This window comes from Nonomuraea sp. NPDC049695, from assembly GCF_040674955.1.
Taxonomy (GTDB): Bacteria; Actinomycetota; Actinomycetes; order Streptosporangiales; family Streptosporangiaceae; genus Nonomuraea; species Nonomuraea helvata.
This window is the reverse complement of sequence record NZ_JBFANV010000063.1, coordinates 1-54,839: the sequence shown is the minus strand read 5'-3', so window position 1 is coordinate 54,839 and position 54,839 is coordinate 1. Positions and strand designations below refer to the sequence as shown.

General features: G+C 70.0%; 60 protein-coding genes and 1 pseudogene (1 of these 61 running past the window's edge). 31 read left to right on the top strand and 30 right to left on the bottom strand.

What is annotated here, in order from left to right; genetic code table 11:
* Window positions 1–370, top strand: the final stretch of a protein-coding gene (locus tag AB0J64_RS39150) for a peptidase domain-containing ABC transporter (RefSeq protein ID WP_364039113.1). Its footprint begins 1,784 nt before the window's first position; only the last 370 of its 2,154 coding nucleotides appear in the window; its start codon lies off the left edge, out of view; its stop codon occupies window positions 368–370.
* A 67-nt stretch (window positions 371–437) separates the two neighbouring features.
* Here AB0J64_RS39150 and AB0J64_RS39145 read toward each other — a convergent pair.
* From AB0J64_RS39145 to AB0J64_RS39130, 4 genes and pseudogenes are all read right to left on the bottom strand, one after another.
* Window positions 438–482: pseudogene (locus AB0J64_RS39145) on the bottom strand (hypothetical protein); the annotation flags it as partial.
* A 274-nt stretch (window positions 483–756) separates the two neighbouring features.
* Window positions 757–1,791 carry a GNAT family N-acetyltransferase gene (locus tag AB0J64_RS39140; protein WP_364039110.1) on the bottom strand — a complete coding sequence of 345 codons (1,035 nt, stop codon included), beginning with the start codon at window positions 1,789–1,791 and terminating at the stop codon, window positions 757–759.
* A gap of 369 nt (window positions 1,792–2,160) precedes the next feature.
* Entirely contained in the window at window positions 2,161–2,295 is a 135-nt protein-coding gene (locus tag AB0J64_RS39135) for a hypothetical protein (protein ID WP_364039107.1), read from the bottom strand.
* 3 nt (window positions 2,296–2,298) lie between these two features.
* Entirely contained in the window at window positions 2,299–2,634 is a 336-nt protein-coding gene (locus AB0J64_RS39130; RefSeq protein ID WP_364039104.1) for a phosphotransferase, read from the bottom strand.
* A 668-nt stretch (window positions 2,635–3,302) separates the two neighbouring features.
* Between AB0J64_RS39130 and AB0J64_RS39125 the strand changes: the two genes are divergently transcribed.
* Window positions 3,303–3,848, top strand: a complete 546-nt coding sequence (locus tag AB0J64_RS39125) for a hypothetical protein (protein ID WP_364039101.1) — start codon at window positions 3,303–3,305, stop codon at window positions 3,846–3,848.
* A 9-nt stretch (window positions 3,849–3,857) separates the two neighbouring features.
* On the opposite strand, the gene AB0J64_RS39120 is transcribed toward AB0J64_RS39125, so the two are convergent.
* Window positions 3,858–4,073, bottom strand: a complete 216-nt coding sequence (locus AB0J64_RS39120; RefSeq protein ID WP_364039098.1) for a helix-turn-helix domain-containing protein — start codon at window positions 4,071–4,073, stop codon at window positions 3,858–3,860.
* Between the two features lie 540 nt (window positions 4,074–4,613).
* Here AB0J64_RS39120 and AB0J64_RS39115 point away from each other — a divergent pair.
* A complete protein-coding gene (locus AB0J64_RS39115) occupies window positions 4,614–5,273 on the top strand; it encodes a hypothetical protein (protein WP_364039095.1) in 660 nt (219 codons plus the stop codon).
* Here AB0J64_RS39115 and AB0J64_RS39110 read toward each other — a convergent pair whose 3' ends face one another.
* Complete coding sequence (locus AB0J64_RS39110) at window positions 5,274–5,750, bottom strand: hypothetical protein (RefSeq protein WP_364039092.1); 477 nt, start codon at window positions 5,748–5,750, stop codon at window positions 5,274–5,276.
* An 801-nt stretch (window positions 5,751–6,551) separates the two neighbouring features.
* Here AB0J64_RS39110 and AB0J64_RS39105 point away from each other — a divergent pair.
* The gene (locus tag AB0J64_RS39105) at window positions 6,552–7,094 is read left to right on the top strand and encodes a hypothetical protein (protein ID WP_364039089.1); all 543 of its coding nucleotides are present in this window, start codon (window positions 6,552–6,554) and stop codon (window positions 7,092–7,094) included.
* 112 nt (window positions 7,095–7,206) lie between these two features.
* Here the strand turns inward: AB0J64_RS39105 and AB0J64_RS39100 are convergent, their stop codons facing one another.
* Both AB0J64_RS39100 and AB0J64_RS39095 read right to left on the bottom strand, forming a co-directional pair.
* Window positions 7,207–7,746: a hypothetical protein gene (locus AB0J64_RS39100; RefSeq protein WP_364039086.1), complete on the bottom strand. Its 540-nt coding sequence runs from the start codon at window positions 7,744–7,746 to the stop codon at window positions 7,207–7,209.
* A gap of 636 nt (window positions 7,747–8,382) precedes the next feature.
* Complete coding sequence (locus tag AB0J64_RS39095) at window positions 8,383–8,790, bottom strand: hypothetical protein (protein ID WP_364039083.1); 408 nt, start codon at window positions 8,788–8,790, stop codon at window positions 8,383–8,385.
* Between the two features lie 139 nt (window positions 8,791–8,929).
* Here AB0J64_RS39095 and AB0J64_RS39090 point away from each other — a divergent pair, with 139 nt between their 5' ends.
* From AB0J64_RS39090 to AB0J64_RS39070, 5 genes are all read left to right on the top strand, one after another.
* A complete protein-coding gene (locus tag AB0J64_RS39090) occupies window positions 8,930–10,096 on the top strand; it encodes an XRE family transcriptional regulator (protein ID WP_364039080.1) in 1,167 nt (388 codons plus the stop codon).
* A 15-nt stretch (window positions 10,097–10,111) separates the two neighbouring features.
* Window positions 10,112–10,492, top strand: a complete 381-nt coding sequence (locus AB0J64_RS39085) for a hypothetical protein (RefSeq protein WP_364039077.1) — start codon at window positions 10,112–10,114, stop codon at window positions 10,490–10,492.
* 765 nt (window positions 10,493–11,257) lie between these two features.
* Window positions 11,258–12,181, top strand: a complete 924-nt coding sequence (locus AB0J64_RS39080; protein WP_364039074.1) for an NADP-dependent oxidoreductase — start codon at window positions 11,258–11,260, stop codon at window positions 12,179–12,181.
* A gap of 204 nt (window positions 12,182–12,385) precedes the next feature.
* Complete coding sequence (locus tag AB0J64_RS39075) at window positions 12,386–12,850, top strand: cupin domain-containing protein (RefSeq protein WP_364039071.1); 465 nt, start codon at window positions 12,386–12,388, stop codon at window positions 12,848–12,850.
* Window positions 12,851–12,969: 119 nt separating this feature from the next.
* The gene (locus tag AB0J64_RS39070) at window positions 12,970–13,557 is read left to right on the top strand and encodes a cyanamide hydratase (protein WP_364039068.1); all 588 of its coding nucleotides are present in this window, start codon (window positions 12,970–12,972) and stop codon (window positions 13,555–13,557) included.
* Between the two features lie 157 nt (window positions 13,558–13,714).
* On the opposite strand, the gene AB0J64_RS39065 is transcribed toward AB0J64_RS39070, so the two are convergent.
* A complete protein-coding gene (locus tag AB0J64_RS39065; RefSeq protein WP_364039066.1) occupies window positions 13,715–14,101 on the bottom strand; it encodes a DUF4267 domain-containing protein in 387 nt (128 codons plus the stop codon).
* A gap of 388 nt (window positions 14,102–14,489) precedes the next feature.
* Window positions 14,490–15,254, bottom strand: coding sequence for a phosphotransferase (locus tag AB0J64_RS39060; protein ID WP_364039155.1), 765 nt, complete (start codon window positions 15,252–15,254; stop codon window positions 14,490–14,492).
* Window positions 15,255–15,485: 231 nt separating this feature from the next.
* Here AB0J64_RS39060 and AB0J64_RS39055 point away from each other — a divergent pair, with 231 nt between their 5' ends.
* Window positions 15,486–16,403, top strand: coding sequence for an NADP-dependent oxidoreductase (locus AB0J64_RS39055; protein ID WP_364039063.1), 918 nt, complete (start codon window positions 15,486–15,488; stop codon window positions 16,401–16,403).
* A gap of 51 nt (window positions 16,404–16,454) precedes the next feature.
* Entirely contained in the window at window positions 16,455–17,372 is a 918-nt protein-coding gene (locus AB0J64_RS39050; protein WP_364039060.1) for a phosphotransferase, read from the top strand.
* A gap of 13 nt (window positions 17,373–17,385) precedes the next feature.
* Here AB0J64_RS39050 and AB0J64_RS39045 read toward each other — a convergent pair whose 3' ends face one another.
* The 3 genes from AB0J64_RS39045 to AB0J64_RS39035 form a co-directional block, all read right to left on the bottom strand.
* Entirely contained in the window at window positions 17,386–18,132 is a 747-nt protein-coding gene (locus AB0J64_RS39045; protein WP_364039057.1) for a lysophospholipid acyltransferase family protein, read from the bottom strand.
* An 18-nt stretch (window positions 18,133–18,150) separates the two neighbouring features.
* Complete coding sequence (locus AB0J64_RS39040; RefSeq protein ID WP_364039054.1) at window positions 18,151–18,315, bottom strand: hypothetical protein; 165 nt, start codon at window positions 18,313–18,315, stop codon at window positions 18,151–18,153.
* A gap of 142 nt (window positions 18,316–18,457) precedes the next feature.
* Window positions 18,458–18,874, bottom strand: coding sequence for a hypothetical protein (locus AB0J64_RS39035; RefSeq protein ID WP_364039051.1), 417 nt, complete (start codon window positions 18,872–18,874; stop codon window positions 18,458–18,460).
* A gap of 58 nt (window positions 18,875–18,932) precedes the next feature.
* Here AB0J64_RS39035 and dhaK point away from each other — a divergent pair, with 58 nt between their 5' ends.
* From dhaK to AB0J64_RS39020, 3 genes are read left to right on the top strand one after another with little or no spacing between them, the layout of a single operon-like run.
* Window positions 18,933–19,913 (top strand): dihydroxyacetone kinase subunit DhaK, encoded by a 981-nt coding sequence (dhaK, locus tag AB0J64_RS39030; RefSeq protein WP_364039048.1) that lies wholly within the window; start codon window positions 18,933–18,935, stop codon window positions 19,911–19,913.
* Window positions 19,913–20,530, top strand: coding sequence for a dihydroxyacetone kinase subunit DhaL (gene dhaL / locus AB0J64_RS39025; protein WP_364039045.1), 618 nt, complete (start codon window positions 19,913–19,915; stop codon window positions 20,528–20,530). Before dhaK ends, dhaL begins: the two co-directional genes overlap by 1 nt.
* A gap of 19 nt (window positions 20,531–20,549) precedes the next feature.
* Entirely contained in the window at window positions 20,550–20,924 is a 375-nt protein-coding gene (locus tag AB0J64_RS39020; protein ID WP_364039042.1) for a phosphoenolpyruvate--protein phosphotransferase, read from the top strand.
* A gap of 21 nt (window positions 20,925–20,945) precedes the next feature.
* Here the strand turns inward: AB0J64_RS39020 and AB0J64_RS39015 are convergent, their stop codons facing one another.
* From AB0J64_RS39015 to AB0J64_RS38970, 10 genes are all read right to left on the bottom strand, one after another.
* Entirely contained in the window at window positions 20,946–22,628 is a 1,683-nt protein-coding gene (locus tag AB0J64_RS39015; protein ID WP_364039039.1) for a thiamine pyrophosphate-binding protein, read from the bottom strand.
* Window positions 22,625–23,398 carry a cyclase family protein gene (locus AB0J64_RS39010; RefSeq protein WP_364039036.1) on the bottom strand — a complete coding sequence of 258 codons (774 nt, stop codon included), beginning with the start codon at window positions 23,396–23,398 and terminating at the stop codon, window positions 22,625–22,627. The genes AB0J64_RS39015 and AB0J64_RS39010 overlap by 4 nt, the downstream gene beginning before the upstream one ends.
* A gap of 43 nt (window positions 23,399–23,441) precedes the next feature.
* A complete protein-coding gene (locus tag AB0J64_RS39005; protein ID WP_364039033.1) occupies window positions 23,442–24,254 on the bottom strand; it encodes a carbohydrate ABC transporter permease in 813 nt (270 codons plus the stop codon).
* Window positions 24,251–25,150, bottom strand: coding sequence for a sugar ABC transporter permease (locus tag AB0J64_RS39000; RefSeq protein WP_364039030.1), 900 nt, complete (start codon window positions 25,148–25,150; stop codon window positions 24,251–24,253). The genes AB0J64_RS39005 and AB0J64_RS39000 overlap by 4 nt, the downstream gene beginning before the upstream one ends.
* Window positions 25,147–26,412 (bottom strand): ABC transporter substrate-binding protein, encoded by a 1,266-nt coding sequence (locus AB0J64_RS38995; RefSeq protein WP_364039027.1) that lies wholly within the window; start codon window positions 26,410–26,412, stop codon window positions 25,147–25,149. The genes AB0J64_RS39000 and AB0J64_RS38995 overlap by 4 nt, the downstream gene beginning before the upstream one ends.
* Window positions 26,409–27,698, bottom strand: coding sequence for an alpha-glucosidase/alpha-galactosidase (locus AB0J64_RS38990; RefSeq protein ID WP_364039024.1), 1,290 nt, complete (start codon window positions 27,696–27,698; stop codon window positions 26,409–26,411). Before AB0J64_RS38990 ends, AB0J64_RS38995 begins: the two co-directional genes overlap by 4 nt.
* Window positions 27,695–28,609 (bottom strand): carbohydrate kinase family protein, encoded by a 915-nt coding sequence (locus AB0J64_RS38985; RefSeq protein ID WP_364039021.1) that lies wholly within the window; start codon window positions 28,607–28,609, stop codon window positions 27,695–27,697. The genes AB0J64_RS38990 and AB0J64_RS38985 overlap by 4 nt, the downstream gene beginning before the upstream one ends.
* Entirely contained in the window at window positions 28,599–29,468 is an 870-nt protein-coding gene (locus tag AB0J64_RS38980; RefSeq protein WP_364039018.1) for an endo alpha-1,4 polygalactosaminidase, read from the bottom strand. The genes AB0J64_RS38985 and AB0J64_RS38980 overlap by 11 nt, the downstream gene beginning before the upstream one ends.
* Before the next feature lie 210 nt (window positions 29,469–29,678).
* Window positions 29,679–30,302, bottom strand: a complete 624-nt coding sequence (locus AB0J64_RS38975) for a hypothetical protein (protein WP_364039015.1) — start codon at window positions 30,300–30,302, stop codon at window positions 29,679–29,681.
* 21 nt (window positions 30,303–30,323) lie between these two features.
* Entirely contained in the window at window positions 30,324–30,752 is a 429-nt protein-coding gene (locus AB0J64_RS38970; protein WP_364039012.1) for a CBS domain-containing protein, read from the bottom strand.
* Window positions 30,753–31,008: 256 nt separating this feature from the next.
* Between AB0J64_RS38970 and AB0J64_RS38965 the strand changes: the two genes are divergently transcribed.
* Genes AB0J64_RS38965 through AB0J64_RS38920 form a run of 10 tightly spaced genes read left to right on the top strand, consistent with a single transcriptional unit; the run spans window position 31,009 to window position 40,421 of the window.
* A complete protein-coding gene (locus tag AB0J64_RS38965) occupies window positions 31,009–31,800 on the top strand; it encodes an ABC transporter permease (protein WP_364039009.1) in 792 nt (263 codons plus the stop codon).
* Window positions 31,800–32,654 (top strand): ABC transporter permease, encoded by an 855-nt coding sequence (locus AB0J64_RS38960; RefSeq protein WP_364039006.1) that lies wholly within the window; start codon window positions 31,800–31,802, stop codon window positions 32,652–32,654. Before AB0J64_RS38965 ends, AB0J64_RS38960 begins: the two co-directional genes overlap by 1 nt.
* A 4-nt stretch (window positions 32,655–32,658) precedes the next feature.
* Complete coding sequence (locus tag AB0J64_RS38955) at window positions 32,659–33,678, top strand: MlaD family protein (protein ID WP_364039003.1); 1,020 nt, start codon at window positions 32,659–32,661, stop codon at window positions 33,676–33,678.
* Window positions 33,651–34,712: an MlaD family protein gene (locus AB0J64_RS38950; protein WP_364039000.1), complete on the top strand. Its 1,062-nt coding sequence runs from the start codon at window positions 33,651–33,653 to the stop codon at window positions 34,710–34,712. The genes AB0J64_RS38955 and AB0J64_RS38950 overlap by 28 nt, the downstream gene beginning before the upstream one ends.
* The gene (locus AB0J64_RS38945) at window positions 34,712–35,737 is read left to right on the top strand and encodes an MlaD family protein (RefSeq protein ID WP_364038997.1); all 1,026 of its coding nucleotides are present in this window, start codon (window positions 34,712–34,714) and stop codon (window positions 35,735–35,737) included. The genes AB0J64_RS38950 and AB0J64_RS38945 overlap by 1 nt, the downstream gene beginning before the upstream one ends.
* On the top strand, window positions 35,734–36,759 hold the full coding sequence (locus tag AB0J64_RS38940) for an MCE family protein (protein WP_364038994.1): 1,026 nt from the start codon (window positions 35,734–35,736) through the stop codon (window positions 36,757–36,759). Before AB0J64_RS38945 ends, AB0J64_RS38940 begins: the two co-directional genes overlap by 4 nt.
* Entirely contained in the window at window positions 36,756–37,766 is a 1,011-nt protein-coding gene (locus AB0J64_RS38935) for an MCE family protein (protein ID WP_364038991.1), read from the top strand. The genes AB0J64_RS38940 and AB0J64_RS38935 overlap by 4 nt, the downstream gene beginning before the upstream one ends.
* On the top strand, window positions 37,763–39,127 hold the full coding sequence (locus AB0J64_RS38930; protein WP_364038988.1) for an MCE family protein: 1,365 nt from the start codon (window positions 37,763–37,765) through the stop codon (window positions 39,125–39,127). Before AB0J64_RS38935 ends, AB0J64_RS38930 begins: the two co-directional genes overlap by 4 nt.
* Window positions 39,124–39,819 (top strand): hypothetical protein, encoded by a 696-nt coding sequence (locus AB0J64_RS38925; RefSeq protein WP_364038985.1) that lies wholly within the window; start codon window positions 39,124–39,126, stop codon window positions 39,817–39,819. The genes AB0J64_RS38930 and AB0J64_RS38925 overlap by 4 nt, the downstream gene beginning before the upstream one ends.
* A gap of 17 nt (window positions 39,820–39,836) precedes the next feature.
* A complete protein-coding gene (locus tag AB0J64_RS38920; RefSeq protein WP_364038982.1) occupies window positions 39,837–40,421 on the top strand; it encodes a 4'-phosphopantetheinyl transferase superfamily protein in 585 nt (194 codons plus the stop codon).
* Between the two features lie 57 nt (window positions 40,422–40,478).
* Here the strand turns inward: AB0J64_RS38920 and AB0J64_RS38915 are convergent, their stop codons facing one another.
* Entirely contained in the window at window positions 40,479–41,408 is a 930-nt protein-coding gene (locus AB0J64_RS38915) for a cation diffusion facilitator family transporter (RefSeq protein ID WP_364038979.1), read from the bottom strand.
* A gap of 34 nt (window positions 41,409–41,442) precedes the next feature.
* Here AB0J64_RS38915 and AB0J64_RS38910 point away from each other — a divergent pair, with 34 nt between their 5' ends.
* From AB0J64_RS38910 to AB0J64_RS38895, 4 genes are read left to right on the top strand one after another with little or no spacing between them, the layout of a single operon-like run.
* Entirely contained in the window at window positions 41,443–41,901 is a 459-nt protein-coding gene (locus AB0J64_RS38910; RefSeq protein ID WP_364038976.1) for a MarR family transcriptional regulator, read from the top strand.
* A gap of 60 nt (window positions 41,902–41,961) precedes the next feature.
* A complete protein-coding gene (locus AB0J64_RS38905) occupies window positions 41,962–42,609 on the top strand; it encodes an LppX_LprAFG lipoprotein (protein WP_364038973.1) in 648 nt (215 codons plus the stop codon).
* The gene (locus AB0J64_RS38900; RefSeq protein WP_364038970.1) at window positions 42,606–44,354 is read left to right on the top strand and encodes an MFS transporter; all 1,749 of its coding nucleotides are present in this window, start codon (window positions 42,606–42,608) and stop codon (window positions 44,352–44,354) included. The genes AB0J64_RS38905 and AB0J64_RS38900 overlap by 4 nt, the downstream gene beginning before the upstream one ends.
* A 46-nt stretch (window positions 44,355–44,400) precedes the next feature.
* The gene (locus AB0J64_RS38895) at window positions 44,401–45,417 is read left to right on the top strand and encodes an aldo/keto reductase (protein ID WP_364038967.1); all 1,017 of its coding nucleotides are present in this window, start codon (window positions 44,401–44,403) and stop codon (window positions 45,415–45,417) included.
* Window positions 45,418–45,461: 44 nt separating this feature from the next.
* On the opposite strand, the gene AB0J64_RS38890 is transcribed toward AB0J64_RS38895, so the two are convergent.
* The 6 genes from AB0J64_RS38890 to AB0J64_RS38865 form a co-directional block, all read right to left on the bottom strand.
* Window positions 45,462–46,547, bottom strand: coding sequence for a PP2C family protein-serine/threonine phosphatase (locus AB0J64_RS38890; protein ID WP_364038964.1), 1,086 nt, complete (start codon window positions 46,545–46,547; stop codon window positions 45,462–45,464).
* A 405-nt stretch (window positions 46,548–46,952) separates the two neighbouring features.
* Complete coding sequence (aspS, locus tag AB0J64_RS38885; RefSeq protein WP_364038961.1) at window positions 46,953–48,215, bottom strand: aspartate--tRNA(Asn) ligase; 1,263 nt, start codon at window positions 48,213–48,215, stop codon at window positions 46,953–46,955.
* Window positions 48,216–48,510: 295 nt separating this feature from the next.
* Window positions 48,511–49,902, bottom strand: a complete 1,392-nt coding sequence (der, locus tag AB0J64_RS38880) for a ribosome biogenesis GTPase Der (protein ID WP_364038958.1) — start codon at window positions 49,900–49,902, stop codon at window positions 48,511–48,513.
* A 38-nt stretch (window positions 49,903–49,940) separates the two neighbouring features.
* Window positions 49,941–50,597: a (d)CMP kinase gene (gene cmk / locus AB0J64_RS38875; protein WP_364038955.1), complete on the bottom strand. Its 657-nt coding sequence runs from the start codon at window positions 50,595–50,597 to the stop codon at window positions 49,941–49,943.
* 128 nt (window positions 50,598–50,725) lie between these two features.
* Window positions 50,726–52,084 (bottom strand): carotenoid oxygenase family protein, encoded by a 1,359-nt coding sequence (locus AB0J64_RS38870; RefSeq protein WP_364038952.1) that lies wholly within the window; start codon window positions 52,082–52,084, stop codon window positions 50,726–50,728.
* A complete protein-coding gene (locus AB0J64_RS38865; protein WP_364038949.1) occupies window positions 52,081–52,749 on the bottom strand; it encodes a TetR/AcrR family transcriptional regulator in 669 nt (222 codons plus the stop codon). Before AB0J64_RS38865 ends, AB0J64_RS38870 begins: the two co-directional genes overlap by 4 nt.
* Before the next feature lie 104 nt (window positions 52,750–52,853).
* Here AB0J64_RS38865 and AB0J64_RS38860 point away from each other — a divergent pair, with 104 nt between their 5' ends.
* The 3 genes from AB0J64_RS38860 to AB0J64_RS38850 are packed head-to-tail and all read left to right on the top strand — an operon-like array spanning window position 52,854 to window position 54,803.
* Window positions 52,854–53,699: a glycosyltransferase gene (locus AB0J64_RS38860; RefSeq protein ID WP_364038946.1), complete on the top strand. Its 846-nt coding sequence runs from the start codon at window positions 52,854–52,856 to the stop codon at window positions 53,697–53,699.
* The gene (locus tag AB0J64_RS38855; protein ID WP_364038943.1) at window positions 53,692–54,588 is read left to right on the top strand and encodes a glycosyltransferase; all 897 of its coding nucleotides are present in this window, start codon (window positions 53,692–53,694) and stop codon (window positions 54,586–54,588) included. Before AB0J64_RS38860 ends, AB0J64_RS38855 begins: the two co-directional genes overlap by 8 nt.
* Window positions 54,589–54,608: 20 nt before the next feature.
* Entirely contained in the window at window positions 54,609–54,803 is a 195-nt protein-coding gene (locus AB0J64_RS38850) for a DUF2795 domain-containing protein (protein WP_344985023.1), read from the top strand.
* Window positions 54,804–54,839: the final 36 nt, after the last annotated feature.

Genomic DNA, 54,839 nt, shown 5'->3' with positions numbered 1-54,839 from the left:
CATGGCGATGCCGATGGCGTACGAGACGATGCTGACCGACGGCACCGGCCTGTCCGGCGGCCAGCGGCAGCGCCTCGCCCTGGCCCGCGCCGTCCTGTCACGGCCGAAGGTCCTGCTGCTCGACGAGGCCACCAGCAACCTCGACAGCGCCACCGAGGCGGTCATCGAGGCGAACCTCGCCGAGCTCGTGCAGACCAGGATCGTGATCGCGCACCGGCTGAGCACCGTCAGGGACGCCGACCTGATCCTGGTGGTCGAATCCGGCCGGATCGTGCAGCGCGGCACCCACGACGAGCTGATGGCCATGGGCGGCAAGTACGCCGAGCTCGTCGCCGCCCAGACCATCCCGGCCCGCGACATCGCCTGCTGACACTGCTGTCGGGATGCTCGCGGACCAGGACCGCGCAAGGGGCGGCGACGCTCAGCCCGCCGGCGGCTCCGGCGTACCAGAAGCAGGCCGCCGTGATCCCCAGTGAGGGCACCTGTACGGCCTGCGGTCGTTCCGTGTTGGCGAGCACCCGCACCCACCCCGGATCGGCGGCCACCCGAGCAGCTCCCGTCCGGCTCCACCGAGACGTCCAAGAGCCGGCAGACGAAGATCTACCGTCGTGAGCCACATGCGTGCACGGGAACCCAAAGGACCATCGAAGATTGTGGTGATCAATCCGTCTACCAGGGTTCTGCTACGTCATCAGGCGAACGCCCGACCCGCGATCATGTCGTGATCAGCATCCGCGGCCGGAGGATGAAAAGGCGTCACGGAATGTCGTGTTCCCCTCCCGGTGCGCCAAGCCGGGATTCGAGTGCGCCGAGAGCGGCCTCGGCGGTGAGCATGATACGTGTCGTGACATAGCCCAGTTGATGGTTGACGCGCGTCATGTAGTCGTTGCCCGCGTCCACGTTCGTGACCACCAGGCTGATCTCCGGTCGCTCGGCCAGCAGCCGGCGCATCATGGCGGCTTTCACGGTGCGGCCCAGCCCGCGGCCCCGGTGCCCGGGCATCACGGCCGTGTCCTGCTGGAAAGCCGTGTCCTGCATGCCGGGGAAGACCTCCAGCTCTGTCAGGGCGACCACGGCATCGCTCGCCTCGTGCACGACCACGACGGTCCGGTGTTCGACGCCGCGTCGGCGCGCGTCATCCTCAGCCTGCCGGACGCGGGGGACGGACCAGTGCGGGTGACGGTAGCTGGAGTCGCCGGTAGGGGCGTCGTGGATGGCGCCGCGCGCTCGCGCGTAGGACTCCACGAGGGTGTCGGGGGCGACTCCCGTCCATCGCTCCAGACGGTGACCGGGAGGCACGGGGACCTCCCAGAGTGCCGGGTCCGCCTCAGGAACCCTGAGCACCTGCAGGGCCACCCGTTGCACGACGGTGAACCCCAGTGCGCGGATCCACTGCTCGCCGTCGCCACCGGCGGTCACACCTCTTCCAACGACGAGCTCACGGCCTGCGGCCGGCGATTCGCTGAGCGCTCGGCGCAGCAGCGCCGTCCCGATCCCCTGCCGGCGCAGCTCAGGAAGGACGCGAACGTCGACGACCACGCTGTTGTCGTTCTCCGACCGCGACACCTGCGTGATACCCACCATGCGACCTCGCCGGCGCGCCACCCAGAACCGCTGCCTGCTCACGCCTGGAGGAATGGCACGCAACCGGCCCACGAACGTGTCGTAGTCAGGCTTCGGCGCGTCGGGCCGATCCACCGCGAACGCGGCGACCGCCAGGTCGTACTGGCCTCGGAGATCCGCCTCAGAAGCTTCGTCCAGATCGAGGGAAGAGATGTCGACAGCCATCATACTCTCAGTTTCCCCTGCGAGGGATATTCGGCTGGCATCGCAGGCATGGTGCCTCGCAGGTGCGTCTCGGTGTTCGGCCGAACTCTCGATCCGGAGTGGTCGATATCGGAGGAGCGGGGTCGGTGGGCCGGGGAAACCGGCTGATCGCGAGGTCAACACCGGGCCCTGGCCTGACCCGACAACGGCGTTGATTTTGTTGCGGGACAGATCCGGAACGCTGGCCGGCTTGCCGATCCGAGGCGCCCGAACGCCTATGCGTGTCGCGGTCGGGGGGGTAAGGATGGCGCGCAGCCCGGCACGTTCAGCCACGGTGACCGAGTGGCGCACCCCGCTCGCGAGGCCGGCTGTCTTGTCCGGGCGAACGGGCGTCTATGTGTCCAGGAAGTCGGCCAGTTCGTGCACGGCCGTCTCCAGTGCGGTGTGGACGCCATGTTCCAGCATGTTCTGGTAGGCCGGGTCTCCTGCTGCCGCGATGCGTCGGATGCCTTCCGCCGAGGCGCTCACCCGCTAGCGGACGATGTCGATGAACTGCCCGACCGGTCCGTTCCAGCCGTAGGTGTCGAGAAACAGCCGCAGTCTTCGGGGTCTGTCGGCGAACGCGGTGAAGCCTTCCGCCGTCACGACGTCGCGGGCGTGCAGCGGCACCCAGGCGAAGGCGGTGAAGGCAAGGTCCCACTCCGGTGTGACAGGAGCGGCGAAGTCCCAGTCGAAGAAGCCGACGAGGCGTCCATCGGTCCAGGCCGCGTTGTAGGGGGCGGCGTCGTTGTGGCCGACGATCATACCGGGTTGCCAGGTCCCTCCCTCGCGCCAGACCGCGTCCGCAGGAGGGACGAAGGTGGTCACGGCGGCATGGAAGTCGCGAAGCCAACGACCCACCTGGCAGAGCGCGTCCTCGCTGTGCACCCAGCTGGGCCACGGCCGTGCGGTCCCGACCGTTTCGCCGGGTACGAAGGAGAGCACTTCCCGGCCTTGATCGTCGAATCCCAGTGCCCGTGGAGCTCCATCGAACCCGACAGCTTCCAGGTGCCGGAGTAGTGCGTGCACGGAGGGCGTCCATGGACCGGGGACACGGCGGACGGTGTCACCGATCCGAACCGCTCCGCCGGCGTTCCCTCCGGGAAGGCGTTGTTCTTCGATCATGCTTCCATCCTGGCGTACGGCGTGAACGGGTTTCAGTCAGGCAACCCTCACCGGACCAGACGAGAATTCGCCGATCCGGGGTCGAGGCACGACGGGACAGCCATTAGCGGTACGGGATGTTCGAGCATGTCAGGACGGGTGCGCACGACCAACGGCGTTGAGTCGGCGTCGGCCCGAACGTGGCGGGAAGTCTGGCGCGATAACGCGACCTTGAGTGTTTTCCCAGGTCGCGGTGACCATCTGCAGCATGAACCATCTCGCCGCTAATGGCTGTCCTCTCGTTCCTCGACCCCGCATACGACCACCGCCGAGATAATCGCGATTCGATCACTTTTCCACACGCCATCCACGAACCACGTTCCAATAGTGCTATGACGATCGGAAAGCCCGGCCGAGGCTACGACATTGCGCTTGGGGTTATCGTCCTCTCAACACTGATAGTGACCATAGCGATCTTCTACGCCGTGTCAGCCGGTTACCTCGCCACCCCTTGGATACTGTTGGCGCTGTTCTGCGTGTTTGCCAGCATCATGGCTGCGGCGCTGCTCATGGTGGAACGCGGACGTCAACAGACAATCAAAGAAGCAGCCGAGGTCCCCGGCGAACGACTTCGCCGCCGGCTCCGAGCTGTCAACGCCGCGTTCTCTGAAGCCGCGCTCGTGATGGACGAGCTCCAACGTGACCTCGAAGCTCAACAGGCCACGCGCGAAGCCCTCATGCGCGAAGCCGAACGCCAGCAGCGACTGCTTGAAGTCAACAAGGACGAAGCCGAGAAGATCCGGCAGATCCTGGTCGGCGAGACCAAGGAAACCATCCGAGCCCAGCGACGCCGCGAATTGGCCATCTTCGTCGCAGGCATACTCATATCTGCCGCTCTGTCCGTCCCTATCGGAATCTGGGTGAACAGCATCAGCTAAAACGGGACACTAGTCCGCCGCGCGGGCCGGCCTCTGGTTGCCGCCCCGCAGCCGCAGCAAGGCACCCGCCTCCACCAGCAGCCGATGCACGAACCCGTACGAACGGCCCGTCGCCACCGACAGCTGACGAATCGACTCGCCCGCCACATACCGGCGCTTTAGGACCGCCTTCAACGACTCACGCTCCGCGCGCGACATCCGCGCACACCTCTTCGACTCCGTCACAGCCACCCCTGTCTGTCTCTGTTCACGCAGCCGCCGCCAGCCGAGCCCGCAACGCATCCCGGCCCTCCGGCGTCAAAGGAACCTCGTCCCCCCGCCAGATGCAGCCCTCGATCGTCGCCAAATCAGCGAAGTCGTACACAACCTCACGACCCGCCCGGCCCAGGACACGCGCCGAGTACCGTCGCGCCCACTGCCGGATCGTCACCGCCTCCCGGCCCAGCCGGACAGCAGCAACCTTCGCCGTCACAGGGGACACCAACACCCCCCGAATAGCGGAAAGCCCCCGAACCATGATCGATCCGAGGGCACACGTCTCTCCGTCGCCCGGAAGTGCTACACAGCCACCCCGCCCGGTGCAAGCCGAGAGCGGAACCGCAATCAACGCGGCTCCTCCTCACCTCCCACCCGCGCCCGGCCCGGGAGCATGACCATTAACATCGCCGCACCATCGCACGATATTCAGTTATGACCGTGCGACGACACCCGCGCTCTTCCTCATCCCGCATGCTCCCGCCCGGTCCCTCCGCTCGCACCACGAAGGTGATCGCCGCACGCCAACGCCTCAAGCCACGCCCACGCCGCAAGCTCCGCGATGTCCGCTGGAACGTCCAATGGTGGGCAGCCCTCACCAGCGTCATCGCCGGCCTCATGTCCATCCCGGCACTGGTCATCTCCTTGAACGCGCTCTCACTAAGCGAGCAACAACGCACCGATGCAATCACACAACGAGTCGAAGACCAGAAGGAGCGAGCAGCGGCTAAGGCGCAGGCTGACTATGAGTCCAAGGCGGCCTTCGCGCGGAGAGTTACAGCATGGGCATCGGACCGCAACTTGATGGAAGCCAGTATGCGCAACGCCAACTCCTCTTGGGCCTGGGTGTGGGTCACCGCTGCCGACGAGGCATCTACCTCGTACGCAGTGCGAGTGCCGCCCTGCACAGAGATGACCGTACGGCCACGCATAAAAGGAGGCGTCGGCCCTGGCCTCGACGAAGCGGATTTCTACGATCTGCGCTTCTACACGGAGAACCTATACACCCTCACTGAGAACGCCGTCGATGGGCAATTCTGGAGCGTCTCGGCATTCGGACACCTCAACACTCCGGCAAACGCACAAACAGCCGACAAGCTCAGACGTTCCAACCCTCTGGACGAGCCCATCGACACCATAGAGAAGCGCACTATCAGCCCCTGCATCTGATCAGGCACCAGCTTCGTCGGCAACTAGCCGACGCTCCTCCACGGCGTTCACATGATTCCCGCACACCGAGCACATGAAGTACCCCACCCGCGCATCCCACCGCAGGTTCCGCTCCCCGCACCGGCACCGCGCCGGCGTCCACCCCGGCTCCTCCCCCAGCCGCCGCTCCCATCCGAGCACGACCTCCACCAGGCTGGTCAATTCTCCTACTGCGAGCACGCTCTCCAGGTGCTCGACCAAGAACGCCACCGCCCGGCCGCGCGCGTCAGCACCACGAGAAACACTGACCGGCGCAGGCCAACCCCGGGCCTCCAGGTACCGGGCCTCGAAGTCGAGCAGGTCCTTCGTCAGGTCATGCAGCAGGTCGCCCACCGGCGACGGCGACCCCTTCGGGCGCGTCCCCGACACCCTCAACCAGCGAGACGCCGCCCGCAGACCGTCCGCGTCCGCCGCCGCCTCGGCCGCGAGCCTCCTCACTTCAAGCAGAGCCCGCCGAGTCGTCGCCACACATCGGCCGCACACCAGCGGCTCCCCCGACCGCCACCGAACCTCCGGAACCTCCGGCTCCACCGGCGGCTCCCCCACCTCACCCCGGCGCGCCCACTCGTCCACCAGATCCGCATGCTCCTCACGAGCCGCCTCGAAAGCAGCCCACGCCCGCCGCGACCTCGCATTACACGGCCCCAAGCACGCGCCCGACACCACCGACACCCCAGACGCAAGACCAGACACGGCACCCCCAGACCCGAGACGAAACGCCCACAAGGCTACAAGATCAAATTCTTCTCGCAGGTACCAAGCCGAATGCAGCACTGGCCGGCCCCGAACCGGGGTACCCCCGGGGGGTGCGCGAAAGCGCCGGACCGGTCGAACGGTCCGGCGCTGGTCGGCGCGGCGGCGCTAGACGCGAACGCCTACGCGCGCCGCAAGCTTTCGCGCGCGGTCGGCAAGCTGCGGCAAGTCGCCCCACTTCTGCGAGCTGCACGCGCCGCGCAACACCTGCAACAGCCAGAGTCGGGGTCGAGGAACGACGGGACAGCCATTAGCGGTACGGATGTTCGAGCATGTCAGGACGGGTGTGCACGACCAACGGCGTTGAGTCGGTGTCGGCCCGAACGTGGCGGGAAAGTCTGGCGCGATAACGCGACCTTGAGTGTTTTCCCAGGTCGCGGTGACCATCTGCAGCATGATCCATCTCGCCGCTAATGGCTGTCCTCTCGTTCCTCGACCCCGGAGACCACGCCGGCGAGGGCGGCCTGTCGGGCTGATCTGCGGCAGGTGGCGGTCATCGCGCACCACGCGGTGCAGGCGGGGCCGGCGGCATACGGGGAAGCGGTGCGCTGGGCGGTGGCCGCAGCCGACCAGGCCGAGTTGCGCCAGTCGTACCTCGAGGCAGCCAGCTGGCTGGAACACGCCGTCACCGCGCACGACGCCTCCGGCGGCGACCCGGCCGAGCAGGTGGAGCTGCTGCTGCGGCAGGTGCGCGCGCTGCTGGAGGCGGGCGACCCGATCGGCGCCCGGCAGGCCCGGGCGGCGGCCATCCGCGCGGCCGACCGCGTGGGCGAGCGAGAACTGCCGGTGCGCGCGCTCACCGCGCTGGACGCCCCCGTCCTGTGCCTGCTGCGCGACCCGTACAGGGAAGTGGACCTGCGCTTAGTGCATCGCATCGAGACGGCGCTGCGCGCTCTGCCTCCCATTGACAGTCCCGAACGCGTGCTCCTGCTGGCGGGAGTGGCCCAGGAGCTGTACGACGGCACCGCCGACCCCCGCTGCGACACGCTGTCCCGCCGAAGCCGTCGCCATGGCCCGCCGCCTGGGTGAGCCCCGCTTGCGGACGTGCACACTCAACGCCCGCCACCTCGCGCTGCCCCAGCCGCTCCTCCTTCCGGAGCTGACACGGATCGCCGGCGAGTTGCGCGAGCTGGCGGCCGACTCACCCGAGTTCGAGCTGCTGGCCTGCATGATGGACACCCACAATCTGCTGGAGACGTTCGACGTGCCGGGTGCCGACGCGGCCGCGGCCCGCTGCGGCGCCCTTCTGGCTCGCCATCCGCTGCCTTGGCCGCGTTTCCAGCACACGTTGTGGCGGGCCGCCCGGCTGACGCTCCAGGGCGCCTTCGCCGAGGCCGACGACGCCTACGACGAGGCCGAGCAGCAAGCCGGGCGCCTGGCCACGTGGTATGCCGTGCCGGCGGTGAACGCCGGCCGCCTCGTCCTGCCACTCGACGAGGCGGACGCCCTCGAATCGGAAGACCACGACAGGCGTCTTCGACAGTTCGGGTGGAGTCCACTGCGGGTCGTAGAGAAACTCCAGCTCCAACGTCGGTGGTCTGCCGGGCTCATAGGTCAGGCGCCGGAAGTCGGTGTCGTGGAGGTAGATGTGGGCACCCCCATCGGTCCAGAACTCGTACAGTCCTCCCCTGGAAGTGATGCCACGATCTTTGTCCTTGGTCACGCCGGCGAACTCGGTCACTGACATGAGGGCATGCTCTTATAGATCGAAACGATCTGGTGGATTCGGTGGCGTGGTGACAGCAGCGCTGACAGCAAGATCCCCGCACGCGGGCTCACCCGAACCACCGTCCACCACCCTCTAACCGCGGGTCTCCGCTACCCGACCAGGATGGTTGGTCCGCCTGAGAAGCGGACGCTCGCCGGCTTTCCTATGACGCCTGCGCTGCCAAGCGGACGCAGGTGGGGCATGCCCGAGCTGCCCGTGGTGAGAATGGCAACGACCAGCCGCAGATCGGTAGTGGATGTGCGGGCTTGCCGCAGAGGCTTTTCCTGTTGTCACCTTGTACGGCATGTTGCACGGCGTCTCGTTCGAGATCGGATAGTCCCAGTCGGTAGCCGTCTTCAAAGTGCACCGGCCCAGCGTCCACCGTGTACACCAGCAGGTCATCCCAGTGGATGGGCCAGCGTCGTACTCCGCCGAGCAGTTCATTTGGCTCACCGTCGAGTTTCACGAGTGCCAGCGTGCCGTTACGCAGGATGTTCACTACCGTGCCGCGTTGCCCTATAAGCCAGGATGCGAAGGCTCGCGTCGTGGCCGGGCTATGGAGCATGTCCACGATCTTGACTCGACTGCCGATGCTCCTCTCAGCCGTAGTCACGGCAGGTCTTCCGCTGGCGAGGCGCCGGGAGCCAGGCCCCTGATCATCGGGGAGAGCGGGTGGCCGGCACGTATATCGGCATACCGGAAGGCGACGCGCCGGGCGGCACGCCCAGGTTCGATGGCTGGATGCCAGGCGTAGACAGCGCGCTTGCGGTCGGGATCCCAGCCGGTGCGCCACCAGAACCGGTAGCCGTCGCACCACACGATCAGCCCCACCCAGACCGACACCAGCGCGAGCCCGTAGCCAGCGTGAACGTCTGCGGCAATGCCCCGCTGTGCGAGGGCCTGCTGCAGGAGTTCGGCGTGGAGCCGTTGCGCGGTGTCCTCCGCTGGATCGGTTCGCGTCGGAACTCGTGAAGGATTCATCACGTCAAGCAAAGCGACCCCGCGTTCACCGGGCACGATGACAATAGGAGACAGCCGAGGACATGGCGTGTCCGCGAATATCCGGAGGTGGACGATGGGCACCCCAGGAACACCGCCCGCCTGGGCCGTACAGCTTCGGAGCGATCGCAAAGCCGAGGTAGGCACCGTCGCGGACATGGCCAGAAGACTCAAGGCGGTGGCGGACGGCCCATTGCCCACGGTGACGGACCTGACGCGGATGATCCGAGGGTGGGAGCGGGGCGATCACTACCCCAGCGAGCGCTACCGCCTCCTGTACGCTCGCGCGCTGAACACGACAGAAGCGCACCTGTTCAACCTGGACGAGCGGCCCAGCGTTCCCGTCCCAGCCTTGCCCTTGGAGAGGCTTGCCCCTGACGCGGATCTCTATGAGCGCATCACGCGCACGCTCCAAGATCCTCGCCGTGTCGATCTGAGCACTGTGGAGTGGCTTGCCACCTGCCTCGCCGAACATCGCAAGGTTGAGGACACCATCGGCTCTCGTCCCCTCTTGGGAGTCGTCCGGCAGCAACTCGGCATCGTGGTCGAACTGGCTCAGAGCGCGCGAGGTCCCATTGCCGATACCGTGGTGGATCTGGCCGCGCAGTACGCCCAGTTCATAGCGTGGATGTCACTCGATATCGACGACCAGGCCGCCGCGCTCGCCTGGTACGACCGCGCCCACGACTGGGCGTTGGAGACCGGGGACGTCAACATGGCCACCACCACGCTCAGCATGAAGGCCCACCAGGCGTGGAGCGCCGGCAACGCTCGCAGGACCGTCCGGCTGGCCGAAGCTGCACGCTGGCACGACGGGCGGGTAACTCCCGGTGTGCGCGGTATGGCCACTCAGATGGCGGCCCGAGGGCACGCGCTCGCGGGAGAGGCCCGTCCGGCCCGCACGCTTCTGGACGAAGCGGAAGCCCTCATCCGCCAGGCTGCCGAGCACGCCGACGACGAGCCCGCGTGGATGTACTTCTACGACGAGACGTGGTTCCACCTCCAGCGCGGCATGACGGAGCTGTATCTGTCGAACTGGCCCAAGACCATCGACCTGCTCACGCCTGGACTTGCGAGTCTGCCCGAGTCCTACAAGCGGGACCGCGCGTGGTACGGCTCGTGCCTGGCCAAGGCTCACGCCCAGGCGGGAGATGCGGAGACGGCACTCCGAGTCAGTCTGCCCATCGTCGCCGATGCCATCATCCTGAACCGCCACGCCCATAAGGAACTGATTGATGTCGCAGCCCTGTTGACTCAACACACGTCGCGCCAGGCCGCCGCTTTGCGGGATGCTCTCACTGACGCCAGCCGTACGGATAGTTGAGATTGGACGGCTGGATTGCTGACGTATGAGCACATCGCTGATCGCCTTGTACAGGAGGTACCCGAGTTCAGCTCGGTGCTGCACGGGCATGTCACCGACTACCACGAAGTCCTGCCGCACGTCCTCTTCGGAGATCTCACCAGGTTCGTCCTTCACGCCCACCAGCAGGGCGATGAAGAATTGGTCGGGCGCTGCCTGACATTCCTAGCAATAGCGATGAAATCCGCCGATACCCGCGTTCGCGAGCTCGTCGCCGTCTCATTCGTCGAGAACGTCGGCCCCTGGGATCCGGCGACTGCGGACTTCATCGCCTCCTGGCCAGATGCACTGCGCGATGAGGCAACCGAGCAAGGCCGGCGGAGCTCTGATCAAGACTCCGGGTGGCCAACTGAGTGAGAACGACAACGGATCGCGCCGTACTCCGGTGGACGAGAGCGGACCGTTAGCCCAGGTCGAGGTGGGAATCTCCATGATCCCGCCCCTCCGTGATGTGCTTGGGGGCCAAGGGATCGCAGGTTCAAATCCTGTCGTCCCAGCTGGCCACAAGGGGTGCCAGAGATCGTCTGGTACCCCTTTTCTCTTTCGGGAGCCAAACGGAGAGCCGCTGCTCTACCCGGCTCGCGACTTGAAGATCTCGTCCATGACGACCGCGCCCTCTGAGGCGCGCGATCTCTTCGATCGCCACCCCGTCGTTGGTTCGGCGGGGCTTTTGGATCTCGTTTGACGGCCACAGCAATCGTGATCGCATCCTGATGGCGGGCGAGCCGGCCCACCTGACGGTGACCAAACCCGCCTCGTTCACGCCTCCTGCCACCGGAGCTGTCTCGCCCGGCGTCGCAGGAGCCCAGCACGGCGAACCTGTACCGCCCTTCGGGGCTCTGCTTGAGCCGTGTGCCGCGAGGAGTGGCACGCACGGTTCTGAGGGGGCCTCGGTGCAGCAGCACCGGGGCTACCCGGCGAGCGGAGGGCCTGGCTCGGCGCCCTCCTCAGGAACGTAGCCTCACCCCACGACTTCCGACAACGCACACGCAGGGGTGAAACCCCAGCTCAGCACTTCTTGAGAACAGATCCGCGCGTTGCATCGTGGCAGGGACACGTTCGGGAGGAGCGCGCCTGTACGTTCGTCCTGTTCGATGTCTCCACCACGAGCGAGGACCCGTCATGCAAGCCATCACCGTTCGAGACCGCGCCGCCGGTCTGGCCGGGCTTTCCCTGACGGAAGAGCCATACCCGCACGCCGCCGAGAACGACGTCGTCGTCCGGGTGCATGCCGCGGGGTTCACCCCCGGAGAGCTCGACTGGCCGGGAACGTGGGCCGATCGTGCCGGCCACGACCGGACGCCCAGTGTGCCCGGGCATGAGGTGTCGGGTATCGTCGCCGAGCTGGGATACGGAACAACCGGCCTGACCGTCGGCCAGCGGGTGTTCGGGCTGACCGACTGGAGCCGCAACGGCTCGCTGGCTGAGTACGTGGCGGTGGAGGCCCGCAACCTCGCGCCGCTGCCGGCCGATGTCGACCACACCGTGGCCGCCGCACTGCCGATCTCAGGGCTGACCGCGTGGCAGGGCCTGTTCGACCACGGCCGCCTGGCTGCCGGCCAGACCGTCCTGATCCACGGCAGCGCGGGCGGTGTCGGTTCTATCGCGGTGCAGCTCGCACGTGAGGCAGGAGCCCGAGTGATCGGCACCGGCAGGGCCGGCGACAGGGACACGGCACTCGGCCTCGGCGTGGATGCCTTCCTGGACCTGCAGGCCGATCACCTTGAAGATGCCGGTCAGGTCGACGTGGTGTTCGACGTGATCGGCGGCGACGTCCTGGACCGCTCGGCCGCGCTGGTGCGCGCCGGCGGCACGCTCGTCACCATCGTCTCGCCACCCACGGTTCGGCCCCGTGACGGGCAGGCAATCTTCTTCGTCGTCGAGTCCGATCGTGCCCGGCTCGCGGACCTGGCACAGCGGGTCCGGGACGGACGGCTCCGCCCGATCGTCGGAGCCGTGCGGACACTCGCCGAGGCGCTCTCCGCGTTCGCGCCCGCCCAGCGCACCCCCGGCAAGACGATCATCCGGGTCACGGAGGGCGAATAGCCCGCAGGCCGGCTCAGGTGTCGGCGACGTTGTATCGGCTCGGCTGCATTTGAGCAGAGCATCACCAAGGCTTGTATCCGCCCGTGGTTAGGCTCCTGAATGCCTGGACAGCATAATCATCACTCCTCCTGACCGAGACCATCCCAGGACGCCTTGCGATCACCCGGTGCGCCTGAAAGGTGCAAGCAGGATAGGAGAGCCGTCATGATCCGAGTACGGTTTGCCGGTGGCCTGCTGGCTGCCGGCATGGTGGCCGCGTCCGCCGCATGCGCGCCCACAGCAGAGCGTGCGATCGGCCAGGTGCCGGTGGCCGCCACGGTTTCGCAGCCACCGTCCGAGACGCTGTCGACTCTCTTGGAACAGGCGCTGCCAAATGTCAAGGGCAAGACGTTCACCTCGACGATCGTGAACTTCCCGCCCGCCGCACGCGCGGTGCCGCATCGGCATGGCAAGGCTTTCGTCTACGCCTACGTACTCGAGGGCACCGTACGCAGCCAGCTCGGTGGCCAGCCGGTGCGTACGTACCGTAAAGGCGAGAACTGGGTCGAGCAGCCGGGCGCCCACCATGTGCTCACCGAGAACACCAGCCGGACGCAACCGGCGACGCTGCTGGTCATCTTCGTCTCCAACACGGGAGACAAGCTCAAGGTCGACGATCCGCCAAGGTAGGGCTATCGGCTGGGCGCAACAGCGCGGGTTTGATCAGCGCGCCCCCGCATCGGGTATCACCGCCGGCATGCGGCCAAGGTCGGACATCGAGACCTCACGACCAGACGAAAGCTGAAACCATGTTTCCGGAAAGTCCCGCCGCCGCGGCGGCGCTGTCGGTGGCCACCCGTTTCTACTCGCCCGCCCTGTTCAACCACTGCGTCCGCTCCTACCTGTGGGGAGGGGTGTACGGCACAGCGCACGGGATCGCCTTCGATGACGAGCTCTACTACGTCTCGGCGCTGCTCCACGACATCGGGCTGACGGAGGCTTTCGACAGCCATCGGTTGCCGTTCGAGGAGGCGGGAGGACAGCTGGCCTGGGTCTTCGGCGTGGCGGCCGGCTGGCCCGCGGAGCGGGCCGCCAGGGTCAATGAGATCATCACGCTGCACATGCGCGGCGACGTGTCCCCCGCCGCCGACCCCGAGTCCCACCTGCTGCAGGTCGCCACCAGCTGGGAGGTGGTCGGACGGCGGCCGGAGGAGTTCTCGCCGGACGCCAGGGCAGAGATGCTCGCCCGCTATCCTCGGCTGGGATTCGGCGCGGAGTTCCTGGCGTGCTTCGAGGACCAGGCGAAGCGCAAGCCGGACAGCGCCGCCGCATCGGTCAGGAACGACGTCGCGGGACGGATCGCCGCCAACCCTCTCGAAAACCGCCCACCCGTCTGACCTCCCATGCCGCGAACGTCCACACGAATCCGCCGGCCAGCACTCGGCCAGGCCGCGCCGGGGCCCGTGTCCAGGGGGACTCTGACGTGCTGAACTCACGGCGGACGGCGCGGTTCGCCGGTCGATGGGCACTGGGTCCCGTGTCGTCTGGCCCTGGCTATGGCTGCTTCTCGGTCAGCAGCAGTACCGCGCCGATCAGCATGAGTACGGCGGCGCTGACATGGATGGTGAGGGCCTGCACGAGCGTGCCGCCGTGGGTGAACACCGCGTACGCGTCACCGAGCGGCATCAACGTCGCGATCAGGATGGCGATGCCCAGGGTGCGGCGGTGGCCGCGCAGCAGGAGGGTCAGGGCGGTGAGTGCCACCGTCAGGTCACGGACGCCTTTGACGATGAAGTAGCCCTCGGCGCCGCCCTGGGGCCAGGGGGTGATGCCGAAGCCTGAGGCGGCGCCGGGCCCGTTGAACAAGAAGTTGATTCCGAAGACGAACGGCGCGAGGACGACGAGGAGGGCCATCGCGGTGCCGATGTGCTTTCTGAGCATGAGGGGTGTCTCCCACTGGGACTAGCGCTGCTAGATATGCGAGCGAGACTATCGCCACTGTGGTCATTTGTCTAGCGCCGCTAGGATCACTGTCGTGGCTATAAAGGGGCAGGAGCGGGGCGCGCGCCACCCTGACGAACTGGTCGCCGCGCTCGAACCGGCGGCCGGCGGGCGGGATGTGATGACGCTCGCCGAGGCCTTCTGGAGCGCGCCGCACTGCCAGGCCGCATCTTCAACTCGAGTCGTGCGCCGGCTTCCGATGCCGCCGGCCGGCTGCCGGGGATCTTCGAGGACCATGACCTGGTCGGTCCGGAAGACGACTCGCTTCAGGAGATGGCCCGCTCGACGCGGCAGAACGGCACTCGTGGCCCGTCGGACCCGTGCAGCCTCACATCCGGGATCTCAGCACGTCGATCTCACAGCCTGGCAAGGACGGGTCGAAGCCGTGCTCGACCAGCCAGCGGATCGCCAGCAGGCTTCGCAGCGACCACCACGCGCGGATCACGTCGAGGTCGACGTCCGTGCCGTAGCCGGCGAGGACGTCGCCAAGGTGCTCCTCGTGTCCGAGCGTCAAGATGGCGAGGTCGAACAGGGCATCGCCCTGGCTCGCCTCGGACCAGTCGATCACGCCGGTGATCTCGTCACCGTCGACGAACACATGGGAGATCTGCAGGTCGCCGTGCGTGAACACCGGTGTCCACGGCCGGAGCGCAGCCTCGGCAATCCGGCGATTGCGCGTGACCAGGTCGGCGGGAAGGACGCCGTTCGTGACGAGCCACTCGCATTCGCCGTCGAGGCGCGATGCGATCTCGTCGAGGCTCCGGCCGGGCCATGGCGGCAGTGGCGCGTCGTGCAGCATCCGTGCGGCGGCACCCGCCGCGGCCCACGCCGCCGACGACGCGGTCGACGGCTCGCCGAGGCGGCCGAGTGCTGTGCCTGGGAGGGCGGCGAGCGCGAGCACGGGCGGCTTGCGCCACAGGACCTCCGGAGTCGGGATCGGCGCCATAGCCATCGCCTCGACCTCGATATCGGTGTTCCTCTGATCAGAGTCGATCTTCAGGAACACGTCACCGACGCGCAGAGTCGCGCGCGCCTGATGGGCGACGACAACCTCGACCTCTTCCACGTCGGCCATTATCGCGGGGATGATCATCGACGTCACCGGGTTTATCGCGTGCGACTGCGCGGCTGACCGCGTCCCGCTGCCGGGCGTGCTCGTCGCCGTGCATCCCCATATCGGTAGTGATATCACCGTTCGTCAAGCGCATCCTGGGACTGTCGATACTAGGGAGACCGCTCCGCTCCTCAGCCGTCGAAGCCGCAGGCATGGTGGAGGTGCGGCCGTCCACGGCCCATCTGAGCGAGGAAGAGCGGTGATCACGCGATGAAGGCGGTGCGGTTCCACGAGTACGGCGGGATCGATGTCCTGCGGGTGGAGGAGGTGGAACGTCCGGCGCCGGGCCCCGGGCAGGTGCTGGTCGAGGTCCGCGCGGCCGGGATCCAGCCCGGCGAGGTGATGATCCGGGAGGGCGCGCGGCATGACCGCTGGCCGGCGACGTTCCCCTCCGGGCAGGGCAGCGATCTGGCCGGCGTCGTGGTGGAGGTCGGTCCGCAGGTGCGCGGCTTCTCGGTGGGCGACGAGGTCCTCGGCTTCACCCACAACAGGGCGAGCCACGCGGAGTTCGTCGTGGTCGACGACGTGAATCTGACCACGCGTCCGGAGGGGCTGTCCTGGGACGTGGCCGGGTCGTTGTACGTGGCGGGCACGACCGCGTACGCCACCGTGTTCGCGGTCGACCCCGGACCGGCCGACACGGTCGTCGTGTCCGGTGCGGCGGGCGGCGTGGGGTCCCTCGCCGTGCAACTCGCGCGGCGGCGCGGCGCCACGGTGATCGGGCTGGCGAGCGAGCCGAACCACGCCTGGTTGAAGGATCACGGCGTCGTCCCGGTCGAGTACGGGCAGGGTGTGGCCGAGCGGATCCGGCAGGCCGGCGGCGGGAACGTCGACGCGTTCATCGACACGTTCGGCGACGGCTACGTGGAGACGGCAGTGGAGCTGGGCGTGCGGCCCGAGCGGATCGACACGATCCGCGACTGGCAGGCCGCGGCCAAGTTCGGTGCGCGGACCTACGGAGAAGGCGCGGCGGCGTGCGCGGTCGTGCTCGGGGAACTGGCCCGGCTCGCCGCACGCGGGGAGCTCGAGGTGCCGATCGCCCGCACCTACCCGCTGGAGCGGGTGCGGGACGCCTTCCGCGAGCTGGAGCGGGGACACACCCACGGCAAGATCGTGCTCCGGCCCTAGCTCCAAAAATTCGTCGAATAAATGCTTATGTCCCCTCTAGGGTCGAAGCTCGTGACGAACGACTACTCCGAGGTGTTCCGGCGGTTCGGGATCGAGCCGCAGGAGTCGATATATCCCTACGCACCCGTATTCCGTGGTGTGATCGGCGGAGTGGCCGTCGCCGTCAAGCGCACCCACTCGGCCGAGGCCATGGGCAAGTGGGTACGGCACCTTGCGGGCGCGGGCGTGTCAGTGGTGACGCCGCTGGCCGGGCCACGTCAGATCGGCGGGTACGACTGGGTCGCCTATCCGTGGATCGACGGGCGCACCTACGACGGCTCTCCGGCGGACATACGCGCCGCCGGCGACCTGCTGGGGCGCCTGCACGTAGCCGGTGACGCCGAAGTCTCAACCGGTCTGCCCGGCTTCGAGTGGCCCGATCACGACGAGGAGTCGGTCACGGACGACGTGACGGGCCTCGACAAGGTACTCAAGGCCTACAGGCCGGACCTGCACGGGGAGGTGCTCGGTCGGTTCGAGCCGCTGCTGCGGTCGTTCATGGCGACCACGCTTCCTGCCATCCGCGACGCCGACCTGCCGGTGGCCGATGTGACCATGGACTTCAAGGCCGTCAACCTCGTGTACGGCCAGGCCGGACCCGTACTGGTCGACCCCGACAACGGGGAACGGGCGCCGAGGCTGCTCGACCTGGCCCTGGCCGTGCTGCTGTTCCACAACGACCTGCCAGATCGTCCGGCGCGGCTGTTCGACGAGTGGGAATGGGCCGCCTTCCGCGATGCCTACCTTGGGCATGTGCGGTTGACGGTGCGAGAGCGGGAACTGTGGCCGACCGCTCTCACGTACATGCTGCTGGAGTGGGGAGTGTGGACGGCCGTCAACGGGGGCGAGGTCGGCGACTGGGACGATCCGCGGCAAGCGGCCTTCCTCGCGGATCTCCTCACCGTGGACATCACGCGTTACCCGTTGTGACACCTGCGGCGGGTCACTCCTTCTTGGCGCGGGCCTCCGCCTCCGCCGCGTCCATGGCCGCCGCCTCCTCCGGTGTCGGGGCCGTGCCGCCCAGGTGGGCGGGCTGCCACCAGACGCCCGGCGGGATCTCCGGGTACGTGCGCTGCGCCCGGTCCACCAGCCCCGACAGCCGCGTGTGCAGGTCGGCCGCGTGGTCGTTGACGTTCTCGCCGCGCTTGGGGTGCATGGGCTCCCCCACCAGGATGGTGAGCGGGATGTGCCGTTGTGTGAGCTTGCGCGGCCGGCCCTTGGTCCAGAGGCGCTGGCTGCCCCAGAGCGCGACCGGGATGACGGGCGTGCCCGTGGCTTGGGCCATGCGGATGGCGCCGCTCTTGATCTCCTTGACGGTGAAGGACCGGCTGATGGTGGCCTCCGCGAAGACGCCCACGACCTCCCCGGCCTTGAGCATGCGCAGGGCCGTGGCGTACGAGCCCGCACCCGCCCCGCGGTCGACGGGGATGTGGTGCATGCCGCGCATCAGCGGCCCCGAGATCCGGTGGTCGAACACGTCCTGCTTGGCCATGAACCGCACCAGCCGGCGAGAGGGCAGGGCGGCGAACCCGGCGAAGATGAAGTCGAGGTAGCTGATGTGGTTGCTGACCAGCACCGCTCCCCCGGTCCTCGGCACGTGTTCCGTACCCTCCATGTGGAAGCGGACGTCGAGCACGCGAAACAGGGTCCGCGCGGCGGCGATCACCGGCGGGTACACGATCTCAGCCATGACAGGAAGGTAGCCTACTCAGGCAGGTGTCACGGCCGTCAGGAGCCTGATCATCCTCCGGACGTTGCCGTGCGAGGTGCGCCGGATGCCGTCCTGGTCGATCTCGTACGAAGGGGAGACGGTTCTCGTCAGCTCCTCCAGCACCACCCTCGCCTCGAGCCGGGCCAGCGGGCCTCCGCCCACTCCCTGACGGCCCCGCCGAAGGCGGCGGCGCGCTGGCCGGGGTTGCGCCACGCCCAGTACCAGGCCGCGCTGAGCAGGTGGGTGGTGGTCTCCGAGCCCGCCCCGATCAGCAGGAACAGGAACGCTACGATCCCCTCGACGCTCAGCCCGCCGTCGGCGACGAGCGCCGAGACGAGGTCGTCGCGCGGGGGGCCCGGCGGTCGGCGACGATCGAGGCGTAGTAGTCGCCGAGGGACAGAATGGTCCTGAGTCCCTCCTCCGCCAGCTTCCCGTCCGGGTCGTAGTGGACCAGCGCGTCGGACCTGCGGCGTACGTCGGCCCGGTCGGACCGCGGCACGCCCAGAAGCTCGGAGATCACGTCGAGGGGCAGCCTGGCCGCGAAGTCACGGGCGAAGTCGAACGTCCCGCGCTCGAGACCCTCCGCGATGTAGCCGCGGGCGATCTGCCGGATCATGGGCTCGAGCGCGGCCACCCGGCGCGGGGTGAAGGCCCGCGAGACGATGGCCCGCATGCGGGTGTGCTCCGGCGGGTCCATGGCCACGAACGACAGGTACGACATCCACCCCGACCACGCTACGACGCTTGCGCCCTCGTGAAAATGGGCAGATCTTCTCACCATGAAGAAGCTCATCAACACGGCCGACTCCGTCGTTGACGACGCACTGAACGGCATGGCCGCGGCCCATCCCTCGCTGCGGGTGCGCGACCGGGTGGTCTACCGGGCCGAGGGCCCCCGGGCCGGGAAGGTCGGCCTGGTCTCGGGCGGGGGCTCGGGGCACGAACCGCTGCACGCCGGTTTCGTCGGGTACGGCATGCTCGACGCCGCCTGCCCGGGTGAGATCTTCACCTCGCCGGTCCCCGACCAGATCATCGACGCGACCAGGGCGGTCGACGGCGGTGCGGGGGTCCTGCACATCGTCAAGAACTACACCGGCGACGTGCTGAACTTCGAGATGGCCGCCGAGCTCGTCGAGGACGTCGAGGTGGCGAGCGTGCTGGTCGACGACGACGTGGCCGTGCAGGACTCCCTCTACACGGCGGGCCGCCGCGGCACCGGGGCGACGGTGTTCGTGGAGAAGATGGCGGGCGCGCTGGCCGAGCAGGGCGCGCCGCTGGCCCAGGTCGCGCTGGTGGCGGGCGAGGTCGACGAGCGCAGCAGGTCGTTCGGCATCGCGCTGACCTCGTGCACGACGCCGCACGCGGGCAAGCCGACGTTCGACCTGCCGGAGACGGACGTGGAGCTGGGCATCGGCATCCACGGCGAGCCGGGCCGGGCCCGGGTGCCGATGGTGTCGGCGCGCGAGCTGGCCGGGATCGCCATGGAGGCGATCCACGGCGACCTGCCGCTCCGCGGCGACCTGCTGGTCATGGTGAACGGCATGGGCTCAACCCCCCTCATGGAGCTGTACGTGGTCTTCGCGGAGGTGGCGGCGTTCGTCAAGGGGAAGGGGGCCCGGGTGTCGCGCTCGCTGGTGGGCAACTACGTGACGAGTCTGGACATGCAAGGCTTCTCCGTGTCGATCTGCCTGCTCGACGACACGCTGACCCGCCTGTGGGACGCGCCGGTCGAGACGCCGGGGCTGCGCTGGGGGCGCTGATGAACGCCGACGTGTTCGTGGCCTGGTTCGAGGAGGCGGCCAGGCTGGTCCGCAGGGACCGCGACCGGCTCACCCGGCTGGACGCGGCGATCGGCGACGCCGACCACGGCACCAACCTCGACCGCGGCCTCACCGAGGTCCGCGCCGCGCTGGCCGGGTCGCCGCCCGAGACTCCCGCGCAGGTGCTGGCCCTGGCGGGCGCGACGCTGATCCGCCGCGTCGGGGGCGCTTCCGGTCCGCTGTACGGGTCGGTGTTCCGGCAGATGGGCAAGTCGCTGGAGTCGCCGGTGACGCTGGCCGGGTTCGCGGCGGCCTTCGAGTCCGGGGTGGTGGCGCTCGAACGGCTGGGCAAGGCCGCGCTGGGCGACAAGACCATGGTGGACGCGCTGGTTCCGGCCTCGCGGGCGCTCGCCCTGGCCGTACGCGACGGGGTGGGGGTACGGGAGGCGTTCGAGCAGGCGGCCAAGGCGGCCGAGGAGGGCGCGAAGGCCACGATCCCGATGCAGGCGCGCAAGGGTCGGGCCAGCTACCTGGGCGAGCGCAGCATCGGGCACGAGGATCCCGGGGCGGCGTCGGCGGCCCTGTTCATGGCGGCCCTGGCCGCCGTGGTCACGTGATGGCGGCTGGAGGCGGGTGATGGTGGGCTTGGTGCTCGTCGCGCACAGTGCCGGGCTGGCGGCCGAGGCGGCGGCGCTGGCTCGCGGCATCGCCGGCGCGGACACGCCGGTGGCGGCCGCCGGCGGCACCGAGGACGGCGGGCTGGGCACGAGCGTGGACCTCATCGAAGCGGCGCTGCGCAGCGTCGACCAGGGGGACGGCGTGGTGCTGATCCCCGACCTGGGCAGCTCGGTGCTGACCGCCCGCCTGCTGGAGGAGGAGGGACGGGTGGTGGTGGCGGACGTGCCGTTCGTGGAGGGGGCCATCGCGGCGGCGGTGGCGGCGGGCGCGGGCGTGCCGCTCTCCGACGTGCTGGAGGCGGCCGAGGAGGCCCGCGCCTACCGCAAGCTCTGACCTCTGGAATGGCGGCTGAGGTCAGTGGCCCTTGAAGGCCTCCTCGAGCCACCAGGAGCCGTGCTCCCCCGTGACCTTGGCGTGCACCATGAGCGGCCGGTCGCGCGGCCCGTTCAGCCATTCGGCCACGCCCGCCAGGTCGGACGGCTCGGTGACCGTCACGGCGGCGAGGCCGTGGCCCCGTGCGATGGCGGCGAGGTCGGCGGGCGGGAACGTGACCGTGCCGAGCGGGTGCCCGTGCGGCCCGAAATGGTGGACTTCCGCCCCGTACGCCTCGTCGTCGTAGACCACGATCACCATCGGGAGGCCGAGCCTGACGACGGTCTCCAGCTCCGCGATGCCCATGAGGGCGCCGCCGTCGCCGAGCGCGGCCACCGGCAGCCGGTCCGGCCGGGCCAGCGCGGCGCCGATCGCCGTCGCCAGCCCCAGCCCGATCGACTGGAACGCCTGGGTGAAGCAGAACCCACCTTCATCCGGGACATCCATCAACATCGACGGATATCCCATGAAATTTCCGGAATCGACGGCGATGATGCGCTCCCGCGGCAGGAGGTCGTCCAGCCCGATGGTGAGTGTCCTGGGGTCGATCCGCCCGCCGCCGCTCTCGTCCTCGTACGGCACGTCCCGCCAGCGCCCCTCGGCCCGGACGCGCCGCGCGATCTCGTCCGACCGGTACCCCTGGCGCGGGGTGAGACGGGCGGCCAGCGCCTCGGCGACGGCGGCCACGTCGCCCTCCACGCCCAGGTCGGCAGGCACATGGGCGTTGAAGGCCGCCGGGTCGAGATCCACCTTGACCACCTTGGCGCCGGGCCGGATCAGCGTGCCGTGGCGGGTGGTCCACATGTTCAGGGCGCATCCCCAGGCGACGACCAGGTCGGCGTCGCGGATCAGCTCGGCGGCGAGGGGCGTCGCGAAGCCGCCGCTCACGTCGAGATCCCACGGGCTGCCGCGGAACAGGCCCTTCGCGACCGCCGAGGTGGCCAGCAGCGCGCCCGCGCGGCCGGCGAGCTCCTCCAGCTCCCGCCGCGCGTGCCGGGCGCCGCGCCCGGCGATGAACACCGGCCGCCGGGCCTCGCCGAGCAGCCGCGCCAGCTCCGCCGGCCCGCCCGCCCACACCGGCCCACCGCCCGACGCCGGGGCGCCTCCGGGCGAGGGCACGGTGCCGGCCGCTCCAGGAGGAGGCGACGGGACGGCGGCAGACCCGGGCTCCACGGGGCCGTCGAAGGGGGCGGCCTGGACGTCGAGCGGGAGGTTCAGCAGGACCGTACGCCGCTCCTCCACAGCCACCCGGTACGCCTCCGCCGCCCGCGACACCGCCTCCCCCGGCGAGGTGACCCGCATCGGCACCGCCCCCACCGCCGTGGCCAGCGCCGCCTGGTCGATGTGGAAGTTGGACTGCACCTCCGTGGCCTCTCCGGCGAGCACGATCAGCGGCGTGCGGCTCTTGGCGGCCTCGGTGAGCCCGGTCAAGGCGTTCGTGAGCCCCGGCCCCTGGTGCACCGACACGACGCCGACCCGGCCGCTCATGCGCGCGTACGCGTCGGCCATCGTGGCGGCCCCGCCCTCGTGGCGGGCGGCGACAAAGCGCACGCCGCCGGCCACGAGGGCGTTGGTGACGTGGAAGTTGCCGCTGCCGACCACCCCGAAGGCGGTCTCGACGCCGCAGGCGGCCAGGGCCCGGCCCACGGCCTCCGCGACGATCAACGCTCGACCAGGGCCAGCACGCGTACGGGGCTGCCGGAGCCGCCCACGATGGGCAGCGGCGGAGCGATCACGACGGCGCCGGTCACGGGGAGCAGGTCGAGGTTGCGCAGCTGGGTGAGGCCGTACTTGTCCGCCCCCAGCAGGTAGGAGTGGCACGGGAAGGGAGGGTCGAAGGAGTGGGCGGCGCCCGCGTCGGTGCCGACGGTCTCGACGCCGATGCCGGCGATGGGCGTGGCGGAGGCCAGCCACGAGGCGCACTCCGCGGAGATGCCGGGCGTGTGGGGGCCGGTGGCGTCGGCGTTCAGGAAGGCGGCCTGGTCGCCGGACCGGGCGTCCCAGCCGGTCCGGTAGAGCAGCCAGCCGCCGTCGGGCAGCGGCCCGTTGGCGCGTTCCCACTCCTTGACGTGGTCGATCTGGAGGAGGAAGTCGGGGTCCTTGGCCGCCTCGGCGGCGAAGTCGAGCACGACGGCGGGCGCGATGAGGCTGCGCGCGGGGACCTGGGAGACGTCCTGGCCGTCGCGGCCGGTGACCCAGTGGATGGGGGCGTCGAAGTGGGTGCCGGTGTGCTCATTGGTGTGGATGTCGTTCCAGTACCAGGCGGGGCCGCGGTCGTCGTACCGGCTGATCTCCTCCAGCCGGAACGGGCTCGCGTTGGCGAACGGCTCGGGCAACTGGAGGACCGGTGTCTCGGACGAGAGGGGCGCGGTGAGGTCGATCACCTCAATCGCTCCGCTGCGCACGCTGTCCACGAACCTCTGCAACACCGACATGGCGTCCTCCTTGGTGGGCTGTGCGCATACTCCTCTCCGGCGCTCAGCCCTTCAACCCGCTGAAGCTCATCGTGGCCACGAAATGACGCTGCGCCAGCACGAACGCGGCCACCAGCGGCAGCACGGCGACCACGTTCCCGGCCATCAGCGCCGACCACTCGGTGTGCCGGGCGCCGGCGAACGTGGCGAGCCCGAGCTGGAGGGTGTAGCGCGACTCGGAGGAGATCGCGATGAGCGGCCAGATGAGGTCGTTCCAGGCGCCGAGCAGCGTGAAGACCACGAGCGTGGCCAGCGCGGGCCGGGCCAGCGGGAGCACCACCCGGAAGAACACCCCCAGCCGGGAGCAGCCGTCGATGACGGCGGCCTCCTCCAGCTCCTTGGGCAGCGACAGGAAGAACTGCCGCATGAGGAACACCCCGAACGCCGACGCCAGCCACGGCACGATGGCCGCGCCCAGCGTGTCGATCAACTCCATGTTCTTGAACAGCAGGAACGTCGGGATCATCAGCACCTGGGCCGGCACCATGATGGTCGCCATGACGGCGGCGAAGGCGAGCCCGCGGCCGCGGAACTCGATCCGGGCGAAGCCGTAGCCGGCCAGGGAGCAGAGCACCACGTGCCCGAGCACCGCCGATCCGGCCACGACGACCGTGTTGGCCAGCCAGAGCGGGTACTCGTCATCGGTGAGGATGCGCTCGAACCCGGCCAGCGTGAAGTGCTCGGGCCAGAGCTTGGGCGGGTAGGTGTTGATGTCGGCGTCCGGCATGAACGCGGTCAGCACCATCCACACCAGCGGCGCCACGAACAGCAGCGCGAGCGGCATCAGGAAGAGATGGGCGAGGCTGCGGCGCTTCATCGCGCACCCCTCCACAGGACGGCGCCCGACACGGCGAGCGTCACGAGGAACAGGACGTAGGCGATGGCCGTGCCGTAGCCGGAGTGGAAGAGCTGGAACGCCTGCCGGTAGAGGTAGAACACGATCGTCGTCGTGGAGTCGAGCGGCTGGCCCTTCGTGGTGGTGTAGACGAGGTCGAACAGCTGCAGCGCGGTGATCGTCTGCCAGATCACCAGGAAGACCGTGGCGGGCCGCAGCTGCGGCAGCACGACGTGGCGCAGGACATGCCGCCCGGAACCGCCGTCCACCCTGGCCGCCTCGATCAGCTCGCGCGGGATGTCCTGCAGGGCGGCCAGGTAGACCACGGCGGGCATGCCCACGCCGCCCCAGAGCGAGATCACGACCAGCGTGAGCATCGCCTGGCCGGGGTCCTGGAGGAACGCCATCGGGGCCAGCCCGAGCGCCTTCAGCCCGGCGTTGACGATGCCGAAGTCCGGGTCGAAGACGAAGTTCGCGAGGATGCCCGTGGCCGCGGCCGAGACGACGTACGGGACGAAGAAGCACGTGCGGTAGAACCCGATGAGGCGGATCTTGAGGTTCAGCGCCAGCGCGAGAGCGAGGCCGAGCACCACCGAGCCGGGCACGAACAGCACGGTGTAGACCAGCGTGTGCCCGGCCGCGGCGGCCAGCTCGGCGTCGCCCAGCATGTCGCGGTAGTTCTGGAGCCCGACGTACTCGCCGCCGGTGAGCAGGTCGCCGTCGCGCAGCGAGAGCAGCAGCGCCCACACCGCGGGGAACAGGCTGAGCCCGACGATCACCAGCGTCGCGGGGAGCACGAATCCCCATCCGGTCAGCTGGGGCGCCCACCGGCGGCGCCGCGCCTGATGCGTGCCTCCCCAGGCCGCGAGCGCGGTCATCGCGAGCGCCCCAGCACCGTGTCGGCCTCGGTGGCCGCCTTGGCGAGGGCATCCCGCGCGGGCGTGCCGCCGACCATGGCCTGGGCGATCGCGTTGCCCACCTTCTCGGAGAACTCCGGGTACGCGGGCAGCTGCGGCCTGGCCTGCTTGGCGTTGTCGAGGTTCGCGGTGAAGACGTCGATGTCGGGGAAGTCCTTGACGAACTTCCGGTACGCCGGCAGCGCGGTCGTGGCCTTGCGGATGGGCAGGTTGCCCAGGCCGAGCGACCACCGGGCGTCCTGCTCAGGCCGGGTGAGCCAGGCGAGGAAGTCGGCGGCGGCCTTGGCCCGGCGCGAGCCGTTGTCGAACACGACCCAGTTGTCGGGACCCGCGATGGTCTCGTGGTTGCCGTTGTAGCCGGGCAGCACCTGCACCCCGTACGGGATCTTGTGGCCGATGATGTCCAGCAGCGTATACGGCCCCGCGACGATCATCCCGATCTTGCCGCTCTGGAAGAGCGGCACGAACTTCTCCCCGTTCTGATCGAGATATACGGACTTGTCCTGGCGGGCCATGGCGCTCCACAGGTCGAGCGCCTGCACCGCCTGCGGCGTGTCGAACGCCGACTTCTTGCCGTCCGGCGCCGCGATCGAGCCGCCCTGCTGCCAGATCATCGGCCAGAACCGCCACACGGTGTCCTCGGCGCCGGTCACGGGGTACGCGGTGCCGTACACGCCGCCGCCGGTCAGCTTCTTCGCCGCGACGCGGAAGTCGTCCCAGGTCCAGTCCTTGGTGGGGTACGCCAGCCCGGCCGCGTCGAACAGCTTCTTGTTGTAGATGACGGCCAGGTTGTCGACCAGGGCCGGGACGCCGATGACCTTGCCGTTCACCTCGGACACGGCCCGCTCCGCCGGCCAAAAGTCGTCCCAGCCGAATCCGGGGGCCTTCACGGTGGCGGTCAGGTCGTACACCTTGGGGGTGCGCGCCAGGTGCGGCATCCACGTGCCGTACATGTACGCGATGTCGGGCGCCTTGCCGCCGGCCAGGACCGCCTGGACCTTCTGCAGCATCTCGTCCACGTTCGTGGAGCCGACGGCAGGCGTGATCTTCACGTCCGGGTGGGCCTTGCCGTACTCGGCGGCCAGCTCCTCGATGACCTTGGCCTGCAGCTCCGTCTGGCCGTGCCACCAGGTGATCTCTACCGGGCCGCCGGCCTCCTCGGACGAGGAGCCGCAGCCCGTCAGCAGCCCGGCGACCAGGACGAGCGCCGCCACGCCCTTCATGACCCACTCCTGAGGGACTCCGGCATGAGGTCGCCGTGGGCCTCGATGAGCGCGTCGCACAGCGAGTCGATCTGCTCGACGGTGAGCGTGGCGGCCGTGTTCGGGTCCGCCATCATGGCGTGCCGGACGTGCTCGGGCCGCCCTTCGGTGACGGCGCGTACGGTCAGCTCGTTGACGTTGACGTACGCGCGGTTGAGTGCCGCGCACTGCGCGGGCAGGTCGCCGACGGCGACCGGGTGGACGCCGAGCGCGTCGGCCACGCACGGCACCTCCACCACGCATCCGCCGGGCAGGTTTCCGACCAGGCCCCTGTTCTGGACGTTCCCGTAGACGACCCGGCTCGTGCCGGTGGCGATGCTGTGGATGATCTGCGGGGCGTACTCCATGGTCCCCTCCGCGCTGATCGGCCGGCCCGCTCGCAGCGCGTCGCGGGTGGCCTCGTACTGGCGCACGTTCTCCTCGCTGATGCCGAGGTACGCGCCCACGGGGATCCGCAGGCGCTCGACCTCGGCCTCGTCGTGCAGGTACCAGGGCACGTACTCGGCCGAGTGCTCGCTGGTCTCGGTCGGGTAGTAGCCGAGCCTGCGGTACATGTCCACGCGGACCCGGCGTAACAGGCCGGGATCGCGGGCGATGGCCTCGTCCAGCCGCGGGTACAGGTCCTCTCCCCCGCTCTCGAACCGCAGCATCCACGACTGGTGGTTGACGCCCGCCGCCAGGTACGACACCTCCTCGTACGGCACCCCGACGAGCTCCGCCAGGTCGTGGGCGGTCCAGTAGATGGAGTGGCAGAGCCCCACCACGTTGCGCACGGGGGTGGCGGCGGCCAGGTACCACACGTTCATGGCCATCGGGTTGGTGTAGTTGAGCAGCCACGCGTCCGGGCACACCTCGGCCATGGCCCGCCCGATCCTGTCCAGCGCCGGGAAGGTGCGCAGGGCCCGGAAGATGCCGCCCACGCCGATGGTGTCGGCGATGGTCTGGCGCAGCCCGTACCGTGCGGGCAGCTCGAAGTCGACGCGGGTGGCGTCGATCATGCCGACCTGGATCATGTTGATCGCGAAGTCGGCCCCTTCGAGCGCCTGCCGCAGGTCGAGGTGCGCGGAGATCTTGACGGCCCGCCCGGCGGCGATGAGGCGCGCGGCGGCCTCCGCGGTCTCCAGCCGCTCGGGGTGGATGTCGTGCAGCGCCACCTCGAACTCCCCCATATCGGGGAGGGCCACCAGGTCCGCGAGCAGACCCTGGGTGAACTCGACGCTTCCCGCGCCGAGAAAGACGATCTTCACAGCTCCTCCCAGGTGGGCTGGGCCGCGGTGCCACCGGCGGCTCGGGTCGAAAGGGAACCGCAGGTCACGGCCGCCTCCAGGCATTTGCGCAGGCTCATCCCGCGCAGCATGGCGGCGATGAACCCGGCGTCGAAGCTGTCACCGGCGCCGACGGTGTCCACCGGCTCGACGGGCACGGCGGCGACCCGGGCCAGCTCGCCCGACCGCCACACCAGCGCGCCGTCGCCGCCGTCCTTGACGGCCACGGCGGGTCCCAGCGCGCCCAGCCGCGCCGCGGCGGCCTCGAGGCTCTCCTGACCGGCGCCGAACAACCGGCCGGCGACGGCCCGGGCCTCGGAGGCGTTCGGGAGGAAGACATCCACCTCGGGCAGCACGTCCTCGAGCCCGTTCCACGTTCCGGCGGGATCGTCGTTGGTGTCCAGCGAGGTGGTCGCGCCGCCCCGCCGCTCCTCCGCCAGGAAGCCCGGTAACCCGGACGCAAGCCCCGGTTGCAGGAAATATGACGACACGTGGACATGCCTGGCGACGCCGCGCGGCACGTCGTCCACCGTCAGGTACGGCAGGCAGCCCGGCGCGGTGAGGATGGCCCGGTCCGCCCCGTCGGCCAGCACCACGGTCATGGCCGTGGACCGGGAGTCGATCACGCAGTGCGAGACGTCCACGCCTCGCTCTGCCAGGGCGCCGAGCACGAAGCGCCCGGCCGCGTCGTCGCCCACGCGCCCGGCGAACGCGGTCCGCAGGCCCAGCCGGGCCGCCCCGCACGCGGTGATCGCGCCGGACCCGCCGAGCACCAGGTCGCCGCCGGAGACGAGCTGTTCACGCTGGCCGTACGCCAACCCGCGCGGCGCTCCGGAGAGCACCACGTCGGGGTTGGCGTCACCGACGACCAGCAGATCGAAGTCACGCGCCACGACAGGCCACGCGGTAGGCGTCGAGCTCGTACTTCTTCTTCAGCGAGTTGAAGTTCTGGGCGTTGGACTTGGCGCAGAACTTCGAGGTGGGCAGGTTGTACTCGACGTTGAACACGGCCTTGCCCGCCTTGACGAACTGGTCGTAGCCGTAGTCGCCGTTCTGGGCGGTGGTGCACTCGGTCTGCTCCCAGCACTCCTCGTTCAGCGCCCAGTCGAAGTACGGCAGCAGCTGCGGGATCTGCTCCACGTCGTTCTTGAGCCCGACCGACATGCCCCGCCTGTGGGCCTCGTTGGCGAACCAGCTGTTGTAGGCGAGCTGGTCGGCCGCCTTGAGCGGGAAGCCGCTGTCGTTGCTGTAGCCGTCGACGTTGTCGGGCTCCACGGCGTCGAACCCGGCCGCCTTGCACATGTCGAGCCGGGCCTTCATGATCTCGCCGAGCTTGCCGGTGTACGCGCGGATGTCGAGCCAGCGCTCGCCCGGCCAGTCCTCCAGCGGCTTGCCGAGCACCCCTGCGGGGAACTGGCCGGCGTCCGGGCGCCAGTCCTCGTACGTGCCCGCGCTGATGTAGCAGACGACACCGCGGCCCGGTTTGTCGGCCTTGAGCGACTTGACGATCGCGCCGTCCTTGGCGGCGAAGCCATCGATGTCGTACATCTGCACGTTCGGGTACGGCTTCTGCGGCAGGGACGAGAGCTGCCACTGCCAGGACGTGTTCAGGGCGGGCTTCCAGCAGTCGGCGCAGGCCGCAGGAGCGGGCAGGGCGGCGGTGGCGGCGAGCTGGGCGACGGCGGACTGGGCGGGGACGAGCACGGTGGCGGCGGCGAGCGCGGCCAGGGAGACGAGAGCGGATGGTCGCATGTCACTCCTCGCGAACGGTCATGGTTCGGGATTAGTGGCGATGCGCGCTGTTCCGCACTCTCCGCACCGCGTCCGTGCCAGGGACGCCGGAGTGGCGTGGTCCATAACCGCAGGACTCACGCCAGCACGCCGGAGCGTGTCTCCTTCCTCGTTTGCCGCACAGAATTGCGCATTCCTGCTCTCTTGTCCAGAGTTTGGCGCACAAAAGCGTCAGGCTTTGATCCACTCCGCGCATCCGCCGGACACGAACGCCTTGTCCGTGGCCTCGATGGTGACGCTGGCCGGCCCCTTCGGCATGCCGGTCGCGGCGATGTCGCCGGTCGCGCTGCGCAGCCTGGCCCAGTAGCACATGGCGCCCCCAGCGAGCGGGCCGGTCGTGCGGTAGGTGCCCGGCTGGATGTCCTTGCCCACGATGAGCGTGCGCACAGAGGCGGGGTTGACGGCCGGGTTGACGGCAGGGCCGCTGCTGGTCCCGGCGCTGGGCGCGCCCGTCTGCCCCGGCTGAGGCTGACCGGGCTGACTCGGGCCGGGTTGCGTCTGCCCCGGCTGTGGCTGGTCGGGCAGGGTCTGGCCGGGCAGGGTCTGGTCGGTCTGGGACGGCGACGACCCGGTGGAGGACGTGGCCTCGGGGTCCACGGGCGGGCTGTCCTCGACGGTGACCGTGACGCGGGCGTCGGGCTCCTCGGACGAGGACGACGTCTCAGAAGACGCGCCGAACCCCACGAACACCCCCAGCAGGAACCCGAGCAGCGCGGCGAGCCCGGCGACCAGCACGATGATCGGCGGACTGCTCGTCGCGCGCGGATATTCAGGAGGAGGAGGCCCGTACATCACGGACCAAGCGTGCCATCCCTGTCAACGGTGGAGATAGTCGACGAGCGACGCCTTCTCCGTCTCCAACTCCTCGATCGCGCTCTTCACCACGTCGCCGATGCTCACGATGCCCACGAGCCGGCCGTTCTCGACCACGGGCATGTGCCTGAACCGATGCGTGGTCATGATCTGCCGCAGCGAGTCGACGTTCTCGCCGGGCCCCACCGTGCGCACCTCTGTCGTCATGATCGCCGACACCGGGCCGTCCAGGATCGCGGAACCGCGATCCTGGAGGCGACGTACGACGTCGCGCTCGGACACGATGCCCTCGATGGTGGAGCCGTCCGTGGAGACCACCACGGCTCCGATATTGCGCTCCGCAAGCGTGGCCAGCAACTCGCGCACCGTGGCACCTGGTGTCACGGTCGCCACGTCACTGCCCTTGGCGCGGAGGATCGTCCCGATCAGCATCTGCACCACCTCTGCCCTCAGTCTTCCAAGCTTGCGTCCAGGCAAACAACCCCACAGGGGCGGAGTCAAGAGGATGCGGGTGTAACGGGCCGGTCACGTTTCGTACTTGGCTGACAAGATGTGACCTGCGTCTCATACCTTTCGCGCAAATTCCCACGAAGTCATCGACTCCCAGATAACCCCTCAGTAGGGTTGCGACTCATCCGTAGGCGGCGGAGGTGGTCATGGCGGTAATGCGCGCGCGGACGGGCGGCCGATGACCCTGTCCGGATACGTCGGACGCCGGGCCGGGTCGGCGCTCGGCCAGATCGGCGAGCTGTTCGTCATCGTCCTGGAGGGGTTACGCAGGACCTGGGACGTCAGGCGCTGGTGGTGGGAGTTCGTCGAGCAGTGCTGGTTCCTCGCCCGCGTCACCAGCGTGCCCGTGCTGCTCGTGGCCCTGCCGCTGGGCGCCACCGTGGCGCTGCAGGTGGGCGAGCTGGCCAGGCAGCTCGGCGCGAGCTCCGCCACGGGCAGCGCGGTCTTCGTCGGGCTCATCCGCGAGGTGGCGCCTCTGGCCAGCGCGCTGTTGATCTCCGGGGCCGGCGGCAGCGCGATGACCTCCGACATCGGCGCGCGCCACATCCGCGACGAGCTGAGCGCGATGGAGGTCATGTCGGTCAACCCGATCCACCGCCTGGTCACGCCGCGCATGTGGGCGGCCAGCACGATCGCGGTGTGCCTGTGCCCGCTGGTCATCCTGGCCGGCGCGGCCGGCGGCTACTTCTTCAACGTGGTCGTGCAGGGCGTCACCCCCGGCGCGTACTTCGACGGCGCGTTCTCCCTGGTCGTCGCGTCCGACCTGTACGTGACGCTGTTCAAGGCGTGGATCTTCGGGTTCATCGCGGCGGCGGTCGCCTGCTACAAGGGCATGACCTGCGCGACCAGCCCGGTCGGCGTGGGACGGGCGGTCAACCAGGCGACCGTGGTCACGTTCATGCTGGTGTTCGCGTTCAACTACGTGATCTCGGCCGTCTACTTCCTGGCCTACCCGCCGAGGTCCCTCTGATGGTGACGCGGACGGCGGGTCTCAGGATCGCCCTGCGGGGGCGGGACGTCGCGGAGCGGTTCGCGACGCTGGCCGACTGGCCGCTGTTCGTGTGGAAGGTGCTGTTCTACTGCGTACGCGACGTCGTCCTGCGGCTCAAGTACGTCAAGGTCGTCCTCAGGCAGGTCAGCGACGTCGTGGTGGGCGTCGGGGCGACCGTCATCGGCGGCGGCATGGTCTTCGTGGTGTTCACGATGGCGTTCGTCGTGGGCGCGACCGTGGGCCTGCAGGGCTACCAGGGGCTGCAGGCGATCGGCGCGGAGTCGTTCATGGGCCTGGTGGGCAGCTTCGCGAACGTCCGGGAGATCACCCCGATCATCGCGGCCACGGCGCTGGCGGCGCAGGTCGGCTCGTCGTTCACGGCGGAGCTGGGCGCGATGCGGATCTCGGAGGAGATCGACGCGCTGGAGGTGATGGGCATCAACGCCTTCACCTACCTGGTCTGCACCCGGGTCGTGGCCGCGCTGCTGGCGCTGGTCCCCATCTACCTGATCGCACTCTTCGCCAGCTTCTTCGCCACCCGGCTGATGTGCACAGTCCTGTTCGGCCTGGCGCCCGGGGTCTATGACTACTACTTCTACCTGTACCTGCCGGTCACCGACATCGTGTTCAGCGTCTCCAAGGTCGCCGTCTTCGCCTTCGCGGTCATCGTCATCCACTGCTATCACGGCTTCCACGCCAGCGGCGGCCCGGTGGGCGTGGGCGTGGCGGCGGGCCGCGCCATCCGCCAGTCGATCGTCACGATCGTGCTGCTCAACCTGCTGCTGTCGTACCTGTTCTGGGGCAGCGGCGGCAACATACCGCTGACGGGGTGAGCCGGTGACCCGATTCCAACTTTCCCTCGCCGCCCGGGTGGGCATCGCGTTCGCCGTGCTCGTGGTCCTGGCCGCGGCCACCCTGTACGTGGTCCGCACCGCCACCGAGATCAGCGGGACCAGGATCGACGCCGTGTTCACCCGCGCCGGGCAGGGCATGGACCCCGGCTCCCCCGTCAAGATCCGCGGCATCACGGTCGGCGAGGTGACCGGCGTGTCGCTCGACGCCAAGGGCAAGGCCGTGGTCACCATGCACGTCGACCCCGGCGTCAGGGTGCCGCAGTCCACGGTCGCGGTGGTCGAGCCGGCGTCGGTGTTCGGCCCCAAGTTCCTCAACCTCAAGCCCGGCTCCGGTGAGACCACCGGCCCCTACCTGTCCAGCGGCGCCGTCATCACCGCCACCGAGGGCCCGCTGGACCTGTCCGACACCCTCGGCGACGCCTACCGCGGCCTGGACGCCGTCGATCCGAGCGAGGTCACGGTCATCGTGCACACCCTGGCCAAGGGCCTGGACGGCGAGGGCGGGAACCTGCGCGAGCTGATCGGCGACGCCGGCACGCTCGTCGGCGTCGCGCACCGGCAGCGCGGGCGGGCCAGGCAGTTCCTGCACGACGCCGCCCTGCTCGGCACGGCGCTGCAGGACAAGGGCGACGACCTCGTCGCGATCTCCTCCGACGTCAACGTCATCACCCCCGACCTGCTCGCGCGGGCCGACAAGGTACGCGCCCTGCTCCAGGAGGTCACCTCGATCTCCGAGCTCGGCGCGCACGGGCTGGCCAAGCACCGGCAGGACCTGCGGGCCGGCGTGCACTCCGGCGAGCGGGTGGCCGCGCTCATCTACGCCCAGCTCGGCCTGGCCGGCGACGGCGTGCGCGGTCTGAACCGGCTGGTGGACCTGCTCAACGAGCTGATCGAGGCGCCGGGCCCGGGCAACAGCCGCCAGCTGCAGGTGGAGGCGTTCGTCGCGACCGACCTCTGCGAGCTGGTCGTCGGCGCGTGCGGCCCGACCGACGGGAGGCGCTGATGCGGCGCGCCTGGACGTTCGCCCGGTTCCTGCTCTTCGTCGGCCTGTGCGTGACGCTGATCGTGGTGATCGCCATCCAGATCGCCCGGGTGAACACGGACGGCGGCTACCGCCTGATCGCCGTGTTCGACGACGTGTCGGGGCTGGTCGAGGGCGACCAGGTGAAGATCGCCGGAGCGCCTGTCGGCCAGGTGGACACGATCAAGGTGGTGGACGGCCGGGCCGAGGTGACCATGGAGGTGCAGCAGGGGGTCACCGTCCCGGCGGACACCGAGGCCGCCATCCGCTGGCGCAACGCCGTCGGCCAGCGCGTGGTCTACCTGATGCCCGGCACCGCGCCCGCCAGGCTCCTGCCCGGCTCGCGCATCACCCGTACCTCCTCCGTCGTGGACATCGGCCAGCTGGTCAGCGACCTCGGCCCGCTCACCCGCAGCCTCGACCCCGACCAGATCAACCAGCTCCTCACCGCCGCCGCCAAGTCGCTCAAGGGCAACGAGCAGAACATCCCGAGGCTGTTCGACAACGTCAACGCCATCACGACCACGGTCAACGAGCGCAAGAAGACCATCGAGCAGCTGCTGAAGGACTACGCCACCGTCACCGGCGTGGTCGCCCGGCGCGACAAGCAGATCGAGCAGCTCGTCGACAACCTCGTCACGCTCTCCGAGGCGTTCGCCGACAACCGGGAGCTGATCGACCAGGCGCTGGTGGAGCTGTCGACGACCGTCCACACCTCCAACGAGGTGCTCGGCAAGAACGCCGACGAGCTCGGCCGCCTGGTCGACAACCTGTCCGGGCTGACCGGCGGCATCAGGCGGCACGTGGGCGAGATCGACAAGACGGTCAGCACGTTCCAGCCGCTGTTCGCGCGGGCGTACCAGACCGTGGACCGCGGCCACTACTTCGTCACCGCGGTCCCGTGCGTGGCGCTGAACGCCGCGCCCTGCCCGTACGGGATGCAGACGCCGCCGCCGCTGCGCAACACCAGGATCCAGAGCACGAAGGACCTGCAGAAACTCATGGTGGGCGAGTGATGGCGCTCAAATCCTTCCGTGACCGCAACAGGATCGCCGTGGGCCTGGTGTCGCTGGCCACGCTGGCCGCGATCCTCGTCGCCACGTTCCTGGTCGGCAACCTAGGGCTGCTGGAGGGCGGCTACTTCATGTCCGGCGTGTTCGTGGACTCCGGCGGGCTGCGCACGGGCAACGACGTCAGGGTCGCCGGGGTGCGCGTCGGCAAGGTCACCGAGGTGCGCGCCGACTACACGCGGGGGAACGTGATCGTCACCTGGAAGGTGGACGACGGCGTGCGGCTCGGCCGCGGCACCCGGGCCGACATCGCCCTGTCGAACCTGCTCGGCGGCCGGTACGTCAAGCTCACCGGCGCCGTCTCGGCCCCGTACATGGACCAGCTGCCCGAGGGCGAGCGGCGCATCCCCGTGACGCGGACCGGCGTGCCCACCCTCATCAACGACGCCATCAAGGACGCGACCCGGCTGGTCGAGCGCCTGGACACCGACGCCGTGGACGACCTGCTCACTGAGCTCGACAAGGTGGATCTCGGCAAGCGCGGCCGCATCACCCGCCTGCTGCGCAACATCGGCGACCTGTCGGACACGATCAGCAAGAGCCAGCCGCAGCTGCAGCGGCTCGTCGACAACGGCACCAGGATCATGAACGTCCTGGAGAAGAAGGACAGGCAGCTCGGGCGGCTCATCGACGCCATCGAGGTCATGCTGGCCGAGCTGCGCGCGCGCCGCAACGAGCTGCGCACGCTGCTGGGCGACGGCAGCGACCTCGTACGCAGCACGACCCGGCTGATCAACGAGCACGAGAAGACCCTCGTCCAGGTGCTCGACGACAACGCGGCCATCACGACGCGGCTGAGCGGCAGCAACAAGCAGCTCAACTCGCTCCTCGCGTGGGCCGGCCCGACGTTCTCCGGGCTGTCCACGATGGGCGGCCAGGGCCCGTGGCTCGAGGCCATAGCCGCGGGCCTCGGCCCCATCAACCCGGAGGTGCTCGGCGTCATCAAGAAGGACAGGAAGAGCGCCAGATGAGACGACTGATGGCGGTGCTGCTGCTCGGGGCGTTCCTGACGTCGGGGTGCACGGTGCTGGGCGATGAGCCGTACCGGCTGGTGGCGATCTTCCGCAAGGCGCCCTCCCTGTACGAGCAGGCGCGGGTGAAGGTGATGGGCCTCGACGCCGGATATGTCGACAAAATCAGCATTGATGGGGATAAGGTGCGCGTTGACCTGCTGGTCGATCGGCAGGTGCCGCTCCCGGCCGGCGTGAAGGCCGTGGTCGCGCCCCAGAACACCCTCGGCGAGCGGAACGTCGTCCTCTATCCCCCGTGGAAGCCCGGCGACCAGAAGGTCACCCCCGGGACCACGATCCCGCTGGAGCGCACCGATCTGCCGGTGGAGATCGACGACGCGCTCGACGCGTTCACCAAGCTCACCGACGCGCTCGACGACAAGAAGCTCGGCTCCGTGGCGAGCACCCTGGCCGACGGGGTCAGGGGGCGCGGCAAGACCATCAACAACGCCATCGCCGACACCTCCGAGCTGACCGGCACCCTGGCCAGGCAGGACCAGCAGCTCGTCGATCTGGCCAAGGGGCTGAACCGGCTGGCCACCGGCCTCAACAAGCGGGAGAGCCAGGTGACGGGGGCGATCGACTCCTTCGCCGAGGCCGGCTCGATCCTGGCGGAGGAGCGGCAGCGGCTGCGGACGTTCGTCTCGGGCATGGCGACCTTCGTGCGGCGCGGTGACGTGATCATCGAGCAGTACTCCGAACGGCTCCCGCAGGCCGCGAGCACGCTGGCCGAGCTGGTGCTGACGGTGCGGGCCAACAGCGCGTCCATGGCGCGGGCGGTCAAGGGCGCGGCCGACTTCGCCGACGTGCTCATCGACTCCTGGGACAGGAAGCAGCACGTACTGAAGATCCGCGTGGTGCTCAACGCGATGACCAGGGCGTGGCTGACGCCGCTGTTCGACGCGCTGAACCTGGGCGACGTGCCCTGCCTGCCGGCCAAGCTGAGCAACTGCCCCTTCGAGCGGCAGGGGAGGCAGCGATGAGGACCCGCCTGCTGGCCGCCGTCCTGGCCCTCGCCCTGACCGCGTCGTGCTCGCTGCAGACGCTCGGCGCGACCACCGGGGACATGACCCTGTACGCGGTCTTCGACGACGTGCAGAGCCTGGTGGCCGGGCACAGCGTGCAGATCTCCGACGTACGGGTGGGCACGGTCACCGGCATCCGCCTGGACGGCTACCGGGCCAGGGTGACGATGTCGGTCCAGTCCGCCCACCGGGTGCCCCAGGGCAGCACCGCCACCGTGGCCAAGACGTCGGTGCTGGGCGAGAACTACGTCCTGCTCACGCCGCCCGCGGGCAAGGACCTGGCCACGGGGCCGTACCTGAAGGACGGCGCCACCATCGCCGAGACGTCGGTCGAGCCGGACATCGAGCAGGTCACCGCGAAGGCGGGGCCGCTCATCGAGGCGCTCGGTGCCCAGGACGTGAACGCGATCCTCGACGCCGCCTCCACCGGGTTCGGCGGGCGGGGCGAGGACGTCAACAAGCTGATCGAGCAGACGGCCGAGGTGACCGACGCCTACGCCGCGGCCCGCAGGGACATCGGCACCAGCATCGACGCGCTGGCCAGGCTGGGCGACGACCTCGCCAAGGGCAGCGGCGAGCTGGACCGGCTGCCGGGGACGCTGGCCTCGGCCACCGCTCGCATCGCGCACGGGCGCAAGCACGTGAAGAAGGCGATCGTCGCGCTGACGAAGCTGGCCAAGGAGGCGAACCTCACCGTCTACCCGCGGCACGCCGCCCGGCTCAGGAAGCTGCTCCTGGAGCTGGAGGCCATCTCGTCGGCCATGCAGCGCGGCAAGGAAGACCTGAAGACGCTGGTGGCGCGGCTCCAGAAGTTCATCGACGCGCCGCCGATCACGGTCAACGGGCAGGTGCTGATCTATCTCTGGCTGAAGGGCGTGCTGATGCCCAAGAAATCGTCCGGGAACGACCGGGCGCTGCCGAACCGGGTCGAGGACTTCCGCCTGCTGCTGGAGCCGCCGCGATGAGGAACCGGATTTATCTGAATTTAGGGTTCTTTGTCGCCCTGGGGATCGTCATGACCGTCTGGGCGTTCAGCACGATCATCCGGCTCGACGCCATCGAGCGGCCGTACCGGGTGTCGGCCGAGTTCGTCTCGTCGCCCGGCCTCATCCGGGGGTTCGACGTCGCCTACCTGGGGGTCCGGGTCGGCAAGATCGGCGACGTGCGGCTGGCGCCCGGCAGGATCGTCGTGGGTCTCGACATCGACAGGGGTGTCCGGCTGCCGAAGGGCGCCACGGCGGAGGTGCGGCGCAAGTCGGCCATCGGGGAGCCGTACGTGGAGCTCTCGCCCCCCGCCACCGGCGTGAACGGGCCCACGCTCGCCGCCGGCGACACGATCCCGCTGGCCAGGACGTCGGTGCCGCTCGACTACAAGAAGCTGTTCGAGGGCGTGGGCAAGCTGCTGAACGCGGTGCCGCCGCGGGACGCCAAGACGATCACCCATGAGCTGGCCGTGGCCCTGGACGGGCGCGCCCCCGCGATCAGGAACATCATCGACGACGCCCACTCGCTGACCGGCACGCTGGCGGACAACGCCGACGTGCTCGACTCCCTGTCGGTGCAGCTCACCCACCTCACCCACACGCTCGCCGGGAAGCGGGGCGAGCTGGCCTCCGGCATCACGGACCTCCGCACGGTCACGGGGACGCTGCGCGACTCCCGCGCCGACCTGAACACCTTCCTCGACCGGGGGCCGGGGGTCTTCGCCCGCCTCGACACGGCGATCAAGAAGTCGCGGCCGGGGTTCTCGTGCCTGCTGACGGCGGCGGGGCTGCCGCACCAGCCGGTGTTCTCGCCGGCGACCGAGCGGAACGTGCACCACCTGCTCAGCATCATGCCCACCGCGCTCAGCCTGGCGAACGACATCAGCGACCAGACCGGCGACACCGTCTACGGGCGGGCGGCGTTCATCTTCAGCGTGCCGGGCGGGCCGACCCCTGCCGAGGAGTACGCGAGCGCCGTCGGGCCGCCCGCCGTGCCCGCGCTGCGCTCCTGCCCCGCACCCTCCCGTTCCGGGGACTCCGGCGATTCCGAAGACCCGGACGATTCCCGTACGCATGACCGCCAGGATGCCGCCGCACCGGCGGACACCCCCTCATCCGCCGCCTCCGCTCGCCCGGTGGCGAAGGACACCGAGAAACCGGACAAGAGCCCGGAGGCCACCGCGTCGCCCAGCGGCGTGGCCGCCACCGGCCCCGCATCCCCCGTCCCGCTGAACACCGCCCCGCTGGTTGCCGGGATATTCCTCGCAGTGGTGGCCATCGGTGGGATTGTGGGCTGGATCGCGACGGGCCGGGCCGCCCGCCGCCGTGAGGAGTCACGATGACCACCAAGCAGGACCTCGCCGAGGAGACCCGCACCGAGGAGGCCCAGCCCGAGGAATCCGCCGACACGGCTCGCGACGAGAGTACGTCCGACGAAGGGGCGGGCGACGAAGGGGCGGGCGGCGTCAAGGGCGGGCAGCGTGTCACGCGGGCCAGGATCCTCGGAACGCTGGCGGCGATGCTGGTGGCCGCGCTCGCCGCCACCGCCGTCCTGCAGTGGATCTCCGCCTCCCAGGCCGAGGACGCGCGGGCCAGGCTCGAGGCCGAGCGGGCGCTGCGGCTGGAGGTGTCCGGAGCGGCGAACGCGTTCAGCAAGGCCCTGCTCAGCTACGACTACCGCAACCTCCAGAGCACCCGATCCACCCTCGCCGCCCAGGCCACGGGCGACTTCCTGGCCACGTACGACGCGGCGTTCGGCGGCGCGATGGCGCAGGTGATCGTGAAGCTCAAGGCCACCTCGCAGGCCACGGTACGCGAGACCTACCTGGCCGACGTGGACGAGGCCACCGCGCACGCCATCGTCGTCGTCGACCAGCAGGTGAACACTTCCGAGGCGATCCGCTCCGTCAAGGACTCGCACCTTAAGATCAGCCTTGTGAAGGAGAAGGGGATCTGGAAGATCCATGACGTGACCGTGCTCGGCGCGGCCTCGGAGGACCAGTACAGCCTCACCGGCGGCAAGAAGAAGGACTGACCATCGGCCCCTTAGCGATGGGCGGCCGCCCCGACGAGGTGCGCGCCCCGGAGGACTGGCTCACCGAGGTGGAGAGGGAACGGGCCGGGCGGTTCCGGTTCGAGGCGGATCGCGCGAGTTACGTTGCCGCCCACCTTCTCGTACGGCTCTGCGCCGCCGCCGCGCTCGGCACCGAGCCGTACGAGCTGACCCTGCGGCAGCGCTGCGAGCTGCACGGCCTCGGGCACGGCAAGCCGTACATCGAGGAGGCGCCCGAGCTCGGCGTGAGCTTCAGCCACACGCGCGGCTACGTGTGCGCGGGGGCCGGCCCCGGCAAGGTCGGCGTGGACGCCGAGCACGTGCCGCCCGGGCCGCTCGACCTGGCCCTCGCCGAACGGGTCTGCACCCCGCGCGAGCTCGCGCTGGTCGCCGGCAACGACGAGCTCATCAGGCACTGGACCCGCAAGGAGGCGCTGATCAAGCGCGGCGAGCTGACGCTCGACAAGCTCCACACGGGCGGCGACGACCTGGCGGGCCGCCACCTGCTGGAGTGGAGCGCCGGTCCTGACATCCGGGTGGCCGTGATCACGGACTCCCCTGCCAGAAGGGTGCCGATCCCCTGACGCGCAGCGCTCTGGCCACAAGAAGATGGCGGCCGATGCCCACGGGCCTGAACGGCGTCAGCGGCGGCGGGTCGGGGTGGGGTCGAGGAAGACCTGGCTGACCCCAGGAAAGCGCTCCCGCAGCCGCTGTTCCACCTCGTCGCAGGCGATCTCCACACCCGCCGCGCTCGCCTCGTCCCGGAAGTCGACCTTCGCGGCCACCAGGATGGAGCCCGGCCCGATCATCATGGTGAGCAGCTCGACCACGTCCTCCACCTCGGGCTGGGACAGCAGCACGGCCCGGATGCCGGTCTCGATCCTCGGGGGCGCGGCCTGGCCGATGAGCAGCGACAGGTTCGAGCGGATCAGGGTGACCGCCACCACCACCAGGAGCAGGCCGATCGCGATCGACGCCGCGCCGTCCCAGAGCGCCGAGCCCGTCATCTGCGACCCGGCCAGCCCCGCGGCCGCGATGACCAGGCCCACCAGGGCGGCCGCGTCCTCGAACAGCACGGCCTTCAACGCGGTGTCCGAGGTCATCCGCACGAGCCGTACCGGATGGACCCGGTAGCGCTCGGCCTGGCCGCGCAGCTGCGAGTACGCCTTGGCGAACGAGACGGCCTCCATGCCGAAGGCGACGGCCAGCACGATGTACGAGGGGAGAAGGTTCGACAGCTCCTCGCCATGGCTGATCTCGTGCAGGCCGTGCGTGATCGAGAACCCGGCGCCGCCCACCAGCGTCGCCACGGCCGCCGTCATCGCCCAGACGAACCCCGCCTTGCCGTGGCCGAACGGATGCCGCCGGTCGGCGGGCCGCTCCGCGCCGCGCACCGCCACCAGCAGCAGGAGCTCTGTCACGGTGTCGGCGGCCGAGTGCGCCGCCTCCGACAGCATGGCCGCCGAACCGCCGATCAGGCCCGCGACGAGCTTGGCCAGCGCGATCGTCAAATTGGCCGCGCCCGCGACCAGGACGGTCCTCAGGCTCTCCCCCGACTCCCGCTGCTCCATAGGGGATTACTTTACGTGCGCTACATTGGAGATCATGAGGGGGCCTCGCTGGCTTTCACCCGCCGAACAGCGTGCCTGGCGCACGCATCTGGCGCTGCACAAGCTGCTCATGCACCGGCTCGACCGCGAGCTGCAGGTGCACCAACTCTCGTTGAACGACTACGAGATCCTCGTCAACCTCTCCGAGAGCCAGGACCGGCGCATGCGGATGAGCGACCTGGCGGACGCGACGATCCAGTCGCGCAGCCGGCTGTCGCACCAGATCTCCCGCATGGAGGCCAAGGGCCTGGTGACGAGGGAGGACTGCCGCGACGACCGGCGGGGCACGTTCGCGGTGCTGACCGACGAGGGCTGGGACACGATCCAGAAGGTCGCGCCGGACCACGTGGCGAGCGTGCGCGAGCACTTCGTCGACCGCCTCAGCGACGAGCAGCTCAAAGCGCTCGAGGCGGCCTACGAGCCGATCGTGGAGCATCTGAAGAAGCTGCGCTGACACCCAACCGATATCCGCGACGGCTCACGGACGTTCCCAAGCGCTCGCTACGATCCGCTCATGGTCCGAAAGCTTCTGATCGTGGCGGTGCTCGCGCTGGTCTCGGCATGCTCGTCGGGCGGCGGCGACGCGCTGCCCGCCGGTCCCGACCTGATGAAGAAGGCCGCCGAGGCCATGAAGGGGGTCAAGTCGGCCAGCTTCTCGATCGCGACGGAGGGCAAGCCGAAGGTGCCGGTCAAGAAGGCCGACGGCAGGCTCACGGCCGCCGGTGACGCCGACGGAACGATCACGATCGACGTGCTGGGGTCCCTGCAGGAGATCAGTTTCGCCCTGATCGGGGACACCGTGCACTTCAAGGGGCCGACGGGCGGCTTCCAGAAGATGACGCGGCAGCAGCTCGCGCAGTTCTACGACCCCTCGGTGATCCTCGAGCCGACCAAGGGCATCGCCCAACTGCTCGCCTCGGCCACCGATCCCAAGGTGGAGGCGTTGGAGGGTGACTCGTACCGGGTGGCCACGACGTTCCCCGGGCAGGTTCTCGGCCAGATCGTCCCCGGCGTCACGCAGGGTGTCAACGGCAAGGTCTGGCTCGACAAGGCCAGCAGCCGGCTCACCAAGGCCAGCCTGCCGTTGCAGGACGGCACGGTGACGGTGTCGTTCAGCGACTACGACGCGCCGGTCACCATCACGCCGCCCGCCGCCGGATGAGAGGCGCCCGCCGGGTCGTGCTCGGCGCCGGGGGCGCGGTGGTGCTGCTGGCCGCGCTCGACGCGTACGTGGTGGTGACGATCCTCATCGACCTCGCCGAGGACGTGGGCATCCCGCTGAACCACCTGGAGCGGGCCACGCCGATCGTCACGGGGTTCCTGCTCGGGTACGTCGCCGCGATGCCCCTGCTCGGCCAGCTCTCCGACCGGTACGGCCGGCGGCCGCTGATCCACGCCTGCCTGGCCGCCTTCGCGCTCGGCTCGGTGCTGACGGCCCTGGCCGCCGGCGAGGTGATGGTGGTGGCCGGGCGTACCGTCCAGGGGGTGGCCGGCGGGGCGCTGCTGCCGATCACGATGGCCCTCATCGGCGACCTGTGGGACGAGCACGAGCGGCCGGTGGCGCTGGGCGCCGTGGGTGCGGCGCAGGAGCTCGGCAGCGCCCTCGGGCCCCTGTACGGCGGGCTGCTGGCGGGGCTCCCGGCCATCGCGGTGGCGGGGGTGGAGCTGGGCGGCTGGCACGCCATCTTCTGGATCAACGTCCCGCTCGCCGCCCTGGCCGCCGTCGCGGTGCACTTCACGGTCCCGTCCGGTACGGCGGGCCGTACGGACTCCGCGAATGACCACCCGACCGACGCCACCCACCCCTGGACCGCGTCCACCAGCGCCGCAGAGCGCATCGGCGCCCACGGTGCCGCTGACGGGACGGCATCCGAGGGCGGGAACACGGAGACGGCAGCGCGGACGGCGGGTCCCACAGGCGGGGCGGACGGGCACGAGGGCGGCCGCACAAGCGTGGGGCGTGGGGCGAGGAGCGAGGGCGCGTCCAAGCCGCCGGTGCGGCGGGTCGACGTGGTCGGCGGGGCGCTGCTGGCCTTGGCGCTCGGCCTGCTGGTCGTGGGCCTCTACAACCCCGACCCGGCCAGAGCCGTGCTGCCGCCGTGGGGCCTCGTCGTCATCCCGGCCGGGGCGGTGGCGGCCGGGGTCTTCGTGTGGTGGGAGATCCGCTCCCCCGTACGCCTCCTCGATCTCTCCGCCACCCGCAAGCGCCCCCTGCTCGCCACCCTGGCCGTGAGCTTCCTGGCCGGGGCCGCGCTCCTGGTGACCATGGTGTTCGTCCAGCTCACCGCCCAGACCCTGCTCGGGTTGGACGCGCTGGACGCGGCGCTGGTCCTCGCCAGGTTCCTGGCGGCGCTCACCGTCGGCGCCCTGCTGGGCGGCCTGCTGGGCCGCAGGCTGGGCGAGCGGGCCGTGGCCGTGGCGGGCATGGCGCTGGGGGCGGCGGGCTACTGGCTGATGAGCCGGTGGCCGCTCGACCTGGCGAGCGCGGGCCTCGTCGTGGACATCGACCTGGTGGTGGCCGGTCTGGGCCTGGGCCTGGTCATCGCCCCGGTCTCGTCGGCGGTGCTGCGCGTGAGCCCGGCGGCCCAGCACGGCGTGGCGTCGGCGGCGGTCGTGGTGGCCCGGATGATGGGCATGCTGATCGGCATCGCGGCGGTGTCGGCGTGGGGGTTCTACCGGTTCCAGTCGCTCACCGCCCACCTGGACACGCCGCTCCCGTTCGGCGTGGACGCGGTGACGTACCAGCGGCGGCTGGCCGAGTACACCGCGAAGGTGCAGGCGGCGCTGCACACCGAGTACACGGAGATGTTCCTGGTCACGGCGTTCGTCTGCCTGCTCGGCGCGGCCGTCGCGCTGCTGCTGCCCCGCCCCCGGCGCTCCCAGGGTGGTTCTCGCAGACCCAGGTAAGCCCGTGCCCTGGGTAACCGTCGCGGGGTCCGGCAGCATCCTTGCCATGAAACTTGGAACGACGGACATGGACATCAGCCGCACCGGCTTCGGCTCGTGGGGCATCTCGGGCGCCAACTGGCGGTGGAGCTGGGGCGGCCAGGACGACGCCGACTCGATCGCGGCCATCAGGCACGCCGCCGAGCAGGGCGTCAACTGGATCGACACCGCCGCCGTCTACGGCTACGGCCACTCGGAGGAGGTCGTCGGCAAGGCGGTCGCGGGGCTCTCCGAGCGGCCGTACCTCTTCACCAAGGCCGGTCTGGTGTGGGATCCCGCCGACCCGGACGCGACGCCACGCCGCATCATGTCGCAGGTACGCCGGGAGGTGGAGGACTCGCTGCGGCGGCTCGGCGTGGAGGCGATCGACCTGTACCAGGTGCACTGGCCGGACACCGGCGAGTCCCTGGACTGGGACAGCCTCGGCGCCGGCGGCCCCTCGCCGAACGCCACTCCGCTGGAGGAGTACTGGCAGACGATGGCGGATCTCAAGGCCGAGGGCAAGGTACGGGCCATCGGCCTGTCGAACCACTCGGTCGCCGAACTGGAGATCGCCGAGCGGGTGGCCCACGTGGACGCCATCCAGCCGCCGTTCTCGGCCCTGAACCGGTCGGCGGCGCCGGAGATCGCCTGGGCGGCGGAGCACGGGACAGGCGTGATCGTCTACTCGCCGATGGAGTCGGGCCTGCTGGCGGGCCGCTTCTCCGCCGAACGGGTGGCCTCCCTGCCGGACGGCGACTGGCGCAAGACCCACCCGAGCTTCACCACGGGCCTGGCCGCCCGCCTGGCGGTGACGGACGCGCTCCGGCCCGTCGCCGCACGGCACGGCGTGTCAGTAGCGGCGGTCGCGGTGGCCTGGACGCTGGCCTGGCCGGGCATCACGGGCGCCATCGTGGGCGCCAGGGACGCGAGCCAGGTGGACGGCTGGCTCCCGGCCGGGCGCCTCACGCTCACGGCCGAGGATCTGGCGGAGATCACGACCGCCATCCAGGCCTCCGCCACCGAAGGCCCGGTGACGCCATAGCGCGGGACACACGGCGGGCGCGCCGCGTTCCGTGGCCATCCGGTTCACGGGCCGGCGCGCCGGGTGATCGCCAGGATCGCCATGTCATCGTCGCGCGGCCCGCCGGTCCAGCGCTCGACGTCACGTACCAGGGCCTCGACCACCTCGTCCGGCTGCCGGAACGGGCCCTGGCCGCCGAGCCGGCTCGCCGGTTCGTAGAAGGTCCCGGCACGGTCCCGGGCCTCCGTCACACCGTCGGTGACCAGCAGGAGCGTGCTCCCGGCCGGGAACGGCCAGCTCTCGGGCCCTGCCCGCGGGCCGCCCAGGCTGCCCATGCCCAGGGGAAGACCCGGCTCGCCCGGATCGAGCGAGGACACCGTGTCGCCCTCGAGGAGATACGGCGAGGGATGGCCGCGGTTCAGCAGCCGCACGCGCTCCGCGCCCGGTGCGATCTCACCGAGCACCGCCGTGACGAACCCCTCCATCCGGATGTCCTCCTCGCGCGAGGAGGCCGCCTTGACCAGGGCGCGCTCCATCCGGTCGGCCAGCACCGCAAGGTCGGGCGTCTGGTCGGCCGCCTCCCGGAATGCTCCCAGCAGCACGGACACCGTGCCGACCGCGCCCAGGCCTTTGCCCCGCACGTCTGCGATGAGCAGCCTGGTGCCGTACGGCGTGTCCTGCACGGCGTACGCGTCTCCGCCGATCAACGCCTCGATCTGCGCGGTCTTGTAGACGGCGGCGATGGCCAGCGGGCCGACACAGACCGGCGGTGCGGGCAGCACGGCGTGCTGGGCCGCCTCCGCGACGGAACGCACCGCTTCCAGCCGGCGCCCGTGGCGGGCGACCACGCGGTTCACCCCGAGGCCGACGAGAGCGGTGAACACCGCGTTGATCAGCGAGAACGTGCCGGGAGCATGACCGAAATAACCATCCTTGACCAGCAGTGCCAGCTCGGCCAGGACCAGGGCCGCGGCGACCGCGATCGTGTGCCGTAGCGAGAGCAGTGCTCCGGCCAGCACGACCGCGGCCCCCAGCTGGTAGTCCCCCCAATAGTCACGCGGAGACAGCAGGTTGACGAAGATCCCGCTGACAATCAGGGCGGCCGGGATGAAGGAGGCGTACCAGGGCCATCTGGTGGAGAGTCGGTTCATCCGCGCCCCGATTCCACGTCGTTCCCTCAGGCCCTGGCTCTGCTCCTTTCTATTGAACCCTCCCCCAGCTGAAGCAGGGAGATTCCTGGCTCAGGAAGCCCCGCAGGTCAGCGACCAGCAAGGTCTTACTCCATCAACACCAGCCGGGACGGAACCTGCCCGGTTTGGCACGGCAAGCTTGGAGACGCATGTGCTGTCTTGGCTTTCGATCAGCACGCGCGGGAGGCTTGGTTCTCGCAACCCGCGGACGCGACTCTACCGGACGCTGATCCGCTCTGGGGGGCGCATCAGCTGTTCCTGCCCTGCTCCGCAGGAGTCCAATTCCTTCCCGGCCTGAAGGCCGGGGCATCCTCGGAGGTATGCGGTGAATGGCCGAATCGCGTGTCGAGGCGACACTCCTAGGGCCTATGGCGAAAGGCGGTGCAGGTCGCGCGGGAAGGCGGTGGTCTGGCGGATGTTGGCGGCGCCCGTCAGCCGGGCCGTCCACCGTTCCAGCCCCAGCGCGAACCCGCCATGCGGCGGCATCCCGTACCGGAAGGCCTGCAAGTACCCTTCGTACGCCTCCGGCCCCTCCCCACGGGCGGCCAGCGCCGCCAGGTAGTCCGCGTGCAGGTGCAGCCGCTGACCGCCCGTCACCAGCTCCAGCCCCCGGAACAGCAGGTCGAACCCGTTGGAGTAGCCGGGCCGCGCCGGGTCGGGATGGGTGTAGAAGGGCCGCTTGGACATCGGGTAGCCGGTGACGAACAGGAACTCCGACCCGTGCTCCCGCATCGCCCACTCACACAGCCACCGCTCCTGCGCGGGCGACAGGTCTGGCTCCGCCGAGCCCGTCAGCTCCTGCGCCTCGGTGAAGTGGATGGCCGGGATCTCGGCGGGCACCTCTGGCAGCACGGCCCCGAGGAGCTCGACGGCGGCGCGGGCGCGCAGCCGTACCGACTCCAGCATGCCGGCCACCGCCTCCCGCAGCACCGCCATCACGTCCCGGTGGTCCCGGATGAAGGCCAGTTCGGCGTCGAGGCTGGTGTACTGGGCGAGGTGGCGTACGGTGTCGTGCGGCTCGGCGCGGAAGACCGGGCCGACCTCGTACACCCGCTCGAACACCCCCGTCATCGCCTGCTTGTAGAACTGCGGCGACTGCGCGAGGTAGGCGGGCCTGCCGAAGTAGTCGATGCCGAAGACGTTCGCGCCCGACTCGGTGGCCGAGGCGACGATCTTCGGGGTGTGGATCTCGGTGAACCCGAGCCCGTCGAGCGCCTCCCGGAAGCCCGCCACGCTCGCCGCCGAGATCTCCAGCGGCGCTTTGAGCAGCGGGTGCCGCAGCGCGACGGGCGCGTGGTCGAGGATCGTCGGCAGCCCGGCGGACACGACGGGCCGGTACAGGTCGAACGGCGGCGCCGCGCACGGCTCCGACACCACCGTGATCTCCGGCTCCACCAGCTCGACGCCGCCGGGCGCCTGCGGGCCGGCCTGGACGGTGCCGGTGACCTCGACGACGCTCTCCTCGCCAGGGAGCTCGCGCGCGGCCACCACCTGGGACAGGCCGGTACGGTCCCTGACGACGAGGAAGGACACGGATTTCAGCTGCCGGCGGCGATGGACCCAGCCGGCGATCGTCACTCGTTGGCCGGCGTGCTCAGCGAGCTCCGCCGACATGACACGAGAGATCATTACAGCTCCTCATGAGGAAGTGCATGACCCCTTGGGAGTGCGGGGGAGAAGGGAGCTCCCGGTGCCACCGCACTTTCGCCGCCTCGAGAAGAGACGGCCTCCACGACCCGATGACGGGGGTCAGACCGGCGGGGCATTTCCTCCCCGCACTCAGGAGTGTCTTCACCAGCGGGGCACGGGACCGCCTTCGCAGCTACCGGCGGCTCTCTGGACCCCTGCGGGCCCGCTGGTTACTCGTCTCCGTCAACGCGTTGCCGTAGATCCTACGATCCCGCCCAGGCGACCGGCAAAGCCATTACTTGTCCTTCTTGGCCCGCTTTTCCCGGATCTTCATCGTGACCTCGATCGGCGACCCCGCGAACCCGAACTCCTCGCGGATCCGCCGCTCGATGAAGCGCCGATAGGTGTCCTCGAGCCATCCGGAGGTGAACAGCACGAACTTCGGCGGCTCGACCGAGGCCTGCGTGGCGAAGAGGATCTTGGGCTGCTTCCCGCCCCGCACCGGCGGCGGCGTCTGCTGCACCAGCTCCGTCAGGAACGCGTTGAGCCGCGCCGTCGGGACCCGGGTGGACCACGAGTCGAGCGCCTTCTCCAGAGCGGGCACCAGCCGGTCGACGTGCCGCCCGGTCTTGGCGGAGATGTTGACCCGCAGCGCCCACGGGGTGCGGACGAGCTGCCGGTCGATCTCCTTCTCCAGGTAGTAGCGGCGGTCCTCGTCGACGAGGTCCCACTTGTTGAACGCCACCACCATCGCCCGCCCCGACTCGATGACCAGGCCGATGATGCGCAGGTCCTGCTCGGTGAGCTGGTCGCTGGCGTCGATGAGCACGATGGCGACCTCGGTGCGCTCCAGCGCCGCCCGGGTGCGCATGGCCGCGTAGTAGTCGGCCCCCTGCAGCTCGCGGTCGCGCCGCCGGATGCCGGCCGTGTCGACGAAGCGCCACGTGCGCCCGCCCAGCTCGATCAGCTCGTCCACGGGGTCGCGGGTGGTGCCGGCCATGGGGTCGACCAGCACCCGCTCCTCCCCGGCGAGCTTGTTGAGCAGCGAGGACTTGCCGACGTTGGGCTTGCCGAGCAGCGCGACGCGGGCCGGGCCGCGCTCGCCCTCGAAGGTGAGCGCGGGCGTCTCGGGCAGCGCGTCGAGCACCACGTCGAGCAGGTCGCCGCTGGAGCGCCCGTGCAGGGCCGAGACGGGGTACGGCTCGCCGAGCCCGAGCGACCACAGCGCGGCGGCCTCCAGCTCGAGCTGCTGGTTGTCGACCTTGTTGGCGGTCAGGATGACCGGCTTGCCGGACTGCCGCAGCACCGAGCCCACGATCTCGTCGGCGTCGGTCGCGCCCACGGTGGCGTCCACGACGAACACGATCACGTCGGCCAGCTCGACGGCGACCTGGGCCTGCTCGGCGATGCGCAGGTTCATCCCGGTGGCGTCCGGGTCCCATCCGCCGGTGTCGACGACGGTGAAGCGGCGGCCGCGCCAGTTGGCGTCGTAGGTGACCCGGTCGCGGGTGACGCCGGGGACGTCCTCCACGACGGCCTCGCGGCGGCCGATGATGCGGTTGACGAGCGTGGACTTGCCGACGTTCGGCCGCCCCACGATGGCGACGACCGGCAGCGGCGCGGTGTCGCCGTGCTCGGTGATCTCAAAGTCGTCGAGGTCGGCCTCGACCCAGTCCCCCGTTGTCACGATTGGATTCCTTAATGTGAGTACCGCACCTGAAATCCTCAGGTGCGCTCTTTGACCAGCCTCAACACCTCGCCGATCACCTCTTCGAGTGAGAGCGGGGTGGTGTCGAGCTCGACGGCGCCATCCGCCATCGAGAGTGGGTCCGTCTTACGTGTCGAGTCCAGGGTGTCACGCCTGGCCATGGCCTCCTGCTGCGCCTCCACCGTCGAGCCGGCCAGCTCGGCGCTGCGCCGCCTGGCACGGGCCTCGGGGCTGGCCGTCAGGTAGACCTTGACGGCCGCTTCTGGCCAGACGGCCGTGCCGATGTCGCGGCCCTCGACCACGATGTCACCGGCGCCGATGATCTCCCGCTGGAGCGCGACCAGGCGCGCCCGGACCTCGGGAACGGCGGCCACGGCGGAGACCGAGCCCGTGACCTCGGCCTCCCTGATCGGCCCCGCCACGTCGACGCCGTCGACGTGGATCGTGGGGCCGTCAGGATCGGTGCCGGCCTCGATGCGCGGCTCGCCGCAGCGGGCCGCCACGGCGGCGGGATCGGCGAGGTCGACGCCCTGCTGGAGCATCCACCAGGTCATCGCGCGGTACATCGCCCCGGTGTCGAGATAGCGCAGGCCCAGCGCCCTGGCGGCGCCGCGCGAGACACTCGACTTACCCGACCCCGAAGGGCCGTCCATGGCGACGACCAGACCGGTCACGGCCTCTCCCTCTTCACGAGCCTGCCAGCGGACACCAGGTCCTCGCCGTACGGATGGACCAGGCCGGATGCGGCGATCCCGTCATCGCATCACCAAGAGAGAGTACCGTGTCCGGCTCAATGTCCGGCTCAATCGGCGATCCAGCTGCCGTGGAAGCCGAGCGGCACCCTGGCGGGCAGGTGCACGGTGGCGACCGGCTCGCCCGTGAAGTCCTGCGCCGACAGGATCACCAGGTCGGCCGCTCCCCTGGCCTCGTTGTTGACGAAGGCGAGCACGTACCCGTCGTCCTCGGCCTCCCCCGAGGCCACGAACACCGGCTCGCCCACGTACGCGCCGCGCCCGAACTGCCGCGACTGCGCCGTCCCCCGCTCCAGGTCGTGCTTGATGAGCGTGTTGTCGAACGCCTCGTCGGGCAGGTCCTCCAGCTCGGTGTCGGTCCGCCTGAGCACGTCGTCGAGGTCGACGGCGGCCGCGGTGTAGCCGTAGCGGTACGGCCGGCCGGTGCGGCGCTCGTCCATGCGCGGGAACTCCTGCGACCGGTCGTCCAGCCGCGTCTCGCGTACCTTGCCGGCGACCGGGTCGATCCGCCACCGGTCGAGCGTCGGCAGGCCGCCCTGGTCGAGCCGGGCGTCCACGAACCGCTTGGGGTAGCGGACCACGTCCACGACCACCTCGTCGCCGTCGTCGTAGGCGTTCAGGGTGTGGAAGACCCAGCACGGATCGACGTCCACCCACCGCACGTCGCCGCTCTCGCGCGACATGAGCCCGAGCCGGGCGCCGTGGGCGTCGTTCCAGGCGTACGGCAGCCGCACGCCCCGCTCCGCGTGGGCCATGCTGAACGTGACCGGCAGGTCGTAGATCACCACGTACCGCTCGGTGAGGGCGAAGTCGTGCAGCATCGGGGCGTCGGCGATCGGGATGTTCCTGACCTGTGTGACCGTGCCCTCGGGGTTGATCACGATGTGCTGGTGGTGGTCCCAGCCGAAGAAGTAGGCCAGCGCGTGCAGCTCGCCGCTGACCGGGTCGAGGTGGGTGTGCGCGGCGTACCCGCCGGGCAGACCGCCGTCGAAGTCGCACCTGCCGATCGTGTCGAGCTCGTAGCTCAGCTCGTACGGCAGGGCGCCCGCCTCGACGAGCGCGAACGTGCGCCCGGCCAGCCCGATGACGTGGGTGTTGGCGGCGAAGTCCATGCCCTCGTGCACAGGTCCGGGCCTGGGCGGCTCGCCGAGGCGCTCGGCCACGCGGCCGCCGCGTACCCAGCGGTTGCGGTACCACTCGGCGCGGCCGTCGCGCAGCCGCACGCCGTGCACCATGCCCTCGCCGAGGAAGAGGTGACTCGCGCTCGGGTCGTCGAGGCTGAGCGGGTTGGGGCCGTTACGCAGGTAGCGGCCGTTGAGCTCGGCCGGGATGCGTCCGGTGACCTCTAAGTCAAAGGCGGTGATCTCCTCGGTCACGGGGGTGAATCCGCCGGTGTACGGGGTGGTCATGGTGCGTTCCTCTCGTCGTGCCTCTCATCGGGCCTGCTATCGGGCCTGTTGTCGGGGGCCAGGAAGGGGGCGAGCACCGAGTCGCAGAGCAGCGGGTAGCGCCGCGCCGCCGTGGGTTCGTCGAAATGGCCGAGGATCTCCAGGCTCACGGCGCCGTGGATGGCCATCCACAGCACGTCGGCGATCTCCCCGGCCTCTCCCCCGCGCAGCGCGCCCGTCTCCAGGCACTTCCCCACGGCCTGCATGAGCAGGCCGAACGTGCGCTTCGCCGACTCCACGGCCTCGTCGCCCGGCGTGAACCCGGCCATGGCCCCCAGGAACATGACCCGGTAGTAGTCGGGCTCGGCCAGCGCGTAGGCCCGGTAGGCGTCCAGGCCCCTGCGCAGCCTGGCCAGGGCATCGCTCCCGTCGCCTACACCGCCCTCCTCGAGCAGCCACCGCTCGAACCTCGCGAACCCCTCAAGCCAGAGCGCCTCGCTGAGCCCGTCCTTGCCGCCGAAGAGGGTGTAGATCACCTTGGTCGAGCAGCCGACCTCGCCGGCGATCCGCCGCACGGTCAGCGCCGCCGGCCCCTCGGTGACGAGCAGATGCGTGGCGGCGTCGAGGATGGCGGCCCTGACGACGTGCTGCCCTTCCTGCTGGGCCTGCTGGTACGCGCTGGTCACGGTAACGCCGTTTCTTCTCGGTAACATTGTTACCCACCCTTTGTACGCCCGTCCGGGAGGAGGCGTCAAGGACTAAGAGGGACCCTCGCGGTAAGTGGCTCCATGTGAATGAAGCGCGTGTCACCGTCGTGGTGGCCAGCAAGGACCGGCTGCGTGCGCTGACCCGTACGCTTCCCATGCACCCGCGCCCGGTGATCCTCGTCGACAACGGCTCGACCGACGGGACCGCGGGGTTCGTACGGCGCCACTTCCCGGACGTCCACCTGGTCGAGGCGGGCACGAACCTGGGGGCGCCCGCCCGCAACATCGGCGTCCGGCTGGCCGGGACGCCCTACGTGGCCTTCGCCGACGACGACTCCTGGTGGGCTTCGAAAGCGCTGGAGCGGGCCGCCGACGTGCTGGACGCCCATCCGCGCCTGGCCGTCCTGGGCGCGCGCGTGCTGGTGGGCCCCGAGGAGCGGCTGGACCCGGTGTCGGAGCTGATGCGCGACTCGCCGCTCGGCACGGAGCCGGACCTGCCGGGGCCGAGCGTGCTGGGGTTCCTGGCGTGCGGGGCGGTGGTGCGCAAGGAGGCGTTCCTGGAGGCGGGAGGGTTCGACGACGTGATCTTCTTCTTCGGCGAGGAGGAGCGGCTGGCCGTGGACCTGGCCGCGCGGGGGTGGGGGCTGGCGTACGTGGACGACGTCGTGGCCCACCACCACCCCTCGCCCGCCAGGGACCCGCGTGGGAGGCAGGTGCTGGCCGCACGCAACGCCGTGCTGACCGCGGTGCTGCGCCGCCCGTGGCGGGTGGTGGCGCGGCGGTCGTTCGACGCGCTGCGGGGCGGGCCCGCGGGCTGGGAGGGGCTGCGCAGCGCCGTACCGAGGCTGCCGCGGGCGCTGGCCGAGCGGCGGGAGCTGCCGCTCGCGGTGGAGACGGCGCGGCGGAGGCTGGAGCGCTCCGATGGCTGATCCGCGGGTGGGCACCGTCGTGATCACCTGGAACCGGCGCGAAGAGGCGCTGACCTCGGTGGGCAGGCTCCTCGCCCTGCCGGAACGGCCGCACGTGGTGCTGGTGGACAACGGCTCGGACGACGGCACCGCGCAGGCCGTGGCCCGTGCCCACCCCGAGGTGGACGTGGTCGCGCTCGAGGAGAACCTGGGAGCCGTCGGCCGCAACGTGGGCGTGGCCCGGCTGCGCACGCCGTACGTGGCCTTCACCGACGACGACACCTGGTGGGAGCCGGGATCGTTGTCGCGGGCGGCCGACGTACTGGACGCGCATCCGCGCCTCGCCGTGGTGACGGCCCGCATCCTGGCCGAGCCGGGAGGCCGCGACGACCCGATCGTGGCCGAGCTGCGGGACTCCCCCGTACGCGGCCCGTCGTGGCTCCCCGGGCCCGCGCTCGGCAGCTTCCTGGCGGGGGCGTCGGTGCTGCGGCGCGAGGCGTTCCTGGAGTGCGGGGGCTTCAACCGGCGGCTCTGGCTCGGCGGCGAGGAGGAGCTGCTGGCCGTGGACCTGGCCACGGCGGGGTGGGAGCTCTGCTACCTGGAGGAGCTGACCGTGCACCACCAGGCGTCGCGGCTGCGCGACCCGCACGCCAGGCGCCGGGTGGGGCTGCGTAACACGCTCTGGTTCACGTGGCTGCGGCGCCCGCTCGGGGCGGCGCTGCGACGCACCGCGCACCTGGCGAGGACCGTGCCGCACGACCGCGTCTCGGCGCTCGCGGCCCTGGACGCGCTGTGCGGCCTGCCGTGGGTGCTGGCCGAACGGCGACGTGTCCCGCCGCAGGTCGAGGCGCGACTGGCGAGCCTGGAGGCATCTCAAGAGAACTCGCGCGCCCGACGTTACGTCTCGTAATCGTAGGGAAGCAGAGAGTTATGAAGACAACAATCAACCCGATCGAGCTGCAGAAGCACCTCGGTGGCGTCGACTACCCGGCCAGCAAGCAGGAGCTCGTCAGAGCGGCCCGCGAGCACAACGCGAGCCAGGAGATCATCAAGGCTCTGGAATCCATGCCCGACCGCGAGTACGACGGCCCTAACGCCGTCAGCGAGGCGGTCACCAAGCGCTGACCGTGGGGAGTGCGCCGGGCGGGGCCTCATCGGCCC

Excerpts from the sequence above, each read along its gene's own strand:
- AB0J64_RS39000 (WP_364039030.1), bottom strand. The coding sequence starts at position 25,150 with ATGACCGCGCTCGCGGCCTGGGGAGGCACGCATCAGGCGCGGCGCCGC.
- AB0J64_RS38980 (WP_364039018.1), bottom strand. The coding sequence starts at position 29,468 with ATGCGACCATCCGCTCTCGTCTCCCTGGCCGCGCTCGCCGCCGCCACC.
- AB0J64_RS39070 (WP_364039068.1), top strand. The coding sequence starts at position 12,970 with ATGTTTCCGGAAAGTCCCGCCGCCGCGGCGGCGCTGTCGGTGGCCACC.
- AB0J64_RS38930 (WP_364038988.1), top strand. The coding sequence starts at position 37,763 with ATGAGGAACCGGATTTATCTGAATTTAGGGTTCTTTGTCGCCCTGGGG.
- AB0J64_RS38870 (WP_364038952.1), bottom strand. The coding sequence starts at position 52,084 with ATGACCACCCCGTACACCGGCGGATTCACCCCCGTGACCGAGGAGATC.
- AB0J64_RS38855 (WP_364038943.1), top strand. The coding sequence starts at position 53,692 with ATGGCTGATCCGCGGGTGGGCACCGTCGTGATCACCTGGAACCGGCGC.
- AB0J64_RS39080 (WP_364039074.1), top strand. The coding sequence starts at position 11,258 with ATGCAAGCCATCACCGTTCGAGACCGCGCCGCCGGTCTGGCCGGGCTT.
- AB0J64_RS39045 (WP_364039057.1), bottom strand. The coding sequence starts at position 18,132 with ATGGCTGAGATCGTGTACCCGCCGGTGATCGCCGCCGCGCGGACCCTG.
- AB0J64_RS38905 (WP_364038973.1), top strand. The coding sequence starts at position 41,962 with ATGGTCCGAAAGCTTCTGATCGTGGCGGTGCTCGCGCTGGTCTCGGCA.
- AB0J64_RS38890 (WP_364038964.1), bottom strand. The coding sequence starts at position 46,547 with ATGAACCGACTCTCCACCAGATGGCCCTGGTACGCCTCCTTCATCCCG.
- dhaL (WP_364039045.1), top strand. The coding sequence starts at position 19,913 with ATGAACGCCGACGTGTTCGTGGCCTGGTTCGAGGAGGCGGCCAGGCTG.
- aspS (WP_364038961.1), bottom strand. The coding sequence starts at position 48,215 with ATGATCTCTCGTGTCATGTCGGCGGAGCTCGCTGAGCACGCCGGCCAA.
- AB0J64_RS38965 (WP_364039009.1), top strand. The coding sequence starts at position 31,009 with ATGACCCTGTCCGGATACGTCGGACGCCGGGCCGGGTCGGCGCTCGGC.
- AB0J64_RS39140 (WP_364039110.1), bottom strand. The coding sequence starts at position 1,791 with ATGATGGCTGTCGACATCTCTTCCCTCGATCTGGACGAAGCTTCTGAG.
- AB0J64_RS39125 (WP_364039101.1), top strand. The coding sequence starts at position 3,303 with ATGACGATCGGAAAGCCCGGCCGAGGCTACGACATTGCGCTTGGGGTT.
- AB0J64_RS38900 (WP_364038970.1), top strand. The coding sequence starts at position 42,606 with ATGAGAGGCGCCCGCCGGGTCGTGCTCGGCGCCGGGGGCGCGGTGGTG.
- AB0J64_RS38920 (WP_364038982.1), top strand. The coding sequence starts at position 39,837 with ATGGGCGGCCGCCCCGACGAGGTGCGCGCCCCGGAGGACTGGCTCACC.
- AB0J64_RS38945 (WP_364038997.1), top strand. The coding sequence starts at position 34,712 with ATGGCGCTCAAATCCTTCCGTGACCGCAACAGGATCGCCGTGGGCCTG.
- AB0J64_RS39090 (WP_364039080.1), top strand. The coding sequence starts at position 8,930 with ATGGCCAGAAGACTCAAGGCGGTGGCGGACGGCCCATTGCCCACGGTG.
- AB0J64_RS38925 (WP_364038985.1), top strand. The coding sequence starts at position 39,124 with ATGACCACCAAGCAGGACCTCGCCGAGGAGACCCGCACCGAGGAGGCC.
- AB0J64_RS38995 (WP_364039027.1), bottom strand. The coding sequence starts at position 26,412 with ATGAAGGGCGTGGCGGCGCTCGTCCTGGTCGCCGGGCTGCTGACGGGC.
- AB0J64_RS39055 (WP_364039063.1), top strand. The coding sequence starts at position 15,486 with ATGAAGGCGGTGCGGTTCCACGAGTACGGCGGGATCGATGTCCTGCGG.
- AB0J64_RS38895 (WP_364038967.1), top strand. The coding sequence starts at position 44,401 with ATGAAACTTGGAACGACGGACATGGACATCAGCCGCACCGGCTTCGGC.
- AB0J64_RS39075 (WP_364039071.1), top strand. The coding sequence starts at position 12,386 with ATGATCCGAGTACGGTTTGCCGGTGGCCTGCTGGCTGCCGGCATGGTG.
- AB0J64_RS38970 (WP_364039012.1), bottom strand. The coding sequence starts at position 30,752 with ATGCTGATCGGGACGATCCTCCGCGCCAAGGGCAGTGACGTGGCGACC.
- AB0J64_RS38940 (WP_364038994.1), top strand. The coding sequence starts at position 35,734 with ATGAGACGACTGATGGCGGTGCTGCTGCTCGGGGCGTTCCTGACGTCG.
- AB0J64_RS39060 (WP_364039155.1), bottom strand. The coding sequence starts at position 15,254 with ATGATCATCCCCGCGATAATGGCCGACGTGGAAGAGGTCGAGGTTGTC.
- AB0J64_RS39065 (WP_364039066.1), bottom strand. The coding sequence starts at position 14,101 with ATGCTCAGAAAGCACATCGGCACCGCGATGGCCCTCCTCGTCGTCCTC.
- AB0J64_RS38935 (WP_364038991.1), top strand. The coding sequence starts at position 36,756 with ATGAGGACCCGCCTGCTGGCCGCCGTCCTGGCCCTCGCCCTGACCGCG.
- AB0J64_RS39010 (WP_364039036.1), bottom strand. The coding sequence starts at position 23,398 with ATGTCGGTGTTGCAGAGGTTCGTGGACAGCGTGCGCAGCGGAGCGATT.
- AB0J64_RS38960 (WP_364039006.1), top strand. The coding sequence starts at position 31,800 with ATGGTGACGCGGACGGCGGGTCTCAGGATCGCCCTGCGGGGGCGGGAC.
- AB0J64_RS38850 (WP_344985023.1), top strand. The coding sequence starts at position 54,609 with ATGAAGACAACAATCAACCCGATCGAGCTGCAGAAGCACCTCGGTGGC.
- AB0J64_RS39005 (WP_364039033.1), bottom strand. The coding sequence starts at position 24,254 with ATGAAGCGCCGCAGCCTCGCCCATCTCTTCCTGATGCCGCTCGCGCTG.
- dhaK (WP_364039048.1), top strand. The coding sequence starts at position 18,933 with ATGAAGAAGCTCATCAACACGGCCGACTCCGTCGTTGACGACGCACTG.
- AB0J64_RS38915 (WP_364038979.1), bottom strand. The coding sequence starts at position 41,408 with ATGGAGCAGCGGGAGTCGGGGGAGAGCCTGAGGACCGTCCTGGTCGCG.
- AB0J64_RS39020 (WP_364039042.1), top strand. The coding sequence starts at position 20,550 with ATGGTGGGCTTGGTGCTCGTCGCGCACAGTGCCGGGCTGGCGGCCGAG.
- AB0J64_RS38910 (WP_364038976.1), top strand. The coding sequence starts at position 41,443 with ATGAGGGGGCCTCGCTGGCTTTCACCCGCCGAACAGCGTGCCTGGCGC.
- AB0J64_RS39035 (WP_364039051.1), bottom strand. The coding sequence starts at position 18,874 with ATGTCGTACCTGTCGTTCGTGGCCATGGACCCGCCGGAGCACACCCGC.